This is a genomic window from Micromonospora sp. DT53 (genome assembly GCF_049841535.1).
Taxonomy (GTDB): domain Bacteria; phylum Actinomycetota; class Actinomycetes; order Mycobacteriales; family Micromonosporaceae; genus Micromonospora.
Genome location: NZ_JBNCKM010000017.1, coordinates 1 through 42,041, shown reverse-complemented (window position 1 = coordinate 42,041; position 42,041 = coordinate 1). Strand labels below are relative to the sequence as shown.

General features: G+C 71.7%; 41 protein-coding genes, 1 pseudogene and 1 riboswitch. Of the genes and pseudogenes, 21 read left to right on the top strand and 21 right to left on the bottom strand.

Annotation, left to right across the window (positions count from 1 at the left end; all coding sequences use genetic code 11):
• Positions 1-451: 451 nt before the first annotated feature.
• The 3 genes from ACLQ3B_RS33360 to ACLQ3B_RS33350 all read right to left on the bottom strand — a co-directional run bounded on the left by ACLQ3B_RS33360 (position 452) and on the right by ACLQ3B_RS33350 (position 3,276).
• On the bottom strand, positions 452-2,185 hold the full coding sequence (locus ACLQ3B_RS33360) for a DEAD/DEAH box helicase (protein WP_425784644.1): 1,734 nt from the start codon (positions 2,183-2,185) through the stop codon (positions 452-454).
• 169 nt (positions 2,186-2,354) lie between these two features.
• Positions 2,355-3,017 carry a trimeric intracellular cation channel family protein gene (locus tag ACLQ3B_RS33355; protein WP_124816071.1) on the bottom strand — a complete coding sequence of 221 codons (663 nt, stop codon included), beginning with the start codon at positions 3,015-3,017 and terminating at the stop codon, positions 2,355-2,357.
• Positions 3,018-3,057: 40 nt separating this feature from the next.
• Positions 3,058-3,276 carry a DUF3039 domain-containing protein gene (locus ACLQ3B_RS33350; protein ID WP_088946800.1) on the bottom strand — a complete coding sequence of 73 codons (219 nt, stop codon included), beginning with the start codon at positions 3,274-3,276 and terminating at the stop codon, positions 3,058-3,060.
• An 88-nt stretch (positions 3,277-3,364) separates the two neighbouring features.
• Here ACLQ3B_RS33350 and ACLQ3B_RS33345 point away from each other — a divergent pair, with 88 nt between their 5' ends.
• Together ACLQ3B_RS33345 and ACLQ3B_RS33340 are read left to right on the top strand one after the other, a co-directional pair.
• A complete protein-coding gene (locus ACLQ3B_RS33345) occupies positions 3,365-4,300 on the top strand; it encodes a pseudouridine-5'-phosphate glycosidase (RefSeq protein ID WP_425784643.1) in 936 nt (311 codons plus the stop codon).
• Positions 4,297-5,196, top strand: a complete 900-nt coding sequence (locus tag ACLQ3B_RS33340) for a carbohydrate kinase family protein (RefSeq protein ID WP_425784642.1) — start codon at positions 4,297-4,299, stop codon at positions 5,194-5,196. Before ACLQ3B_RS33345 ends, ACLQ3B_RS33340 begins: the two co-directional genes overlap by 4 nt.
• A gap of 65 nt (positions 5,197-5,261) precedes the next feature.
• Here ACLQ3B_RS33340 and ACLQ3B_RS33335 read toward each other — a convergent pair whose 3' ends face one another.
• The gene (locus ACLQ3B_RS33335) at positions 5,262-5,621 is read right to left on the bottom strand and encodes a DUF3099 domain-containing protein (protein ID WP_425784641.1); all 360 of its coding nucleotides are present in this window, start codon (positions 5,619-5,621) and stop codon (positions 5,262-5,264) included.
• 104 nt (positions 5,622-5,725) lie between these two features.
• On the opposite strand from ACLQ3B_RS33335, the gene ACLQ3B_RS33330 reads away from it, so the two are divergent.
• Together ACLQ3B_RS33330 and ACLQ3B_RS33325 are read left to right on the top strand one after the other, a co-directional pair.
• A complete protein-coding gene (locus ACLQ3B_RS33330) occupies positions 5,726-6,010 on the top strand; it encodes a hypothetical protein (protein ID WP_425784640.1) in 285 nt (94 codons plus the stop codon).
• A gap of 17 nt (positions 6,011-6,027) precedes the next feature.
• Entirely contained in the window at positions 6,028-6,339 is a 312-nt protein-coding gene (locus tag ACLQ3B_RS33325) for a hypothetical protein (protein WP_124858894.1), read from the top strand.
• Between the two features lie 9 nt (positions 6,340-6,348).
• On the opposite strand, the gene ACLQ3B_RS33320 is transcribed toward ACLQ3B_RS33325, so the two are convergent.
• Positions 6,349-6,939, bottom strand: coding sequence for an HhH-GPD-type base excision DNA repair protein (locus ACLQ3B_RS33320; protein WP_425784647.1), 591 nt, complete (start codon positions 6,937-6,939; stop codon positions 6,349-6,351).
• Positions 6,940-7,034: 95 nt separating this feature from the next.
• Between ACLQ3B_RS33320 and ACLQ3B_RS33315 the strand changes: the two genes are divergently transcribed.
• On the top strand, positions 7,035-8,519 hold the full coding sequence (locus ACLQ3B_RS33315) for a DUF7059 domain-containing protein (protein ID WP_425784639.1): 1,485 nt from the start codon (positions 7,035-7,037) through the stop codon (positions 8,517-8,519).
• Between the two features lie 76 nt (positions 8,520-8,595).
• Positions 8,596-9,018 carry a D-aminoacyl-tRNA deacylase gene (dtd, locus tag ACLQ3B_RS33310; protein WP_425784638.1) on the top strand — a complete coding sequence of 141 codons (423 nt, stop codon included), beginning with the start codon at positions 8,596-8,598 and terminating at the stop codon, positions 9,016-9,018.
• 98 nt (positions 9,019-9,116) lie between these two features.
• On the opposite strand, the gene ACLQ3B_RS33305 is transcribed toward dtd, so the two are convergent.
• Positions 9,117-9,905 (bottom strand): sporulation protein, encoded by a 789-nt coding sequence (locus ACLQ3B_RS33305; RefSeq protein WP_425784646.1) that lies wholly within the window; start codon positions 9,903-9,905, stop codon positions 9,117-9,119.
• Between the two features lie 232 nt (positions 9,906-10,137).
• Between ACLQ3B_RS33305 and sigB the strand changes: the two genes are divergently transcribed.
• The 4 genes from sigB (at position 10,138) to ACLQ3B_RS33285 (ending at position 12,562) form a co-directional block, all read left to right on the top strand.
• Positions 10,138-11,154 carry an RNA polymerase sigma factor SigB gene (gene sigB / locus ACLQ3B_RS33300; protein WP_425784637.1) on the top strand — a complete coding sequence of 339 codons (1,017 nt, stop codon included), beginning with the start codon at positions 10,138-10,140 and terminating at the stop codon, positions 11,152-11,154.
• A gap of 120 nt (positions 11,155-11,274) precedes the next feature.
• Entirely contained in the window at positions 11,275-11,655 is a 381-nt protein-coding gene (locus tag ACLQ3B_RS33295; protein WP_425784636.1) for an ArsR/SmtB family transcription factor, read from the top strand.
• Entirely contained in the window at positions 11,652-12,158 is a 507-nt protein-coding gene (locus ACLQ3B_RS33290) for an SRPBCC domain-containing protein (RefSeq protein WP_425784635.1), read from the top strand. Before ACLQ3B_RS33295 ends, ACLQ3B_RS33290 begins: the two co-directional genes overlap by 4 nt.
• Positions 12,155-12,562, top strand: coding sequence for a VOC family protein (locus ACLQ3B_RS33285; protein WP_425784634.1), 408 nt, complete (start codon positions 12,155-12,157; stop codon positions 12,560-12,562). Before ACLQ3B_RS33290 ends, ACLQ3B_RS33285 begins: the two co-directional genes overlap by 4 nt.
• Positions 12,563-12,572: 10 nt before the next feature.
• Here ACLQ3B_RS33285 and ACLQ3B_RS33280 read toward each other — a convergent pair whose 3' ends face one another.
• From ACLQ3B_RS33280 to ACLQ3B_RS33270, 3 genes are read right to left on the bottom strand one after another with little or no spacing between them, the layout of a single operon-like run.
• On the bottom strand, positions 12,573-15,128 hold the full coding sequence (locus tag ACLQ3B_RS33280) for a GNAT family N-acetyltransferase (protein ID WP_425784633.1): 2,556 nt from the start codon (positions 15,126-15,128) through the stop codon (positions 12,573-12,575).
• Positions 15,129-15,154: 26 nt separating this feature from the next.
• Positions 15,155-16,336 (bottom strand): acetoin utilization protein AcuC, encoded by a 1,182-nt coding sequence (locus ACLQ3B_RS33275; RefSeq protein ID WP_425784632.1) that lies wholly within the window; start codon positions 16,334-16,336, stop codon positions 15,155-15,157.
• Between the two features lie 48 nt (positions 16,337-16,384).
• Positions 16,385-17,245, bottom strand: coding sequence for a sulfurtransferase (locus tag ACLQ3B_RS33270; RefSeq protein ID WP_425784631.1), 861 nt, complete (start codon positions 17,243-17,245; stop codon positions 16,385-16,387).
• A gap of 100 nt (positions 17,246-17,345) precedes the next feature.
• Between ACLQ3B_RS33270 and ACLQ3B_RS33265 the strand changes: the two genes are divergently transcribed.
• Positions 17,346-18,035 carry a metal-dependent transcriptional regulator gene (locus ACLQ3B_RS33265; RefSeq protein ID WP_425784630.1) on the top strand — a complete coding sequence of 230 codons (690 nt, stop codon included), beginning with the start codon at positions 17,346-17,348 and terminating at the stop codon, positions 18,033-18,035.
• 27 nt (positions 18,036-18,062) lie between these two features.
• Here the strand turns inward: ACLQ3B_RS33265 and ACLQ3B_RS33260 are convergent, their stop codons facing one another.
• Entirely contained in the window at positions 18,063-18,611 is a 549-nt protein-coding gene (locus ACLQ3B_RS33260; RefSeq protein WP_425784629.1) for a hypothetical protein, read from the bottom strand.
• Positions 18,612-18,709: 98 nt separating this feature from the next.
• A complete protein-coding gene (locus tag ACLQ3B_RS33255; RefSeq protein ID WP_425784628.1) occupies positions 18,710-18,964 on the bottom strand; it encodes a DUF5522 domain-containing protein in 255 nt (84 codons plus the stop codon).
• Between the two features lie 148 nt (positions 18,965-19,112).
• On the opposite strand from ACLQ3B_RS33255, the gene ACLQ3B_RS33250 reads away from it, so the two are divergent.
• Genes ACLQ3B_RS33250 through ACLQ3B_RS33240 form a run of 3 tightly spaced genes read left to right on the top strand, consistent with a single transcriptional unit; the run spans position 19,113 to position 21,506 of the window.
• A complete protein-coding gene (locus ACLQ3B_RS33250) occupies positions 19,113-19,676 on the top strand; it encodes a dihydrofolate reductase family protein (RefSeq protein ID WP_425784627.1) in 564 nt (187 codons plus the stop codon).
• 3 nt (positions 19,677-19,679) lie between these two features.
• Positions 19,680-20,537 (top strand): alpha/beta fold hydrolase, encoded by an 858-nt coding sequence (locus ACLQ3B_RS33245; RefSeq protein ID WP_425784626.1) that lies wholly within the window; start codon positions 19,680-19,682, stop codon positions 20,535-20,537.
• 33 nt (positions 20,538-20,570) lie between these two features.
• Positions 20,571-21,506 (top strand): MerR family transcriptional regulator, encoded by a 936-nt coding sequence (locus ACLQ3B_RS33240; protein WP_425784625.1) that lies wholly within the window; start codon positions 20,571-20,573, stop codon positions 21,504-21,506.
• A 24-nt stretch (positions 21,507-21,530) separates the two neighbouring features.
• On the opposite strand, the gene ACLQ3B_RS33235 is transcribed toward ACLQ3B_RS33240, so the two are convergent.
• Positions 21,531-22,466, bottom strand: a complete 936-nt coding sequence (locus ACLQ3B_RS33235) for a DUF2332 domain-containing protein (protein WP_425784624.1) — start codon at positions 22,464-22,466, stop codon at positions 21,531-21,533.
• A 143-nt stretch (positions 22,467-22,609) separates the two neighbouring features.
• On the opposite strand from ACLQ3B_RS33235, the gene ACLQ3B_RS33230 reads away from it, so the two are divergent.
• Positions 22,610-23,722, top strand: a complete 1,113-nt coding sequence (locus ACLQ3B_RS33230) for an FAD-dependent monooxygenase (protein WP_425784623.1) — start codon at positions 22,610-22,612, stop codon at positions 23,720-23,722.
• Positions 23,723-23,745: 23 nt separating this feature from the next.
• Here ACLQ3B_RS33230 and ACLQ3B_RS33225 read toward each other — a convergent pair whose 3' ends face one another.
• Positions 23,746-24,711: a CU044_5270 family protein gene (locus ACLQ3B_RS33225; RefSeq protein ID WP_425784622.1), complete on the bottom strand. Its 966-nt coding sequence runs from the start codon at positions 24,709-24,711 to the stop codon at positions 23,746-23,748.
• A gap of 16 nt (positions 24,712-24,727) precedes the next feature.
• On the bottom strand, positions 24,728-25,297 hold the full coding sequence (locus ACLQ3B_RS33220; RefSeq protein ID WP_425784621.1) for an RNA polymerase sigma factor: 570 nt from the start codon (positions 25,295-25,297) through the stop codon (positions 24,728-24,730).
• Between the two features lie 151 nt (positions 25,298-25,448).
• A riboswitch (ZMP/ZTP riboswitch) is annotated at positions 25,449-25,531 on the top strand.
• 13 nt (positions 25,532-25,544) lie between these two features.
• Between ACLQ3B_RS33220 and ACLQ3B_RS33215 the strand changes: the two genes are divergently transcribed.
• From ACLQ3B_RS33215 to ACLQ3B_RS33205, 3 genes and pseudogenes are all read left to right on the top strand, one after another.
• A complete protein-coding gene (locus ACLQ3B_RS33215; protein WP_425784620.1) occupies positions 25,545-26,444 on the top strand; it encodes a bifunctional 5,10-methylenetetrahydrofolate dehydrogenase/5,10-methenyltetrahydrofolate cyclohydrolase in 900 nt (299 codons plus the stop codon).
• A 357-nt stretch (positions 26,445-26,801) separates the two neighbouring features.
• Positions 26,802-27,503 carry an alpha/beta hydrolase gene (locus tag ACLQ3B_RS33210; protein ID WP_425784619.1) on the top strand — a complete coding sequence of 234 codons (702 nt, stop codon included), beginning with the start codon at positions 26,802-26,804 and terminating at the stop codon, positions 27,501-27,503.
• 145 nt (positions 27,504-27,648) lie between these two features.
• Positions 27,649-27,762: pseudogene (locus ACLQ3B_RS33205) on the top strand (nitroreductase family protein); the annotation flags it as partial.
• A 155-nt stretch (positions 27,763-27,917) separates the two neighbouring features.
• Here ACLQ3B_RS33205 and ACLQ3B_RS33200 read toward each other — a convergent pair.
• Together ACLQ3B_RS33200 and nrdR are read right to left on the bottom strand one after the other, a co-directional pair.
• Positions 27,918-30,791, bottom strand: a complete 2,874-nt coding sequence (locus ACLQ3B_RS33200) for a vitamin B12-dependent ribonucleotide reductase (protein ID WP_425784618.1) — start codon at positions 30,789-30,791, stop codon at positions 27,918-27,920.
• A 67-nt stretch (positions 30,792-30,858) separates the two neighbouring features.
• Positions 30,859-31,359: a transcriptional regulator NrdR gene (gene nrdR / locus ACLQ3B_RS33195; protein ID WP_425784617.1), complete on the bottom strand. Its 501-nt coding sequence runs from the start codon at positions 31,357-31,359 to the stop codon at positions 30,859-30,861.
• Positions 31,360-31,898: 539 nt separating this feature from the next.
• Between nrdR and lexA the strand changes: the two genes are divergently transcribed.
• Entirely contained in the window at positions 31,899-32,684 is a 786-nt protein-coding gene (gene lexA / locus ACLQ3B_RS33190) for a transcriptional repressor LexA (protein WP_357247520.1), read from the top strand.
• Positions 32,685-32,757: 73 nt separating this feature from the next.
• Here lexA and ACLQ3B_RS33185 read toward each other — a convergent pair whose 3' ends face one another.
• Both ACLQ3B_RS33185 and hflX read right to left on the bottom strand, forming a co-directional pair.
• Positions 32,758-34,443, bottom strand: a complete 1,686-nt coding sequence (locus tag ACLQ3B_RS33185) for a hypothetical protein (RefSeq protein ID WP_425784616.1) — start codon at positions 34,441-34,443, stop codon at positions 32,758-32,760.
• Positions 34,444-34,493: 50 nt separating this feature from the next.
• A complete protein-coding gene (gene hflX / locus ACLQ3B_RS33180) occupies positions 34,494-35,948 on the bottom strand; it encodes a GTPase HflX (protein WP_425784615.1) in 1,455 nt (484 codons plus the stop codon).
• Positions 35,949-36,131: 183 nt separating this feature from the next.
• On the opposite strand from hflX, the gene ACLQ3B_RS33175 reads away from it, so the two are divergent.
• Entirely contained in the window at positions 36,132-37,598 is a 1,467-nt protein-coding gene (locus ACLQ3B_RS33175; protein ID WP_425784614.1) for an NAD-dependent malic enzyme, read from the top strand.
• 123 nt (positions 37,599-37,721) lie between these two features.
• Here ACLQ3B_RS33175 and dapF read toward each other — a convergent pair whose 3' ends face one another.
• From dapF to ACLQ3B_RS33160, 3 genes are read right to left on the bottom strand one after another with little or no spacing between them, the layout of a single operon-like run.
• Positions 37,722-38,567, bottom strand: coding sequence for a diaminopimelate epimerase (gene dapF / locus ACLQ3B_RS33170; RefSeq protein WP_425784613.1), 846 nt, complete (start codon positions 38,565-38,567; stop codon positions 37,722-37,724).
• A 7-nt stretch (positions 38,568-38,574) separates the two neighbouring features.
• The gene (gene miaA / locus ACLQ3B_RS33165; RefSeq protein ID WP_425784645.1) at positions 38,575-39,477 is read right to left on the bottom strand and encodes a tRNA (adenosine(37)-N6)-dimethylallyltransferase MiaA; all 903 of its coding nucleotides are present in this window, start codon (positions 39,475-39,477) and stop codon (positions 38,575-38,577) included.
• A 17-nt stretch (positions 39,478-39,494) separates the two neighbouring features.
• Positions 39,495-40,262 carry a hypothetical protein gene (locus ACLQ3B_RS33160; RefSeq protein ID WP_425784612.1) on the bottom strand — a complete coding sequence of 256 codons (768 nt, stop codon included), beginning with the start codon at positions 40,260-40,262 and terminating at the stop codon, positions 39,495-39,497.
• A gap of 150 nt (positions 40,263-40,412) precedes the next feature.
• On the opposite strand from ACLQ3B_RS33160, the gene ACLQ3B_RS33155 reads away from it, so the two are divergent.
• Positions 40,413-41,621 (top strand): DUF349 domain-containing protein, encoded by a 1,209-nt coding sequence (locus ACLQ3B_RS33155; RefSeq protein ID WP_425784611.1) that lies wholly within the window; start codon positions 40,413-40,415, stop codon positions 41,619-41,621.
• Positions 41,622-42,041: the final 420 nt, after the last annotated feature.

Here is a 42,041-nt window from a genome sequence, read left to right as displayed (position 1 = left end):
CCCGTTCCCGTTATCCAGCAGGGGTTGACCCGCCGATCACAGCCCTAACGCAACGGCGTTGACCAGGATGTAGTGGCCGCACCGACGCACCGATGCCACTACATCCCGGATATTGCGCGATCTTGAGGTCGGGCCACCTCGCGGAGGGGCGCCCGCAGGCATCCCGGGCAGGTAACCCCCGATGCCCGGGGCCCATCCCCGTGATCCACTCGGTTTCACGGAAATCGCGCGTTCCACCTCGCTCGGACACCGCGTTTTCAAGAAAGCCGAGTGGATCACGCGGCAAGCACCGGCGCAGGCCACAAGCACGGGCGCACGCCACAAGCACCGGCGCAGGCCACAAGCACGGGCGCACGCCACAAGCACCGGCGCACGCCACAAGGACCGGCGCACGCCACAAGCACCGGCGCACGCCACAAGCACGGGCGCCACAAGCACGGGCGCGGTTGGTCTAGAGGGTCTGCACGGTGGCGATGCGTTCCTCGAGCTGCTCGATGGTGGCCTGGGCGCTCGGCGGCCCGCCGCAGAGACGACGCAGCTCGGCATGGATCTTGCCGTGCGGTTGGCCGGTGCGGTGGTGTCGAGCGGCCACCAGAGCGTTCAGTTGGCGCCGGAGCGCCACGCGACGCTGGGCGGCGCTCATGGGTGCGGGTGGCGCTGCCGTGGGCGCAGCGGCCGGCTGAGCGGCCCCGTCGGCCGTACGACGGCGTTGGGCGGCGAGCTGGGCGGCCTGCCGCTTGGTCAGCAGCAGTGAAACCTGGTCGGCGGTGAGCAGGCCGGGCAGGCCGAGGTATTCCTCTTCCTCGGGGGTGCCGGCCTGGGCCGCGGTGCCGAACGACGCGCCGTCGAAGATCACCTGGTCCAGTTCGGCGGTGGCCGAGAGCGCGGCGAACCGCTTCTCCAACTCCCCGCTGGCCTGGTCGTCGCGCTGCGCGCGTTCCAGCAGGTCGTCGTCGAACCCGTCGGCTTCCTTGGGTTTGCCGAGCACGTGGTCGCGCTCGGTCTCCATCTCGCTGGCCAACCCGAGCAGGTGCGGCACGCTGGGCAGGAAGACCGACGCGGTCTCCCCGGGCCGGCGGGCCCGCACGAACCGGCCGATTGCCTGGGCGAAGTAGAGCGGCGTGCTGGCGCTTGTGGCGTAGACACCGACCGCCAGTCGCGGGATGTCTACCCCCTCGGACACCATCCGCACCGCGACCAGCCAGCGCTGGTCGGACGCCGCGAACGTCGCGATCCGGGCGGACGCGCCCTGGTCGTCGGAGAGCACCACGGCGGCCTTCTCGCCGGTCACCTGCTCGATCAGCTTGGCGTACGAACGGGCGGTCTGCTGGTCGGTGGCGATGATCAGACCGCCGGCGTCGGCCATGCCGGCGTTGCGCAGCACGGTGAGTCGGGCGTCGGCGGCCCGCAGCACCTGTGGCATCCAGTCGCCGGCCGGGTCCAGGGCGGTACGCCACGCCTGCGCCACCAGGTCCTGGGTCATCGGCTCACCCAGCCGGGCGGCCAGTTCCTCCCCCGCGTTGGTACGCCAGCGGGTCTCCCCGGAGTACGCCAGGAAGAGCACCGGCCGGACCACCCCGTCGCGTAGCGCGTCGGAGTAGCCGTACACGGAGTCGGCGCGGGAGCGCAGCAGCCCGTCGCCGCCGCGCTCGTAGCTGACGAACGGGATCGGGTTGTCGTCGGAGCGGAACGGCGTACCTGTGAGCATCAGCCGGCGTACGGCGGGTTCGAAGGCGTTCTTCACCCCGTCGCCCCAGGATCGGGAGTCGCCGGCGTGGTGGATCTCGTCGAGGATGACCAGGGTGCGTCGGGTCATGGTGCGCCGCCGGTGCACCTGCGGGGCCATCCCCACCTGGGCGTAGGTGACGACCGCGCCGTGGAAGTCTGCCGCGGAGTGCAGGTCGGCGTTGCGGAAGGCGGCGTCGAGTTGGATGCCCACTCGGGCCGCGGCGTCGGACCACTGGTTCTTCAGGTGCTCGGTCGGGGCGACCACGGTGACGGCCTCGATGGTGCCGTCACCGAGCAGCTCCGCCGCGATACGCAGGGCGAAGGTGGTCTTGCCGGCGCCGGGCGTGGCGACCGCGGTGAAATCGTCGGTACGGCGACGCAGGTATTCCACCAGGGCCTTGCGCTGCCACGCGCGTAGCGCCGGGAACGTCTCGAGCACCGGCGTCCGGGCTGCCACGCGAAGCTCCTCTCCGACCGCACGATGGCGGACCCCGGGCGAGGGCCACGAGGATCCGCCGCCCATGAAAACGCCTCCGCGCAGAAGCTGCCGCGAAGGCCGACTCAGCATAACCAGCGCGGGCCGCCGGGCCCAGGCGACGCCACGCTGGTCACATCTGAGGACCGCGTCACCACTCCCGGTCGGCGCGTGGATCCGCGCCGTCGGCACGTGGGGGGCGCAACGTGGCCACCGGCGCGGACCAGCGTCGACGCAGCGCGATCAGGCGCAGCCCGAAGACCAGCACGGCGGCGGCGGTGAGCGGTGCGGGCCCGGTCTGCCCGGTGACGTACAGCAGCGCCACCAGGACCGAACCGGCCAGCGCGGCCAGCGCGTAGATCTCCCGGCGCAGCACGACCGGGATCTCGGCGGTGAGCAGGTCGCGGCCGAGCCCGCCGCCGATCGCGGTGAGCATGCCGATCAGGCAGGCGCCGACCGCCGGCACCCGGGCGTCGAGCGCCTTGAGCGTGCCGGTGACGGTGAACAGCGCCAGGCCGGCCGCGTCCAGTACCAGCACGGTCGTCCGCAGTCGGGCCAGTTGTGGGTGCAGCCAGAAGACGGCGAGCGCGGTGATCGCGGCGGTGGCCGCGTACCGCCAGTCGGCGAAGGCCAGCGGCGGCACCTCGTCGATCACCAGGTCCCGGAAGATCCCACCGCCGAGGGCGGCCACGAAGCCGACGAACGCGACGCCGAACAGGTCCAGTCGCTTGGCCACCGCCGCCGAGGCCCCGGAGGCGGCGAACACCGCGACCCCGGTCAGGTCGGCGAGGAGCAGGGCGGTGGAGGTGGTCACCGCCGCAGGCTACGTCGCCGGCCGGAGCGCCGGCCGAGGTTCACTCACGGTACGAGTCGTAGATCTCCTTGCACTTGGGGCAGACCGGCGATCCCGGCTTGGCCGCCTTGGTGACCGGGAAGGTCTCGCCGCAGAGAGCGACGACGTAGGTGCCCATGACGGCACTCTCGGCGATCTTCTCCTTGCGGACGTAGTGGAACATCTCGGGACCGGTGTCGGCGTCCTTCAGCTCCGGACGCTCGAGAACCTCTGTGCTCACGTCTGCACCTCCGACCGTCAAGTTTGGCAGGTCATCACGGCCGGGTCCACTTGAGGCCGGCCGAGGCCCCACCCCGTACGGTGCCCGTGTGACTGACTTTCACATCAGCTACGGCACCGCGGTCGCCGAAGCCCTGCGCGACGGCCGGCCCGTCGTCGCCTTGGAGAGCACCATCGTCTCGCACGGTCTGCCCCGGCCGGAGAACCTGCGGGTGGCCAGGGAGATCGAGCGAGCGGTTCGGGACGCCGGGGCGGTTCCGGCGACGATCGGCATGATCGCCGGTGAGCTGGTGGTCGGCCTGGACGACGCGCAGCTGACCCGGCTGGCCACGGTCGACGGCGTGACCAAGCTCTCCGTCCGCGACCTCGCGGTGGCTGCCGCGACCGGCGCGGACGGCGCGACGACGGTGGCCGCGACCAGCGCGGTGGCCGCCGCCGCCGGTATCGGCGTGTTCGCCACCGGCGGGCTGGGTGGGGTGCACCGGGAGGCCGCGCACACCTTCGACGAGTCGGCGGACCTGGTCACCCTGGCGCGGACCCCGATCGCGGTGGTCTGCGCCGGGGTCAAGTCGATCCTCGACGTGGGCGCGACGCTGGAGCGCCTGGAGACCCTCGGAGTGGCGGTGGTCGGTTACCGCACCCGCCGGTTCCCCGGCTTCTACCTCACCGACGCCGGCTTCGACCTGGACTGGTCGGTGGACTCGCCGGAGCAGGTCGCCGCCGTGCTCGCCGCCCGGGACGAGCACGCCGTGCACACCGGTGGGCTGCTCATCGCCAATCCGCTGCCCGTCGACGAACAGCTCGACCCGGAGTTGCACGACCGGACGCTCACCGAGGGCCTGGCCCTGCTGGAGCGGGACGGGATCACCGGAAAGGCCGTCACCCCGTACCTGCTGGCGCACTTCCACTCGGCCACCGAGGGCGCGAGCCTGGCGGTGAACGTGCGGATCATCCTGCGCAACGCCGACCTGGCGGCGCGGATCGCGGTCGCTTCGGCGGCCCGCGGCACCGCCGTCCCGGCATGACCCGTGCGGCCCGGATGGTCGTCGTCGGGGACGTGATCACCGATGTGGTCGCCGTGTTGTCCGGGCCGCTCGCGGCCGGCTCGGACACCGGGGCCGCGATCAGTCTCGGCGGCGGCGGGCAGGCGGCCAACACCGCCGCCTGGGTCGCCGCCCAGCGGGTGGACGTCACGCTCGTCGGCGCCGTCGGTGACGACGACGCCGGGCGGGACCGGGTGGCCGAACTCGACCGGGCGGGCGTGGACTGCGCGATCGAGCGGGTCGAGGGCGCCCCGACCGGAACGGTCATCGTCCTAGCCGCCGACGACGAGCGCACCATGGTCAGCCAGCGGGGTGCGAACCTGCGGCTGAGCGCCGCGCACGTCGAGCGGGCCCTCGCGGCGGCGCCCGACGCCGGGCATCTGCACCTGTCCGCGTACACCCTGCTGGACGCCGAGTCGCGCGGCGCGGGGCTGCGGGCGTTGGCCGCCGCCCGCGAGCGCGGGCTCACCATCAGCGTCGACGCGGCCTCCGCGGCGCCGCTGCGGCGGGTCGGCGCGGCGGCGTTCCTGAGTTGGGTACGCGACATCGACCTGCTCCTGGTCAACGCGGACGAGGCCACGGTGCTGGCCGGCGGGCTGGACCCGGCGGCGCAGGGGCGGGTGCTGTCGGCGACGGCTCGGCGGGTCGTGGTGAAGCGCGGCGCGGCAGGCGCGGTCTGGGTCGACCGGACCACGCCCGTCTGCGTGGCTCCGGCGCGCCGGGTGGCGGTGGTGGACGTCACCGGCGCGGGAGACGCCTTCGCGGCAGGTCTGCTCACCGCGTGGCTCGCCGGTGCCACCCCGACGGCGGCACTGAGCCGTGCCACCGACCTGGGCGCGCTGGCCGTCTCCACCGCCGGCGCACGGCCACAGCCGTAATGGCCGACGCACGGCCCACAGCCGTAGCGCGGCCCTGACTGTTCGAACCCTGGCCCGCTCGCGGGTCAGGGTTCGGCGTCGATGACCTTGTGCGGGCGCTCCTCGGCGCTGAGGCTCATCGGCGGGGTGTCGTCCTGTTGGCGGCTGTGGAACCGGTTGGCCAGCCGGTGCTCTTCCTTCGGCGGCCGGTCGTTGGCCAGCAGCACGGCCAGCCAGGGAATGAGCACCATGCCGAGGCCGCACAGCGGCAGCCAGAGCCAGAGCAGTGGGGCGTTCGCACCGACCAGGATCGCGCCGACGATGATGCACAACACCCGGATGCCCATCATCAGGACATAGCGGCGCTGGCGACTGTTGAGCTGATCGTCCTGGCTGCGCGAGGCGTCGGTGATCAGAATCGGCTGGTACGCCTGACGCTTCACCATGGACCTCCTCGAGGGGGTTACGCCTCATCCTGTCACCGCAGGTCCGTGATCAGCGAACTTCGACTCATCCCAGTGCGTGTTACGCGCGTGGTACGCTGCGCGACGTGGGCAGCAGGTTCAGCTTCACCGACGAGGCGTTGGCCAACCTGAGGGTCTACGACGTCACACCCGGGGAAGTCTGGGAGGCGCTGCACAGCGCCCGACGGGTCATCCGGCATCTGGGTGACGACGTGATGGTGGTCTACGCCGCCGCCCGTCGGGGCCGCCGGCTGGCGGTGCTGCTCACCGAGGCCGATGGCACCGACAACGACTGGGACATCCTCTCCGCCCGCGAGCTGAGCGACGTCGAGTCCAAGCGCTACGACGAGGCCGTGCGGAGATCTCGGTAGATGAGGAGGCCGTGACGATGCACCGTAACGACGCGACCAAGCAGTTCCACGGCGGCGGTGAACGGATCGCCGAGCTGATCGACGAGAGCCCGGCGGCAGAGCTGCCCACCCCCGACAGCGACGTGCCGATGGTGAGCCGCTCGGTGCGGCTGCCACTGGACACCTACGAACGGGTCCGCGCCGCAGCCGACGCCCGGGGCATCGGGGTCACCACGCTGATGCGCCAGTGGATCGAGGCCGGCCTGGCCGACCTGGACGACTCGGCGACCGTCTCGCTGGCCGACGTCCGGCGCGCGCTGGCCTCGCTGGCGCACCCCACCGCCGCCTGAGCGGACGACTCAGCCGCCGGTGGCCTTCGCCTTGGCTGCCGCCTTCATCTGCTGCTTGAACTCCCGCACCCGACGCAGCGAGTCGGCGTCGGTGACGTCCGCCACCGACCGGTACGCGCCCGGGTCGCCGTAGTCTCCGGCCGCCTTCCGCCAGTCCTGCGGGGTCACCCCGAACCGCTTGCCGAGCAGGGCCACGAAGATCTGCGCCTTCTGCTTGCCGAAACCGGGCAGCGCGGAGACCCTGCGCAGCAGCTCCGGCCCGTCGGGAACCTCGGCCCAGAGCAGCGCCGCGTCACCGTCGTAGCGCTCCACCAGCACCTGGCAGACCTCCTGCGCCCGGGCCGCCATGGCCTTCGGAAACCGGTGCAGCGCGGGCGGCTGGGCGAAGAGCGCGACCAGGGCCTCCGCGTCGTACCCGGCCAGCTCCGCCGCGTCCAGCTCATGACCGAGCCGCTGCTGGAGCACGTACGGTGACGAGAACGCCTTCTCCATCGGCACCTGCTGGTCGAGAACCATGCCGAGGAGCAGGGCCAACGGGCTGTTCTCCAGCAGCCGGTTGGCCTCCGGGTCGATGGGCAGCACAAGCGTCATGCGGACCATCCTGCCTGGCGCGCCGACCGGGGCGGACACCGACGCTCCGACACCAACCGGCGGGTGACGCTGACCGAGGACGCGACGGGAGGCAGGATGTCGGGGTGGACGAACACGACATGCTGCTCTCCCCCGCCGGCGTCGACGCGCTGCGGAGCGCGCTGACCCGGACCGGTTTCACCAGCCACGGCATCGCCGAGCGGCTGGGCGCCCAGGCGACAGCCGCGGTCGCCCGCAACGACTACCGGGCCGCGCTGCGCGCCACCGAGGACGGCGACCCGCTGGGCACCCTGATCCGGGTGTTCATCTGCGATCAGACCGAGCCGGAGGCCGCGGTGGCCGCCGCGCTGGCGCCGCTGAGCCTGGACGAGGCGTTGGCCGGCGGGCTGGTCGAGCGGTACGGCGACGGCCTGCGCGCCGGCGTCGACCTGGAGCCGTACGGCGAGGACTGGTGGGTGCTCGCCGACGTGCCGGGCAGCGCCCGGCCGGGTCGCCCGTTGCACGCCGAGCACGTCCTCGGCGTCGGCGGGGCGACCCACACCCTGATCGGCGCGACCATGCGCCGGCCGGTCGACACCGCACTGGACCTGGGCACCGGCTCGGGCGTTCAGGCCCTGCACCTGTCCACTCACGCCCGGTCGGTGACCGCCACCGACCTCTCCGAGCGGGCGCTGCGCTTCGCCGCGACCACCGCCGCCCTCAACGGTCAGGACTGGGAGCTGCTCCGGGGCGACCTGGTCGCCCCGGTGGCCGGTCGGCGGTTCGACCTGGTGGTGAGCAACCCGCCGTTCGTGGTCGGTCCGGGCACGACCACGCACGTCTACCGCGACTCGGGCCGGGTCGGTGACGCGATCGGCGCCGAACTGGCCGCCGCCGCCCCGGGCCTGCTCACCGAGGGCGGCACCATGCAGTACCTGGCGAACTGGGTGCACGTCGCCGGCGAGGAGTGGGACGAGCGGGTGGCCGGCTGGTTCGCCGGCACCGGCCTGGACGCCTGGGTGATCCAGCGCGAGGTGGCCGATCCGATGGCGTACGTCGACCTGTGGCTCACCGACGTCGGCGAGACCGCCGACCCGCGGCGGATGGCCGCCTGGCTGGACTGGTTCGACGCGCACAAGGTGGAGGGCATCGGCTTCGGCATCGTGTCACTGCGCCGCGGCGGACACGCCGACCCGGTGGTCCGGGTGGAGGACCTGCGCCAGCGGGTGCAGCCACCGCTGGGCGACCAGGTCGCCGCCTGGTTCGACCGCCAGGAGTTTCTCCGGGTACGCGACACCGAGGCGTTGCTCGCCGAGCGCTACCGGGCCGCCGACGGCCTGCAGCTGCGGCAGGAGGCCACCATGGGTGACGAGGGCTGGGGGGTGGACCGGCAGGTCCTGGCGATGCCGCACGGCCTGCGCTGGACCGAGGAGATCGACCCGCTGGTGCTGGCCCTGGTCGGTGGCGCCGACGGCCGCCTGCCGCTGCGCGACCAGCTCGCCCTGCTCGCCGCCGCGCACGACGTCGAACCCGACGAGATGGCCGAGGCCGCCGGCCCGATCGTGGCGCACCTGGTGGAGCGCGGTTTCATCGAGGCGGTGACCGCGTGACGCGGGCAGGCTCCGCGCCGGCTGCCGGCGTTGCGGCAAGCGGCTTTGCGGCAAGCGGCGTTGCGGCGGGCTGCTGATGCGTGCGGTGGTGCAGACCGTCGGGCGGGCCAGCGTGACGGTGGACGGCGAGGTGGTCGGCGCGATCGAGAACGGCCTGCTGGTGCTGCTCGGGGTCACCCACACCGACACGACGCAGACCGCTCAGACGATGGCCCGCAAGGTGCACGAGATACGCATCCTGGACGGTGAACGGTCCGCCGCCGACACCGGCGCGCCGATCCTGGTGGTCAGCCAGTTCACCCTCTACGGCGACGCCCGCAAGGGCCGCCGTCCAAGCTGGACGGCAGCCGCCCCCGCCGAGGTGGCCGAACCACTGGTGACCGCCGTCGTCGACGCGCTGCGCCAGCGCAACACCCCTGTGGAAACCGGCCGCTTCCGCGCTCACATGCTGGTGGAAAGCACCAACGTAGGCCCCCGAACCCTCCTCCTGGACCTCTAACCCCCACCCCCATTGGTGATCAAGAGATTTGCGTCAGAGTTCGGCCTTTCCATGACGCAAACCTCTTGATCAACGGGGAGGGCACCAAGGGGTTGGGGTTAGGAGAAGAGGCCTCGGCGGGTTAGGGACTGGCGGAGCCAGGTGTCGAGTTCGGCGGTCCAGTCGGTGCGGTCGGCGGTGGCGTGGTCGACAGTGAACCGACCGAAGGCGTCCCGGCCCTCGGTGAAGACACCGCCGCGCTTGTCGACTTCCAGCACCACCTGCATCTGCCGCGCGTCGGCGATGAAGGTGACCTCCAACTGGTTGATCGAGCGGGCGTACTGCGGCGCCGGACCGAACTCGATCTCCTGGTAGAACGGCAACGTCTGGCGTACACCGTAGATGTGACCACGTTCCACATCGGCGCGGGCGAACCGGAAACCCAGCCGCAGCAACGCGTCCAGCAGTCGCTCCTGCGCCGGCAGCGGGTGCACCGACACGGCGTCCAGGTCACCCTTGTCGACCGCGCGGGCGACCTCCAGCTCGGTACGCAGGCCCATCGTCATCCCGTGCAGGTGCTGCCCGTACAGCTCGGTGACCGGTGTCTCCCACGGCACGTCGAAGCGGAACGGTAGGTCGTAGCGCTGCCCCGGCTCCAGCCGGAACGCGCCGGTGACCTGCTGGCGGTGGAACTCCTGAGTGGTGTCGTAGTCGTTGTCGCCGCTCTCGACCTCGACCCGGGTGACCAGGCCGAGGGTGACGTGGTCGATGTCGACCTGGTGATCGCCGCCCAGCACCTGGATGTGACCCTCCAGCTGACCGCCCGGGCGGCAGTTCGGGTTGGCCAGCACCGTCTCCACCGACGGGCCGCCGACGCCCATCGCCTTCATGAGCCGCTTGAAGACCACACCGTCCTCCATCTGTCGTCCTGGGCCGACCAGTGGTGGTCGACCGTCCGCAACGTAGCCGGGGCGGGCAACCACACAGCGGGCCGACACACCGCACCAGCGATCCGACCCGATTCCTGTCGGGTGCCCGATCGCCTCACTCCCGTTTTACGCCCCGCCCGCCAAGCTGTTGTCACACCGGCACCACTGGGCCGGGAACACGGCACAGACGTGGAAACGGGGAGAGACAGAGATGGTCCTGCAGATGACGGAACACCGGACGCGCCCGGCCACCACGACCGACACGGACGGGGCGTCCGAGGTCCTCGCCGACCTGGACGCCACCGACGAGCGCGGCATCTCCACCGACCTGGTCCGGGCCTACCTGAACGGGATCGGCCGGACGAAGCTGCTGACCGCCGCGCAGGAGGTCGACCTGGCACGGCGCATCGAGGCCGGCCTGTTCGCCGACGAGAAGCTGGCCACCTGCACCCCGGTCTCCGCGGAGCTGCGAGCCGACCTGGAGCTGATCGTCGCGGAGGGTCGGGCGGCCAAGGACCACCTGTTGGAGGCGAACCTGCGGCTGGTGGTCAGCATCGCCAAGCGCTACACCGGCCGTGGCATGGCGTTTCTCGACCTGATCCAGGAGGGCAACCTCGGTCTGATCCGGGCGGTGGAGAAGTTCGACTACGCCAAGGGCTACAAGTTCTCCACGTACGCCACCTGGTGGATCCGGCAGGCCATCACCCGCGCCATGGCCGACCAGGCCCGCACCATCCGCATCCCCGTGCACATGGTCGAGCAGGTCAACCGGATGGTCCGGGCACGTCGCGAGCTGTCGGTGACGCTGGGCCGCGAACCGACGGTCGCCGAGGTCGCCCGGGCACTGGAGATCCCCGAGATCCAGGTCATCGAGCTGATCTCCTACGACCGGGAGCCGGTCAGCCTGGACCAGGCGGTCGGCGACGACGGTGAGAGCGCGCTCGGCGACTTCGTGGCCTCGGTGGACCCGCGGACCGAGCCGGGCGACGCCGCCGCCCAGGGCGAGCTGCGCAACGAGGTCAGCATCGTGCTCTCCACCCTGTCCCAGCGGGAGCAGGCCGTGATCCGCCTGCGGTTCGGGCTGGACGACGGCCGGCAGCGCACCCTGGACGAGGTCGGCCGGGAGTTCGGTCTGTCCCGGGAGCGGATCCGGCAGATCGAGAAGGTGACGCTGTTGAAGCTGCGCGACCCGGAGCGGGCCCAGCGCCTGGAGGCGTACGCCTGCTGACGCACCTGGTTCCCACGGAAGGCCCCGCCGGTTCGCCGGGGCCTTCCGCGCGGCAGTGGTGCTTGACGAACACAGCCGTCCACGATAAAACCAACTGGTTATAAAACCAGGAGGTTATAGGTGGCGGACACGGAGCTGTTGGATGCGACCTTCGCGGCGCTGGCCCACCCGACCCGGCGGGCCATCCTCGCCCGGCTCGCGCTGAGCGAGGCCACCGTGACGGAGTTGGCGGAGCCCTTCGAGATGAGTCAGCCGGCCATCTCCAAGCACCTCCGGGTGCTGGAACGCGCTGGCCTCGTCAGCCGAGGGCGGGACGCCCAGCGCCGGCCGTGCCGATTGGAGGCCCGACCGCTGCGTGAGGCCACGGCCTGGCTCGCCAACTACCGCGACTACTGGGCGGAGAGCTACCAACGCCTCGACGTACTGCTCGACGAACTCCAGTCCGTCGACCGCACCGACGCCGAGCGTCGTCCCGCCCGACCGGACGGAACAGGCGGTTGACAAACGTCGACGATCCGCTCGTCGTGCACACCCCGGGCAACCGGGAGATCGTGTTGAGTCGGCTGTTCGAGGCACCGGCGCGGTTGGTGTTCGCGGCCTTCACCCAACCCGAACTGCTGGCCCGGTGGTACGGCGCGCGCGGCTGGAGGCTGGCAGAGTGCGACGTCGACCTGCGGGTCGATGGACGGTGGCGGTTCGTGTCACTGGGGCCGGAGGGCGCCCGGATGGTCCAGGCTGGGGTCTACCGGCACGTCGAGCCATCGCACCGGCTGGTCTACACCGAACTCTTCGACGACCAGTCCTATCCGCGCGAGACGCTGGTCAGCCACGAGTTCTCCGAGGTGGCCGGGCGAACGACTGTCACCACCACGCTGCTCTACGCCACAGCGGAGGGGCGGAACATCGTGCTGCGCTATCCGATGGCGCGGGGCGTCGGGCAGAGCTTCACCCGACTGGCCGACCTGCTGCAATCAACAACGACGACAGAGGAAGAGCACCCATGAACTGGACACTCGAAGTGGTGATCGTTCCCGTCTCCGATCTGGACCGGGCCAAGAAGTTCTACGCCGACCAGCTCGGCTTCACGGTGGACCACGACACCGTGATCAACGACGAGGCGCGCATCGTCCAGCTGACCCCGCCGGGCTCCGGCTGCTCGATCGTGATCGGCAAGGGCGTCGTTCCGGAGATGCCGCCCGGTTCGCTCAAGGGCCTGCAACTGGTGGTGCCCGACCTGAAGCGGGCCCACGAGGAGCTGGTCGGGCGGGGTGTGGAGGTCAGCGAGATCCAGGTGGTGGGTCAGAACCCCCGGCCGGTGCCGGATCCACTGGACAACGTCGGCTTCGTCTTCTTCACCGACCCGGACGGCAACAGCTGGGGAGTCCAGCAGATCTCCAGCCGCGCCTGACCGGGCCCGCTCACAGGCGGCGGGGGCCGGTGTCCGGGCGGGCCACCACGCCTCCCACGCCCACCTGGGCGTGCAGGACCGAGATGCCGTCCGGGCGGGCGAGCACCGGGTTGAGGGTCAGCGATCGCACCCGCGGCTGTTCGTCGGCGAGCTGACCCACCCGGAACAGCAGGTCGGCCAGGGCCGCCCGGTCGACCGGGGCGGCCCCCCGGTGCCCCCGCAGCAGCGGCGCCGCCCGGGGCTCGTCGACCAGTTCGGCCGCGTCCCGGTCGGTCAGCGGCACCGCCCGCCAGGCACGATCGCCGAGCAGCTCGGTGGCGACCCCGCCGAGGCCGAAGCCGACCACCGGCCCGAACGCCGGATCTTCGACCACCTCCACCACGCAGGCCACTCCGGGCGGGACCATCGGCTGGACCAGCGCGTCCGCGCCGAAGGTCGCCGCCAGGTCGACGTACGCGCGGCGGAGGGTCGGCTCGTCGGGCAGGTCGAGCCGGACCGCGCCGAGGTCGAGCCGGTGCCGCAGCCCGGGGGCGGCCGCCTTGAGCGCCACCGGGAAGCCCAGCCGCGCCGCCGCGTCGACCGCCGCGTCGACCGAGTCGACGGGCACCGAGGGCACCACGTCGATGCCGTACGCGGCCAGCAGCGCACCCGGGTCGGTGACGTCGGCCCGGAGCGCGGCCTGCGCGGCAGCGCGATCGAGGCCGGGCAGCTCCGGTGCCATCCCGGGCGGGCGACGCAGCCACTCGGCGTACCGGTGCGCGCGGGCGAGCGCACGGACCGCCTCCTCCACGCCGCCGTACGCCGGCACCCCCGGCGGTAGCCGCCCGACCAGGAACGTCGCCACGGTCGGCTTGCCCAGCGCGAGGGCGGCCGGCAGCGCGGCGGTCACGTCGGCGTCCACCTCGGTCAGCTGGCCGGGTAACGGCGGGGCGAAGACCACCACCAGGGCGTCCACCAGTTCGTCGGCGGCCGTCTCGGCGAGAGCGGCGGCGAACTCGGCGGCACCGGCGCTCGGCCCGACGTCGCGGGGGTAACCGTCGGCCACGCGGAGGCCGTGCCCGACGCAGGCGGTCGCGGCGAGCCCGGTGAGCGCCGAGGAGTTGCCGACCACACCGACCCGGCCGCCGACCGGCAACGGCTGGTTGGCCAGCAGCACACCCACGTCGAGCAACTCCGGCACGGTGTCCACCCGAATCACGCCGGACTGGGCGAAGAGCGCCGCCACCGCCACCTCGTCCGGCCCGGTCGCGTCGCCGACCCCGGGCGGGCGGGCCGGCGAGGCGAGCGCGACGACCGGCTTGGCGCGGCCGATCCGCCGGGCCAGTCGGGCGAACTTGCGCGGGTTTCCGAAGGTCTCCAGGTAAAGCATGATCACGTCGGTGCCGGGGTCGTCCTGCCAGTACTGCAGCAGGTCGTTGCCGGAGACGTCGGCCCGGTTGCCGGCCGAGACGAAGCTGGACAGCCCGAGGCCCCGCCGGTCCGCCTCGGCGAGCAGCGCCACGCCGAACGCGCCGGACTGGCTGAAGATGCCGACCCGACCGGCCGGCGGCAGTGCCGGGGCGAGGGTGGCGTTGAGGCGTACCGTCGGGTCGGTGTTGGCCACGCCCAGGCAGTTCGGGCCGACGACCCGCATGCCGGCCGCGTGCGCCGCGCGGACCAGCGCCCGCTGCGTGGCCGCGCCCTCGCCGCCGGCCTCGGCGAAGCCGGCCGAGATGACCACCAGGCCGTGCACCCCCGCGGCGGCGGCGTCGGCGACCACGGCGGTCGCCGCCTCCGGCGGAACGGCCACCACCGCCAGGTCCACGGGCGTTCCGGCGTCCACAGCCGACGGGTACGCGGGGAGGCCCGCCACTGTCGACGCGCTCGGATGCACCGGCACCACCGCGCCGGTGAACCCGCCGTCGCGCAGGTGCCCGAGCACCGCCGCGCCGACACCCTGGCCGGTGGCGCTGGCGCCGTACACGACGATGCCGCGCGGGGCGAGCAGCCGGGCGATCGAGCGGGCCTCGGTACGGTGCTCCCGGCCGCGCTGCACCTCCAGGCTGGCCTCGGTGGGCGCGATGGGGAAGCTCAGGTGGACCACGCCGTCGGCGTACTCGCGCTGGACCTGGTAGCCGAAGTCGGCGAAGACCCGCAGCATCGTCCCGTTGGCCGGCAGCACCTCCGCGACGAAGCTCATGATGTCGTTGCGGCGGGCCGCGTCGGCCAGGTGTTCCATCAGCACCGAGCCGATGCCCCGACCCTGGTAGGCGTCCTCCACCACGAAGGCCACCTCCGCCTCGGGGGCCTGCGGGCCGAGCCGCTCGTACCGGCCGACCGCGACGATCTGGTCGGCGGCCAGCACCACGAACGCCTCGCGGTCGTGGTGGTCGACCGTGACGAAACGGATCAGATCCCGTTCCGGGATGCGCGGGTACGGCGAGAAGTACCGCAGGTAGCGGGTGCGCTCGGAGAAGCGGCTGTGCATCGCCACGATGCCCGGCGCGTCGGCCGGGTCGATCGGTCGCAACTGGACCGTGCTGCCGTCGCTCAGCAGCACGTCGACCGGCTGGTCAACGGTCGTCACCGGAACGGACCCTCCCCCGGCCCGGCTCAGTCCCGCGGATCGTGCGGGTCGAGCCCGAGCAGCGGGAAGACGGCCTTGCGCGTCGCCGCGATCGCCCGGTCCACCGCGTTCGGCTCGCCGGTCGGCTGCCACGGCTCGTACGACGGGTCGGCGTCGTCGGTCATCCGCAGCGGCACCTCGCGGCCCAGACGGCGGGAGGCGACCAGGGCCCGCCAACCGGGCGGGGTGAGCGTGGCCGGGTCGATCGGGTCACCGGTGGCCACGGCCAGCAGGTGACTCCAGGCTCGGGGCACCACCTCGACGAGCGCGTATCCGCCGCCGCCGGTGGCCACCCACCGGCCGTCGCACAACTCGTCGGCGAGCGCCCGCATCGCCAGGTAGGTGGCCCGTTGCCCGTCGACGGTCAGGTTCAGATCGGCGAGCGGATCCAGTAGGTGCCCGTCGGCGCCGCACTGGGTGACCAGCACCTGCGGCCGGAACGCGCGCAACACCGACGGCACGATCGCGTGGAACGCCCGCTGCCAGCCGCTGTCGTCGACACCGGGCGGCAACGGCATGTTGACAGCGGTGCCCTGCGCACCCGGCCCACCCGTCTCGTCCGGGAAACCCGTGCCCGGGAAGAGCGCCAGCGGGGTCTCGTGCACGCTGACCGTGAGCACCCGCGGGTCGTTCCAGAAGATGTCCTGCACCCCGTCGCCGTGGTGCACGTCGACGTCCACGTACGCGACCCGCTCCGCGCCCAGGTCGAGCAGGCGGGCGATGGCCACCGCGGGGTCGTTGTAGACGCAGAAACCGGAGGCTCGGGCGGACATCGCGTGGTGCAGCCCACCGGCCACGTTCACCGCCCGGCGGGCGTCCCCGCGCCAGACCGCCTCGGCAGCGGCCACCGTGGCGCCGGCGATGAGCGCGCTGGACTCGTGCATCCCCTCGAAGACGGGGTTGTCGGAGGTGCCCAGCCCGTAACCGGCGAAGAGTGGGTCGCGCGGCGCGTTGCGCACCGCGGCGAGGTAGGCCGGCTCGTGCACCCGGCTGAGCAGGGCATCGTCGGCCGGCTCCGGTTTGACCACCCGCACCCCTGGGCGATCCAGGATGCCCAGCTCGCGGGCGAGTGCGATGGTCAGCTCCACCCGGACCGGGTCGAGTGGATGGTCACCCATGTCGTAGGCGAGCAGCGACTCGTCCCACACCACCACCGTGTCGTCGGACATGAGCCCATCGTCGCACGAGGATCGGCACCAACCCACCGCATGCGCTGGTCAGCGGCCGGGTGTCGGCCCGGAGGCGACCGGCCGGGCCGGATCCGCCACCCAGTTGCTCCACGATCCAACGTAGAGCGCGGCGTCCGTGCGGCCGGCCAGGTGCAGCGCCAGCACCGCCTGCGCGGCGGTCACTCCCGAGCCGCAGTACGCCCCGACCGCCCGTGCCCCGGTCACCCCGGCGGCGGCGAACCGCTCGCCCAACACCTCGGCGGCCAGGAAGCGGCCGTCCGGTCCGACGTACTCCCCGGCGGGCAGGTTCGCCGCTCCCGGCACGTGCCCGGCGACCGGGTCGATCGGCTCGACCTCACCCCGGTAGCGAGGCGCCGCCCGTACGTCGAGCAGCACGGCGTCGTCCGCGTCGGCCAGCGCGGCGGCCTGCCCCGCGTCGAGCACCGGGAGATCACCGGGGCGTACCACGACGTCACCGGGGGGTGGGGTGGGCTCGTCGGTGGAGACGGGCCGGCCGGCGGCGACCCAGGCCGGGTAGCCGCCGTGCAACAGGCGCACCGGGCGGTGCCCCGCCCAGCGCAGCGTCCACCAGGCCCGCGCGGCGGCCAGGCCGTCGCCGCCGTCGTACACCACCACGGGGTGACCGGCGCGGACGCCGGCGGCCCGCAGCGCGGCCTGCAACGCGGTCGGGTCGGGCAGGGGGTGCCGACCGCCGGCCCCGGGCACCCCACAGAGCGCGCTGTCCAGGTCGACGAAGACCGCCCCGGGCAGGTGGCCGGCGAGGTAGTCGTCGCGGCCCGGCGGGCCGACGAGCCGCCAGCGGACATCGAGCAGGGTGGGCGGATCGACCTGGTCGAGCTCGGCGACCAGCCGATCGGCCTCGACCAACGGCTCCTGGGTACCGGACATGGCGACCATCCAACACCATTCGCGTAGAGGGCACGCGGTTCGGCGGCGGTCGCCGGCGCCTCACCGAGGTAACATCGTGCACCGGAGGGCCGCTGAAGTTATGAAGTCTCACGACCTGGTCGACACGACCGAAATGTACCTGCGCACCATCCTTGAGTTGGAAGAGGAGGGGGTGCCACCGCTGCGTGCCCGCATCGCCGAAAGGCTGCACCAGAGTGGCCCCACCGTGAGCCAGACCGTCGCCCGGATGGAGCGCGACGGCCTGCTCACCGTCGAGGGAGACCGGCACCTGGCGCTCACCGCCCAGGGTCGCGGCAGTGCCGTGTCGGTGATGCGCAAGCACCGCCTCGCCGAGCTGCTGTTGGTCAACGTCATCGGGATGCCCTACGAGGAGGCCCACGAGGAGGCCTGCCGCTGGGAGCACGTAATGAGCGACGCGGTGGAGAAGCGGGTGTACGACCTGCTCAACCGGCCGACGCGTTCCCCGTACGGCAACCCGATCCCCGGGCTTCAGGAGCTGGGTTCGCCGGCGGCGGAGACCACCGAGGCCACCGAGGTCGAACGCAACCTGGCCTTCCCCGGCCTCTCCGGGTCGGTCGTGGTGCGCCGGATCTGCGAGAGCGTGCAGAAGGACGCCGACGTGCTGCGCCAGCTGCACGCCGCCGGTGTCGACCCGGGCGCCACGGTGACCGTGGCCCAGGAGCGCGACGGGGTGTCGATCGACCGCTCCGGTGACCGGGTGCGACTCCCCCGCGAGGTCGCCTCCCGGGTCTTCGTCGCCGCCAACTGATCGACTGACCTACCGGGCACCCGGGCGTCACAACGCCCGGGTGTCCACCTTTTTCGCCAGCGCGGTCAGGTCGCCGGTCAGCTTCTCCACCGCCGAACGCTCACTGCCACGGGCTGCGGTCCAGCTCACCGTGGCCAGCCGCCCGTCGCCGGCCAACCAGCCCACCTCGGCCACCGGCCCGTGCCCGCTCGCCGCGGCGGTGGTCCGTTTGTACGCCTGCTGACCCAGACCGGTGACCTTCGCCGCTTTGTCCGGCACCACGTCGGCGCCGAAGCTGGCCCTGTCGATAGTGGTCTCGGTCACGCTGAGCGTCAGCTCCGGCAGCGTCGCACCCGCGGCCCGGACCACACAGGTGTGGGTGTCGCCCTGCTCGCTTGACGCCGCCACGTCGAAGCGGACCTTCACCACCTGCTCGATCACCGTGAAGTCCAGCAGACGGCAGGCGCCGCCCGAGGACGCCGCCGCCACGTCCACCGCGATCGGCACCGGGGGTGGCGCCGCCACCGGTTCCGCCTCGTCGGCACAGCCGCTCACCAGCAGCCCGGCCAGCCCGACGACCACGATCCGCCCGCGCACATTCCACCCTCTCGCCGACCGACGGCGGAAGGCGCCCGCCCGATGTCCGTCGGACACCGTACGGGGTGTCGGTGTCGGGCGAAAGCCCCCGCTGACGCCTATTCCGACGGTGGATCGTCCACGTACGGGCAGTGCCGGCAGCCGCGCCCGCAGCACGTGCCACGGTGGGCCAGGAAGCCGGCGCTGAGCACGAACAGCCCGCTCGCCGGGTCGAGGTAGCCGGCCGCACCGGCGGCCAACGCGGCGGTGTGCGCGGCGAGGATCCGGGCCCGGTCGGGGTGATCGAACGGCAGCCGGGACGGGTGCGGCTCGGTGAGCGGCCGGTCGGCCAGGGGTCGTCGCTCTCCGGTCACCGCAGCAGTCTAGGGACGGTTCGTGGTCGGCCTCCCGCTGCCTGCACGCGCGACATGCCCTCGGCGTCGTCGCGGCGGGCGGGCGTTTCGTCGTACGGTCCGACGACGATCGGGGTCGACGCCTGTCAACGCGTACGGAGGGGAAACGATGCGGAAGATCGTTGTGCAGATGAGCGTGTCGTTGGACGGGTTCTTCGAGGGCCCGGGCGGCGACATCGGCTGGCACCAGGTCGACGAGGAGTTGCACCAACACTTCAACGACGTGATCGCCCCGATGGGCGGGTTCCTCAGCGGCCGGGTCAGCCACGAGATGATGGCCGCCTACTGGCCGACCGCCGATCAGGACCCGACCGCCAGCGGCCCGGAGCGCGAGTTCGCCGGCATCTGGCGGGACATGCCGAAGATCGTCTACTCGCGCACCCTCGACCATGCCGACTGGAACGCGACAGTGGTGCGCGAGGTCGACGTCGAGCAGGTCCGCAGGCTCACCGCCGAGCCGGGCGGCGACCTGGCACTCGGCGGCGCCGACCTGGCCGCGACGTTCGCCCGGCACGACCTGATCGACGAGTACCGGATCTACGTCCACCCGGTGCTCGTCGGTGGGGGCCGCCGACTCTTCCCCGACGCGGACGCCCCGACCGGCCTGCGACTGTTGGACAGCCGCGTCTTCGGCAACGGCGTGGTCCTGCTCCATCACGAGCGGGCGCGCTGACCGATGATCACCACCTTCGACGCGACCGACGGGACCACCCTCGCGTACCGGACCGTCGGGATCGGCGACCCGCTGGTCTGCCTGCCGGGCGGGCCGATGCGCGACTCCGCGTACCTCGGTGACCTCGGTGGTCTGGGCGCGCACCGGACGCTTGTCATCGTCGATCCGCGGGGCACCGGCCGTTCGGCGGCCCCGGCGGACGTATCGACGTGCCGCTGTGACCGCCTCGTCGACGATGTGGAGGCGCTGCGCGGGCACCTGGGCCTCGACCGGCTGGATCTGCTCGGGCACTCCGCCGGCGCCAACCTGGCTCTGCGGTACCTGACCCGGCACCGCGATCGGGTCGGCCGACTCGCGCTTGTCAACCCGAGCATCCGAGCGGTCGGGCTGGAGGTGACCGCCGCGCAGCGTCAGGAGGTCACCCAGGCCCGAGCCGGCGAGCCATGGTTTCCGGTGGCAGCCGCGGCGGTGGAGTCCGTCCTCTCGGGTCGGGCCGGTCCGGGCGCACAGCAGGAGATCGCGCCGTTTCTGTACGGCCGGTGGGACACTGCCGCTCAGGACCACCAGGCCGCCGAGGCCGGCCAGCGCAACGACGAGCTGGCGCGGGTCTTCAGCTCCGAGGGCGCCTTCGATCCGCCGGCCACCCGCTCGGCGCTCACCGCACATCGAGGCCCGGTGCTGCTGCTCGCCGGCGCGGTCGACCTGGCCGCACCGCCGGGCCTGGTGGCCCAGTTCGCCGAGCTGATTCCGGGCGCCGAGCTGGTCGTCCAGCCGGGCGCCGGGCACTACCCGTGGCTCGACGACGCCGAGGCGTTCACCGCTACGATCGCGGCGTTCCTCGCCGGCCCGGATGGTGCTTGAGTCTCCACCGGGGGGAGACGCGAGGGTGGGGGCATGAGCGGGGAGACGCGACACACGATCGGCGAGCTGGCCCGACGGACCGGCCTGAGCGTCAAGACCATCAGGTACTACGCCGACAGCGGGGTCGTGCCGCCGACGGACCGCAGCCCGGCCGGCTACCGGCGGTACGGCCCGGCGGCCGTGGCCCGGTTGGAGCTGGTCCGGACGCTGCGTGACCTGGGCGTGGACCTGGCCACCATCCGGCGGGTGGTGAACCACGAGGTGCCCCTGCACGAGGTGGCCGCCGCGCACGCCGAGGCGTTGGCGGTGCAGATTCGGGTGCTGCGACTGCGCCAGGCGGTGCTCACCGTCGCGGCGCGACGCGGGTCCGGCCCGGCCGAGGTGGACGAGCTGCACCGGTTGGCCCAGCTCACCACCCGAGAGCGGGGGCAACTGGTGGCCGACTTCCTGGACACCGTCTTCGCGAGCCTCGGCGACCAGCCCGCGTACCCGGGTGTGCTCGTCTCGATGACACCTGAGCTTCCCGACGACCCCACCACCGAGCAGGTCGAGGCGTGGCTGGAGCTGGCCGAGTTGTGCCGGGACCCGGAGTTCCGGGCCCGGATGCGGCAGCTGGTACGACAGCACGCCGCCGATCACGACGTTCCGGGGCTGCCCCGCCCGGACGCCGTGGCGGTGGTCCGGGACGCGGTGGCCGGTGCGCTCGGTCTCGACCCGACCAGCCCGGACGCCGATCCGGTCGTCGCGGCCGTCACCGGCCGGTACGCGAGCCTGCACGGTCACCCGGACGACGCCGACCTGCGACAGCGCTTGCTCGACCGGCTGGTGCTGGCCAACGACCCCCGCCGGGACCGCTACCTCGACCTGTTGTCGGTGATCAACGGCTGGTCGACAGGCGACGCGACAGTACCGGCGGTGGACTGGTTCATCCGCGCTCTGCGCGCCCGGCTGCCCGAGCCGGCTCGCTGAAACCGGCCGGGTCGACCCGCCTCGTCAGCCGAACCAGGTCATCGCCTGGCCGTGGCCCCTCGCCCAGGCCAGCGGCTTCCCGTCGAGCGCCAGAACGTTGTACAGCGCATCGCTGGGCGGCTCGGGCAACCCGTCGTACCGGAGCACGTCCGGCCCCTCGTTCGCGACCCAGTGCCCGGGCAGCTCACGCACCAACCGAACAAACGCCTCCCGACGCGGCGGCGGCACCTGGTAGAGCACCGACGTGTGGAAGACCACAAGCGTCGCGTCGGTCGGCGCCTGCGCGGCCAGCGCCGGCAGGTCGTCCACCAGGTCACCGCGGACCAGCAGCGGCGGGTCGGCTGCGGCGACCGCCGCCGCGGCCCGCAGCCGGGCCCGCCGGTGGGCGTGTTCCGGCCAGATCAGCGCGTCCAACCAGGACACGTCGCCGGAGTCGGTCACGTCGAGCGGGTTGAGGTCCAGGCCGGCCCGCCACACCACCTGGGGTACGCGAGCCGGCGGCACCAACCCGTTGGCCGCGCACTCGACGATCGGCGCACCGGAGCCGACCTGATGGTCGCCGTAGCGGTAGGCGTACCGGTCGGGGTAGAGGCAGAGCCCCGCCGACGCGCCGACCTCCAGCAGGGCGAGGGGCTGCGGCAACGCGGCGAGCACCGGCAACAGGACCGCGCACCGGCCCGCCTCGTTCGTCTGGGTGGCCCGGGTGAGCAGTTCCGTCTCGACGGCGGGCCAGTGCGTCACCACGAAGTCGTGAAAGGTGACCGGGTCGTCGACCGGGCCACCGAGCCAGCGGACGACGCCGAACAGCAGATTCGGCTGCCGCTTGCCCGGTGGGAGCCCGTCGAGCAGGGCGAGCAGCTCGTCGTCGCGGGCGACGGCCTGCGACAGGCGCTCGTACGTGGGCGACACACCGCGCGCCTCCCGGATTCCGAACTCGGCGTACGCCTCAGCGGTCGTCATGCCCACATCGTCGCAGCCCATTCCTCGGTAATTCAGCCCCCATTTCCGTGGGCTGACTCACCCGCCTCGTAGAGTGCTGCGTCGGCCGGACCGTTGAGCAGCAGCTCAGCGGGGTCGGGCAGGGGCTACGAGGGGAACGTGTCGTGCGGGGTGACGGTGTCCGGGTACTGATCGTCGGCGGTGGTGTCGCCGGACTGGCGACGGTGGCCGCCCTACGCGAGTGGGGCGCGACGATCGACGTGGTCGAGCGAGCGCCCGGGCCGACCGACTCCGGCACCGGGATCTACCTCACCGGCAACGCGACCCGGATGCTCGACGTGCTCGGTCTGCGAGGGCCGGTCGCCGACGTCGCCGTGGAGATCACCCGGCAGCGCAGCGCCAACCAGCGCGGGCGTCGCCTCTTCGACATCGACGTGGCCGCGCTGTGGCAGGGCGTCGGGCCGTGCGTGTCGTTGCCCCGGGCGCAGCTGCACCGGGCACTGCTCGACGGCGTCGGTGACGCCCCGATCCGCTGGGGCCGCCAGCCGGTCGTGCTGGCCCAGGAAGGCGGCCAGGTCGCCGTCGAGTTCGACGACGACAGCACCCAACGGTACGACCTGGTGCTCGGCGCGGATGGGGTGAACTCGACGGTTCGCCGGCTCGCCTTCGACGGCCAGACCGCCCGGGACCTCGACCAGTACGCGTACCGATGGGTCGCTCCCCGCATCGACGACGAGCCGGTCTGGTCGGTGCAGTTGGGGCGCGGCAGGCAGTTCCTGACCATCCCGATCACCGCCGAGCAGACGTACTGCTACTACAACGACGGCCCGGTGGCCGACCGGCCCGGCTGGCGCGACGAGCTGGCCGCGACGTTCACCGAGCCGGCGGCCACCATGCTCAAGACCCTCGACTACGACGACAGCACCCTGCACGCCGGGCCGAACCAGGAGGTCGTGCTCGACTCCTGGTCCCGGGGGCCGGTGCTGCTGATCGGCGACGCCGCCCACGCCACCTCACCGAACATGGCCCAGGGCGCGGCGATGGCCCTGGAGGACGCCGTCGTGCTCGCGTCGTCGCTGGCCGCCGCCGATTCCGTCGCCGACGCGCTGCGTGGCTACGAGGCGCGGCGCCGCCCGCGTACGAACTGGGTGCTCAGCCAGACCCACCGCCGCGACAAGGCCACCGGGCTCCCGCCCGCGCTGCGCGACCTGGTCATGCGCCGCCTCGGCGAGCAGATGTTCCGCTCGAACTACGGCCGCCTGTTCGCCCAGCCCTGACCGGTCCGACGTGACCGGCCCGCTCACGGCAGCTGGCCCGGCCGGTCGACGATCGCGACCCGCAGGAGCGCGACAGCGCTGTACACGGACTCTTTGCCGTTGCGTATCACCGAATTACGGGTGCCAAGGTAGACGTGCGAGTCCCGATCGAAGATCAGATCCACGTTCCCGCCGAACACACCGGGCATCCGAATCGCCACCCCGTGCCGGCCGGCGACGTCCACCACGTCCCCCGATATGACGACCGCCCCGGGCTCCCCTGCCAGCACTTCGAACAGCGCCGCCAGCGCTCGGGGCGGCACGTAGCCGTCGAGCATCGACCACGCGGTGGTGTACGCCATGCTCTCGTCCCCGTACACGGCCTCCTCGTCGGCGCCTTCGGGAAGGTGCAGGTCGACCGGGTGTTCCCGAAGGTAGAGGAGCAGCTCGTCCGGATCGGTGGGTAGGTCCCCGTGGTACGCGGGGGGCTGGAACGCGTCGAGCTCCTTCGTGGGATCGGCGGCATCGTCCATCTTGAGCACCCTCAGCTCGCCCCACCCGTTCGGATCGGCCTCCGGTCGGTAACGTGCCTGCGTGTACGCGACTCCGCCGGCCGACTGCCACAGTTGGTTCCGGATGGTCTGGTACGGGCCGCTGGCCGGCAGATCCCGGATCGTGGCAAGGGATTCCGTGAAGACGTACTGGTCGGGCCGGGCGGTGAGCTCCGGCTGCTGCCGGGCCGCGTCGGCGGCCAGATGGAAGATCTCCGACGCGTTGGCCGTGGGTGGCGGCTGATCGCCCAGCCTCATGGTCTGAACCGCCAGCGCACCAGCGGTCAACGTGACCGCCAGCCCGAACGCTCCGGCGAGACGCCACCCACCGAGGAACCGGGCACGGCGGCCGGAGGGACGGGCCGCCGACGCCATCTCGGCCCGCTGAGCGACGTGTGCGGTCAGATCACCGAGGAGCTGCTCCTCGAAGCCCTGCGGCGACCGTTCGATCTCGTTCATCGTCATCTCCGTCTCATCAGGCGAGGGTGGTGGCGGGGCGGGCGAGCACGGCGCGGACGACGCGGCGGGCGCGATGCAGGCGGACCCGAGCGGCGACCGGCGACACCCCGAGCACGGTTGCCGCCTCCGCGACGGTGAGGCCATCCACGGCGACGAGTTCGACGAGCGCTCGGGTGCCCTCGGGTAGCTCGCTCAGCGCCCGGTGGGTGCGGCGGGCCGCCGACTCGGCGTCGATCCGCTCCTCGATGCGGGCGATGTCATCGGGGCCCAGGTCGCGCCGTCCGGCCAGTCGGCCGGTCACCCGCAGCCGCTGAGCCGCCCGACGTCGCTCGTCGCCGATGACGTTGCGGGCCACCCCGTACAGCCAGCCGACCTGGCTACCCCGATCCGGCCGGTACCCGGCCGCCGACTCGATCACCGCCAGGAACACGTCGGCGGTGAGGTCGGCGGCGAGGTGTGGGTCGTCGACCCGCCGCGCCACGAACCGGCCCACCGCCTCCAGGTGCCGCCGATAGAAGACCTCGAAGGCCACCGGATCGGCCCCGATGCCGGAAATGTCGTCGTCGGCTCGGCTCGGCTCATTCACAGGCCGTCCCCCTTCGTAGCCTTCACACCTCTTCTTCGTAAGCCGGAGCGCGGGTGTTACCGAGCCATCCGGCCCGTACGTGGAGCCCGCGCGGCGCTGACGGCGGCCCTGCTGGTCCAGTTGGGCAACCGCCCTGGTGATGCGGCATTATCGAAGCACCGGCGACTGGCGGCACGGGGATGGTGTGAACCATCGGGGAGCCTGTCGCGGGCGTCGACCGCCTGGGCGCCCGCGTCGAGGAACCATCATGACCACAAGCAGCACATCCGCAGAGCGCCCCACCCCGTCGGGCACGGCCCGGCTCCTGCCGGGCGCACCCGTCGCCGAAGCCGTCCTGGCCGAGACCGCGGACGCAGCCGCCCGCCTCCGCAGCCACGGCATCACCCCGAGCCTCGCCACCATCCTCGTCGGCGACGACGACGCCAGCGCCGGTTACATCGCCATCAAGCAGCGTCAGGCCGCCGCGCTCGGGTTCGCCTCCCCGCACGTGCACCTGCCTGCCACCGCCACCCAGGCAGAGCTGCACCAGGCCATTGCCCGGTTCAACAGTGATCCAGGCGTGCACGGACTGCTCGTGCAGTACCCAGTGCCCGGGCATCTGGACTACGACGCGGCGCTGCAGACCATCGACCCGGACAAGGACGTCGACGGCATGCATCCGCTGAACATGGGGCGTCTCGCCGTCGGCCTGCCCGGCCCGCTGCCGTGCACCCCCGCCGGCATCGAAGCGCTCCTGGCGTACCACGAGATCCCGGTCGCCGGTCGTGAGGTCGTCATCCTCGGCCGCGGCGCCACCCTTGGCCGCCCCCTGGCCATGCTGCTCGCCCAGAAACGCCCCACCGCCAACGCCGCCGTCACCGTCGTACACACAGGTGTGCCCGACTGGGCCCGCTACACCCGCCGCGCCGACATCCTCGTGGCCGCCGCCGGCGTACCCGGGATCGTGCAGCCTGAGCACGTCAAGCCCGGCGGCGTCGTCATCGGCGCCGGCGTCCGCTACGACGGGCGGCGCCTCCTACCGGATGTGGACGAGGCGTGCGCCGAGGTCGCCGGCGCGATCACGCCCCGGGTCGGCGGGGTCGGCCCGACCACCGTCGCGATGCTGTTCCGCAACGCCGTACGCGCCGCCGAACGCGCGAGCCAGTAGCCCGGCTCCGCTGAAGCAACATCGAAAGGTCGACATCCCGCGGGGAATTTGTAGACAACCGCATAGCTGTGGTGCGCGAGTTTGCTTTCCTACCGCGCTCAGCAATATGGAAATGAACGCACGTCCACGCGCGTGGATTCGACCCGAAACCGGGCAACGTGGTGTTGGTCACGGCACCACCGCCGCCATCGGGCCTGTGGCTCGGCTCATAGTCAACCGCGCCCTGCTACCCGAAAGTAGCGGCATATATTTCCGCTGTCCTCGGTCGAGATGGGGCGCTGCGGTGATACACGACGGCGTGGGCGGCGACCAACTCCAGATCCGAACATTTGAGTACATGCGGGCAGGGAAACCATCTTGAACAGCATTCCGTCGCTTCTTCTCGTGCACGGCGCCTGGCACGGGTCCTGGGTCTGGCAGTCGCTCATCAAGCAATTACCGGACATCGACATCCACACCGTCGCGCTACCCAGCAGCGGCAATGACCCCACTGCCCTCGGGGACCTCCACGACGACGCGGCCGTGGTCAAGGCCGCCGTCGCCGCCATCGACGGACCGGTCGTGGTAGTCGCCCACTCCTACGGTGGCGCACCAGTCACGGAGGCGCTCGCCGCCGCGGACAACGTACGCCGAATTGTTTATCTCGCCGCTTTCCAGCCGGACGTCGGCGATTCGCTCTTCTCGACCGCCGGTGGAGTTGCTCCGCCGTGGTGGGAGGTGCACGAGCGGACGGACCTGAAGGGCCAGGGTCACATCGAGCCATCGCAGCCGCGAGAGGTCTTCTACGGCGACGTCGATCCGGAGATCGCGGAACAGGCCGTTGCACGACTCGGACTCCAGTCCTGGGCCTCGACGCAGCAGCCGCTGACCGAGGCCGCGTGGCGCACCATTCCCAGCACCTACATCATTTGTGAGGCCGACAACGCTCTTCCGCCCTTCGCGCAGGAGCTCATGGCCAAGCGGGCCGACCGGGTGTTGCGGATGAACTCCTCGCACTCGCCGTTCCTTTCTCAGCCCGCCGAACTGGCCGCGCTGATCCGGCCGGAACTTTCCGCCTGACGCGGGGGCGCGGGTAGAGCGGGCGTCGCCCGGCCGGGCATACGACTGGGCGGCGGACCGCCACCCCGCATCCGGGAGTCCGAAGACCGGCCTCGCGTCATCGGCCCCCACAGGGGCGCGAGCGCAGCGGGAGCCTGCCTTGAACATCGGACTCTACGAGACCATCCACCGCCGCCGGGACGTACGTGCCCAGTTCACCGGGGCACCGATCCCCGAAGAGACGTTGGGCCGGATCCTCACCGCGGCTCATGCCGCGCCCTAGGCGCGCGAACGCCCGGGGCTCGTCGTCGCCGCCGGCGCCATCACGCCCCGGGTCGGCGGGGTCGGTCCGACCACGAACAGCACGAGCATCTGGAAACGGCGCTGCCCCGACTCCCACGAGGGGAGCCGGGGCAGCGCCGCGTTTCGCGTACGTCAGCTGCAGCCGCTGGTGGAGCCGCAGCCCTCGCAGACGTAGCAGCTACCGGCGGGGCGCATCTTCGTACCGCAGGTGAAGCAGAGGGGCGCGTCGGCGGCCTTGCCGATGACGGCCTCCAGCAGTTCGGTGCTGGAACCCACGCTCGGAGCCGGCTTGGCGGCGGCCACGTCGGCCATCTCCTGGGCCGGCTGGGCGACAGCCTCCGCCTTGGCCGGGGTCTCCACCGGTGCGGACGACGCCATCGCGGTGAGCTCGACGCCGGTGACGGCGGCGGCCTCCGCGTCGGCCTCGGCCCGCAGCTGGGCGGCCCGCTCCGAGGCGGTGAAGATGCCCAGCTCGGCACGGCGCTCGTAGGGCAGGAAGTCCAGCGCCAGGCGACGGAAGATGTAGTCCATCACCGAGGCCGCCATCCGCACGTCCGGGTCGTCGGTCATGCCGGCCGGCTCGAAGCGCATGTTTGTGAACTTGCTGACGAACGTCTCCAGTGGCACGCCGTACTGCAGGCCGATGCTGATGGCCACCGAGAAGGCGTCCATCACGCCGGCCAGGGTCGAGCCCTGCTTGGACATCTTCAGGAAGACCTCACCGAGGCCGTCGTCCGGGTAGGACGACGCGGTCAGGTAGCCCTCAGCGCCACCGACGGAGAAGCTGACCGTCTCGGACGGGCGCTTCTTCGGCAGGCGCTTACGCACCGGCCGGTACTCGATGACCTTCTCGACCGCGGCCGGCGCGGCCGTTGCGGTCTCGACGGCGGCCGACTCGGTGGCCTTGTTGGACTTGGCCACCGAGAGCGGCTGGCCGACCTTGCAGTTGTCCCGGTAGATCGCCAGCGCCTTGAGGCCCAGCTTCCAGCCCTCGAAGTAGATCTTCTCGACGTCCTCGACTGTGGCCGCCTCCGGCATGTTGACCGTCTTGGAGATGGCGCCGGAGACGAACGGCTGGATGGCCGCCATCATCCGCACGTGACCCATCGGAGCGATGGTCCGCTCCCCCATGGCGCAATCGAACACCGGGTAGTGCTCCGGCTTGAGGCCGGGGGCGTCCACCACGTGGCCGTGGTCGGCGATGTGCTCGATGATCGCCTCGACCTGCTCCTCGGGGTAGCCGAGGCTGCGCAGGGCGCGCGGCACCGTCTGGTTGACGATCTGCATCGAGCCACCGCCGACCAGCTTCTTGAACTTGACAAGCGCCAGGTCCGGCTCCACGCCGGTCGTGTCGCAGTCCATCATGAAGCCGATCGTGCCGGTCGGGGCGAGGACGCTCGCCTGCGCGTTGCGCCAACCGTTCTTATCGCCGATCTTGTTGCCCTGGGTCCACTGCTTGGTCGCCTCACGGACGATCGCGGTGGCCACCGGGCTGGTCGGCTTGATCTCGTCGTTCGCGGCAGCGTGCTTGCGCATGACCCGCTTGTGCGGCTCGGCGTTGCGGGCGTAGCCGTCGTACGGGCCGACGACGCCGGCCAGCTCGGCCGAGCGGCGGTAGGCGGTGCCGGTCATCAGGGACGTGATCGACGCGGCGACCGAGCGGCCCTGGTCCGAGTCGTACGGCAGGCCGGTCGCCATCAGCAGGGCGCCCAGGTTGGCGTAGCCGATGCCGAGCTGCCGGTAGGCGCGGGACGTCTCGCCGATCTTCTCGGTCGGGAAGTCCGCGAAGCAGATCGAGATGTCCATCGCCGTGATGACGAACTCGACGGACTTGACGAACTTCTCCACCTCGAAGCCACCGTCGGCGCGGAGGAACTTCATCAGGTTGAGCGAGGCCAGGTTGCACGAGGAGTTGTCCAGGTGCAGGTACTCCGAGCACGGGTTCGACGCGGTGATCCGCCCGGTTTCCGGGCAGGTGTGCCAGTCGTTGATCGTGTCGTCGTACTGCAGGCCCGGGTCGGCGCACTCCCAGGCGGCCTGGGAGATCGTGCGGAACAGCTTCTTGGCGTCGACGGTGTCGATCACCGAGCCGTCCAGACGACCGCGCAGGTCGAAGCCCTTACCGTTCTCCACTGCCGACATGAACTCGTCGGAGACCCGAACCGAGTTGTTGGCGTTCTGGTACTGCACGCTGACGATGTCGGAGCCGCCGAGGTCCATGTCGAAGCCGGCGTCCCGCAGCGCGCGGATCTTGTCCTCCTCGCGCGCCTTCGTGACCACGAACTCCTCGATGTCCGGGTGGTCCACGTCGATGATGACCATCTTGGCCGCCCGACGGGTCGCGCCACCGGACTTGATGGTGCCGGCGGAGGCGTCCGCGCCGCGCATGAAACTGACCGGGCCGGAGGCGGTGCCGCCGGAGGAGAGCAGCTCACGGGACGAGCGGATGCGCGACAGGTTCACCCCGGAGCCGGAGCCGCCCTTGAAGATCAGCCCCTCTTCCTTGTACCAGTCCAGGATGGAGTCCATCGAGTCGTCGACGGCCAGGATGAAGCAGGCGCTGACCTGCTGCGGCGACGGCGTGCCGACGTTGAACCAGACCGGCGAGTTGAAGCTGAACACCTGGTTCAGCAGCATCCAGGTCAGCTCGTGCGCGAACACCTCGGCGTCGGCCGGGCTCGCGAAGTAGCCGTACTCCTCACCCGCGGTGCGGTAGGTGGTGACCACCCGGTCGATCAGCTGCTTGAGCGACCACTCCCGCTCCGGGGTCCCCACCGCTCCCCGGAAGTACTTCGTGGTGACGATGTTGGCCGCGTTGACGCTCCACGACTCCGGGAACTCCACCCCACGCTGCTCGAAGTTGATCGAGCCGTCCCGCCAGTTCGTCATCACGACGTCACGGCGCTCCCAGGAGACCTCGTCGTACGGGTGGACCCCCTCCGTCGTCCACACCCGCTCGATCTTCAGCCCCACGCCTGCCTTGTTCCGTGAACGGCTAGTTGTCACGCCGTCGCCCCCCTCGTCTGCGCGGTCACCCACCGCGCGTCCCAATCTCTTGAAAAACTGTGAAGACTCAGCTGGTACGGCCGGCGGCCTCGACCGCATCGGCCCGGCCCTGCTCCCGGGCTCGCGCCGCGGCCCGCAACGTGTCGATCTCGCGCTCGAAGTCGGCGAGCGAGTCGAACGAGCGGTAGACGCTGGCGAACCGCAGGTAGGCGATCTCGTCCAGGTCGCGCAGCGGACCCAGGATCGCCAGGCCCACGTCGTGACTGGGGATCTCGGCGGCCCCCTTGGCCCGGACCGTCTCCTCCACCCGCTGCGCGAGCAGCGCGAGGGAGTCGTCGTCCACCGGCCGGCCCTGGCACGCCTTGCGCACCCCGCCGATGATCTTCGTGCGACTGAACGGCTCGGTCACCCCGCTGCGCTTGACGACCGCGAGGACCGCCTCCTCGACGGTCGTGAACCGCTTGCCGCACTCCGGGCAGGAACGCCGCCGTCGGATGAGCTGGCCGTCGTCGGCCTCCCGCGAGTCGACCACCCGGGAGTCAGCGTGCCGGCAGTACGGACACCGCATCGCCCACCTCCTAAAAATGATCAACTGCGAGCACACCGGACACCCCCGGACACGCCTCACCGCGACGGTGCCATCCTCGGATGACGCCCGCCGTGATCGACATTACGGGAGTGCGGTCGGTAGTCAGACCCAACCTGTAGGCAACTTACGCCCGTGTCACTACTACATCTAGGGGTCGACCGTATGTCGCCGGGGAAGCCGGGTCAAGTTGGTCGGCGTGTCCGGCGCGTCACGCACCATCCGGTCGTCCACGCCCCGCAGCCCGCCCGAAGACCCAACGTCACGACCCCGCCCGGGTTACCGGCCAGCAGGCCGGAGCCGACCGGAAAATGGTGGACGATCGAACACCAGTACTACCTGACGTACCATTTATCAGAACATCCGTACGACCGGAGTGCTTTTTCACCCCGACACGCCGGTGAGAGGTCGTACAGATGTTTGAAAATGACTGATCTCACCTATACGGTCATGAACAACGTGGCACCACCGCACGCACCACGAGCCGACGAGGCACCCAGCGCCGACCAGGGAGGACGGACGTGACCGAGGACCGGGCCAGCCGGCCGAAGAGCCCGCAGCAGATCACCGAGGCGGGCCCCCCGGCCACCCGACGCCGCACCGCCGCGCGCAGCCGGACGGGTCAGCCCGCCGTGCGCCCGGTCACCCCGGTGGTCAGCGCCTTCCCCGACCCGGCGACGGTCGACCTGACCGCCCGCCAGCGCCGCATCCTGGAGTTCATCCGCAACTGGGTGGAACGACACGGCTACCCGCCGAGCGTCCGGGAGATCGGCGAGGCGGTCGGCCTGGTGTCGCCGTCCAGCGTCGCCTACCAGCTCAAAGAGCTGGAAAAGAAGGGCTTCCTGCGCCGCGACCCGAACCGCCCGCGCGCGGTGGACGTCCGCGCCCCGAGCGAGGCGATCGACGACGAGCTGTCCAGGGCACAGCGACCGACCCCGGCGTACGTGCCGATGCTCGGTCGGATCGCCGCCGGTGGGCCGATCCTCGCCGAGCAGGCCGTGGAGGACATCTTCCCGCTCCCCCGCGAGCTGGTGGGTGAGGGCGAGGTCTTCATGCTCCAGGTCAAGGGCGACTCGATGCTCGACGCGGCGATCTGCGACGGCGACTGGGTGGTCGTCCGGCAGCAGCCGACAGCCGACTCCGGCGAGATCGTGGCCGCCATGCTCGACGGCGAAGCGACCGTCAAGACCTACCGGCGGCGCGACGGGCACGTCTGGCTGATGCCGCAGAACCCAGCCTTCGACCCGATCCCCGGCGACGACGCCACCATCATGGGCCGGGTCGTGGCGGTGCTACGCCGGATCTGACCGATCGGCGGGTGGGCGCCGACAGCGCTCACCCGCACCGCTCGTCAGGGACGGATAAGGGTCTCGGCGCCGATCAGTAACGGTCGCCCCGGTGACCGCGACCGCCGGGATACTGCCCGTACGGGTCGACGGGCGGAGCGTCGTCGTCGCGTCGACGGCCTGGCCGCTGACCCCGGTAGTCGGGCTCCTGCCCACCGCGCCGGGGCGGCTCCGCGCGGCCGGGTTGACCGCCGTCGCCGCCGTAGACGCCACCGCCAGGACGACCACCGCCACTGGCCGGGGGACGACCACCGCCACTGGCCGGGGGACGACCACCGCCACTGGCCGGGGGACGACCACCACCGCTGGCCGGGGGACGACCACCACCGCCGTACACGCCGGCACCGCCGCCGTCCGGTCGTGGCGCGCCGTAGCCACCGTCAGCCGAGGCCGGCCGGCCACCGCCGTACACGGCACCACCCGCCGGGGCCGGGCCGCCGCGACCCGCACCAGCGCCGTAGACCGCGCCGCCGGCCGGCGCGCCGCCTCCGTAGACACCGCCCCTCCGGTCGTCATCGGCCGGGAACCCGTCGACGGCACGACCCACACGCGGGCCGAACGGCTCGCCATCCGGGTCGGACGTGTCGGACGCGTCAGCGCTCGGCGGCCGACGGCGGGCACGAACGATGCCGAAGATGCCGGTGGCGACCAACAGCAGGCCGAGCAGCCCAACCGCCCCGACCAGGTACGTGATGTCGTCGAGGCTCAGCCCGTCGGTCCAGGACTTCGAGGCGGCCGACTTGCCGCCCTCCTCCGGGGCCAGTGGCGCGGCTGTGGAACTGGACGGGGTGTAGCTGAGGATGTCGAGCGGCTCGTCCTCGCCGAAGCGGGTCGCGTCGGAGACGGTGAGGAACGACTTCCCGTCCGAGGTGTAGCTGATGGCTTCGCCGAACGGGTCGGCCAGCGGCGTCACCCGCGGCTTGCCGGTGGTGAGGGCGGCCACGATGTCGCCACCGGTCACGTCGAACTCGAAGGCGTCCGCGTAGGTGCGCAGGACCACCCGGGTGCCGTCCGGTGCCCGCGACGCGCCGGTGATGGCGATCCGGCCGAACGTGTTGAGGGTGTTCTCCGTCTCGGTCTTCGGCAGCGTGATCTCGCCGGCCTTACGCATCGGCACCGGGTCGGTGTCGCCGCTCTTCAGGGTCGCCGACGGCGTGTAGATCTCGGCCTTGCCGCTTGTCACCTTGGTGATGATCAACGGTTTTCCGTCGTCGCCGATGAGTAGCGCCTCGGCGTCGTGCGGTTTGGCCTCGGGGTAGGAGAGCCGGTGCAGCGTCGGCTCCTTGGCTCCGGTGACCGGCATCGACCAGAGCGCGACGCGGCTGCGGCGCTCCTTCGAGTCGGGGTTGTCACCGGTGTCGGCGATCCAGAGGGTGCGCCCGTCCTTGGACAGGGCGAGATCCTCGGTGTCGAACGGACCCTGCCCCGAGTAACGGACCGGCTCCTTCGAGATCTTGCACTTGCTGTCCAGGAAGAAGACCCGCTTGCGGGCCGTGACCTCGGTGCTGTCGTTGACGACGATGAAGCCACTCTTGGTGGCGACCATGCCGGACAGCTCCCGTAGGCGCTCGTCGGCGATCACGCATCGCTTCTGGCCAGGGTTGGCGGCGGGCGGCCCGGACGCCCCAGGGGCGGGAGCCGCAGCGGCGACTCCGGCGAGCGCCACGGTTGCCCCGAGCAGGCCGAGGGCAACCGTGACCGAGGAAACAACGCGGCGCATTCGGCCAGTGTCGCATGCCGCGCGTTTCCAGTGGATGACGCCGTGGCCGCTCAGGACCGGCTGCCGGCCGCCTGCCCCTGGCGCTCCACGTCGAACGCCGCCAACTCAGCAGCCAACTCCGCGCCGACGCGGACGTGCAGCAGGGTGCCCTCCGGCAGGTGCGCCGTGCTGAGCACCTCACCCGTGCGGTGCGCCCGAGCCACCAGGTCACCCCGGTCGTACGGCAGCACGGCCCGGACCTCGACGGCCGGGCTCGGCAGCCGCTCCTCGATCGTCGCGCGCAGCTCGTCCATGCCCCGCCCGGAGTAGGCGGACACGAAGATGGCGTCCGGCCAGAGCCGCTTGAGCCGCAGCAGGGTGTCCTCGTCGGCCGCGTCGGTCTTGTTGACCACCAGCAGCTCGGGAAGCCGGTCCGCGCTCACCTCGGCAAGCACGGCGTGGACCGCGCGGACCTGCTCCTCCGGGTCCGGGTGGGTGCCGTCGACGACGTGCACCACCAGATCCGCCTCCGCGACCTCCTCCAGCGTCGAGCGGAACGCCTCGACGATCTGGTGCGGCAGGTGCCGGACGAAGCCGACCGTGTCGGAGAGGGTGTAGAGCCGCCCGTCCGAGGTGGTGGCCTTACGGGTCGTCGGGTCCAGGGTGGCGAACAGCGCGTTCTCCACAAGCACGCCCGCGCCGGTCAGGCGGTTGAGCAGACTGGACTTGCCGGCGTTGGTGTAGCCGGCGATGGCGACCGCGGGAACGGCGTTGCGGGAACGGCGGGCGCGCTTGGTCACGCGTACCGTCTTCATGTTCTTGATCTCGCGACGCAGCCGGGAGATGCGGTGCCGGATGCGCCGTCGGTCGGTCTCCAGCTTGGTCTCACCGGGACCACGGACACCCACACCGCCGCCGGCGCCGCCGCCCCGGCCGGAACCACCTGTCTGCCGGGAGAGCGTCTCACCCCAACCGCGCAGTCGGGGCAGCAGGTATTCGAGCTGGGCCAGCTCGACCTGCGCCTTACCTTCCTTGCTCTTGGCATGCTGGGCGAAGATGTCGAGGATCAGCGCGGTGCGGTCGACGACCTTGACCTTGGTGCGCTGCTCCAGGTTGCGCAGCTGCGACGGGGACAGCTCACCGTCACAGATGACCGTGTCGGCGCCGGTGGAGAGCACCACCGCGCCAAGGTCGTCGACCTTGCCGCGGCCGATGTACGTGGCCGGGTCGGGTCGGGTACGACGTTGGATGAGCCCTTCGAGCACCTGCGAACCGGCGGTCTCGGCCAGCGCGGCGAGCTCGGTCAGCGAGTTTTCCGCATCGGTGACCGTGCCTTCGGTCCAGACACCCACCAGGACGACCCGCTCCAGCCGCAGCTGGCGGTATTCCACCTCGGTGACGTCGGTGAGCTCGGTTGACAGGCCCGGGACGCGTCGGAGGGACTGCCGCTCCGACAGCTCCATCTCGCCGGTGGTGACGTCGTCGAGCTCGTCCTCGACGGGGACAAAGCTCTCCTGGTCTCGCAAGCGGTTCTCCTGTCCGTTTTGATAAGTAGAACGTAATCCTGACATGACACAACGCCGAACGCACCTGCTATATGCCCATGGTGAAGGTCGCCAAAAGTGGGGGCGAATGCTGGTGGGCCGCGACAACCCGGTAGAAATGCGGGCGGCGGCCGATCGGTCGCACAGCCGTTACGGAGGGATCCCGTGGCCATCACCCGACTGCCGAGCGCCGGATTTTCGATCACCATCCGGATCGCCGTGACCGCGGACGCTTCCTCGATCGGCCGGCTCACCACCTCGGTGGGCGAGGCCGGGGCGATCGTCACGGCACTGGACGTGGTGGACTCGGACCCGACCCACGTGATCGTCGACCTGACCTGCGACACCGCCGACGCCGGTCACGCCGACCAGGTGGTCGACGCGCTGACCGCGCTGGACGGCGTGGACGTGCGCAAGGTGTCGGACCGGACGTTCCTGCTGCACCTGGGCGGCAAGATCGAGGTGACCTCGAAGGTCGCGCTGCGCAACCGCGACGAGCTGTCCCGGGCGTACACCCCGGGGGTGGCGCGGGTCTGCATGGCGATCGCCGAGAACCCGGCCGACGCCCGGCGACTGACCATCAAGCGCAACACCGTCGCGGTGGTCAGTGACGGCTCGGCGGTGCTCGGTCTGGGCAACCTGGGCCCGGCCGCGTCGCTGCCGGTGATGGAGGGCAAGGCCGCGCTGTTCAAGCGCTTCGGCGGGGTGGACGCCTGGCCGGTGGTGCTGGACACCCAGGACACCGACGAGATCGTGCAGATCGTCAAGGCGATCGCGCCGGCCTACGGCGGCATCAACCTGGAGGACATCGCCGCGCCGCGCTGCTTCGAGATCGAGGCCCGACTGCGCGAGGCGCTGGACATCCCGGTCTTCCACGACGACCAGCACGGCACCGCGATCTGCGTGCTGGCCGCGCTGACCAACGCGCTGCGGGTGGTGGGCAAGCGGCTCGAGGACGTCCGGGTGGTCGTCTCCGGCGCCGGCGCGGCCGGCACCGCGATCATGAAGCTGCTGCTGCGCCAGGGCGTCGGCGACATCATCGCGTGCGACCGGGACGGCGCCCTGCACCGCGGACTGACCGGGCTCAACTCGGCGTGGCAGTGGCTGGCGGAGAACACCAACAAGGAGAACTACTCCGGCGACCTGCCCGGAGCGATCCAGGGTGCCGACGTGTTCATCGGGGTCAGCGCGCCGAACCTGCTCACCGGCGACGACATCGCCCAGATGGCGAAGGATTCGATCGTCTTCGCCCTCGCCAACCCGGACCCGGAGGTCGACCCGCGGGAGGCGCGCAAGCACGCCGCCGTGGTCGCCACCGGCCGCTCGGACCAGCCGAACCAGATCAACAACGTGCTCGCGTTCCCCGGGGTGTTCCGGGGCATGCTGGACGCGCACGCCGAGGAGTTCACCGAGGAGATGGCCATCGCGGCCGCCCGGGCCATCGCGGACGTGGTCGGCGAAGAGAAGATCAACCCGACGGTGATCGTGCCGAGCGTCTTCGACTCCCGGGTCGCCCCGGCGGTCGCCGCCGCCGTGCGCGCCGCCGCGCACAACCCGAGCCCGCTCCCGGCCGCCGACCCCGGCCCGGCCGACCTCCCCGAGATCGCAGCCAACGCCAGCGCAACCCCGTAACCCCGTAACCCGCCCCACCCCCACCCCCACGCCCACGCCGTTGATCAAGAGGTTTGCGTCAGGAACCACGCGGGATCTGACGCAAACCTCTTGATCAACATGGTGGAGAGGGGAGAGGGTGCGTCAGGGGCGGAGGGCGGCGGGGGTGATGTCGCCCGTTGCCACCAGGACGGCGGGGCCGGAGAGCCAGCAGGAGGTCTCGGTGACGGTGACCGTCAGGCGGCCGCCGGGCACGTCCACGGCGACCACGCCGGTGTCCCGGCCGGCGTCGCGCAGCGCCACCGCACCCACCGCGCAGGCACCGGTGCCGCAGGACAAGGTCTCGGCGCTGCCGCGCTCGTACACCCGCATCAGGCTGTGCTCGTCGGTGCCGTCGACCCGCTCACCCGCCACGATGAACTCCACGTTCACCCCGCTCGGGAAGACCGCCGGGTCGAACCCGGGCGCGACGGTCAGGTCCAACGCCGACAGCTCCACGCCGGTCGGCAGCACGCAGACCAGGTGCGGGTTGCCGACGTCCACCACAGCACCAGTCAGTGTCAGCCCGCCGAGGGTGGCGGCGGAACTGTCGTACACCTGGGGTCGGCGCATCTCGACGGACACGACGTCGCCCTCGACCAGCGCGCGCACGACGCCGGCCCGGGTGGCCACCGGCAGCGCCGCACCGGCCGGCGTGGCCAACCCGGTGTCGAGCAGGTAGCGCACGAAGACCCGGGCGCCGTTGCCGCACATCTCGGCGAACGAACCGTCGGCGTTCCAGTAGTCCATGAACCACTCGGCCTCGCCGACCAAACCCGCGCCGTCCGGATGCTTGGCCGCGCGGACCACCCGCAACACACCGTCCGCGCCGATGCCCCGACGCCGGTCGCAGAGCGCCGCGACTAACTCGGGGGTCAGGTCGAGCTGACCGTCCGGGTCGGGAAGGAGGACGAAGTCGTTGCCGGTGCCGTGGCCCTTGGTGAACTCCACTGCCCCATTATCGCGTCTCGGCCGGCACCAGACGCAGGGCGGCCCCGATCAGGTCCGGGGTCGTCGAGTCCAGCCAGTGGATCCGCGGGTCGCGCCGGAACCAGGACCGCTGCCGGCGGACGAAACGCCGGGTCGCCCGGACCGTCTCGTCGTGCGCCTGCGCCTCGGTCAGCTCACCGGCGAGCAGTCGCAGCACCTGCTGGTAGCCCAGCGCCCGACTCGCCGTCCGCCCCTCGGGCAGGCCACGCCCGACCAGCTCACGGGTCTCCGGCACCAGGCCGTCGGCCCACATCCGGTCGACCCGCAGCGCGATCCGCTCGTCCAGCAGGCCGGTGTCCAGGTCGACGCCGAGCTGCACCGACGGGTAGTACGGCGTGGGCTGCGGCAACGAGGCGGCGAACGGCGCGCCGGTGAGCTCGATCACCTCCAGGGCCCGCACGATCCGCCGACCGTTGCCGGGCAGGATGCTCTCGGCGGCGACCGGGTCGGCGGCGCGCAGCCGCGCGTACAGCGGCGCCGGGCCGACCTCGGCCAACTCCCGCTCCAGCCGCTCCCGCAGCGCCACGTCGGTGCCAGGAAACTCGAAGCGCTCCAGCACCGCCCGCACGTACAGCCCGGAGCCGCCGACAAGCAGCGGCACCCGCCCCCGGGACAGGATGTCGTCCACCGCCGCGCGCGCCAGTCGCTGGTACTCAGCCACGCTCGCCGGCTCGGTGACCTCCCAGATGTCCAGCAGGTGATGCGGCACCCCGTCCCGCTCGGCGAGGGTCAGCTTGGCGGTGCCGATGTCCATGCCCCGGTAGAGCTGCATGGAGTCGGCGTTGACCACCTCCCCGTCGAGGGCGTGCGCCAACGCGATGCTCAGCGCGGACTTGCCGGCCGCGGTCGGGCCGACCACGGCGACGACCATGCCGACGCCGTCGCTTGTCACACCCGCTCCCAGGACGCCACGAAGTAGGCCACACCGTAGGGGGCGGAGTCGTGCAGCAGCTCACCGCGCCACCCGCCGCCGGCCGCGCGGGCCGCGCCGGCGAGCACCTGCCAGGGGGCGCGCCCGGCGGCCTTCAGCTCGGCCGACACCACCGGGTCGAGGTCGAGCAGGGCGTCCAGGTCCGCGTCGGCCAGCGCCGCGGCAACCCCCCGGTCGTACGGGAGGGCGCGCGCGTCGTCGTACCCGGGTGCCTTCTCACCCCGGCAGGCCGACCCGTCCCCGAGCACCAGGGACGCCACCCGGTCGCCCGCGGCGCCGACGTCGTCGGCGAGCGCGGCCAGCTCGGCCGGGCCGGCGTCGGCGGCCACCTGCACGGCGGTCACCGGCGGTCGGGAGTCGTGGCGGGCCAGCAGCCACGCGCCGATGGTCAGGCTCAACGGCAGCACCGCGCCCCGGTCCGGCTGACCGGGCACCAGCGGCACGTCCAGGTCGACACCCCAGGGCTGGAGCGAACCGGTCGCCGGGGTGCGGATCGGGCCGGTCACCGGGCCGGTGCCCAACAACACCACAATGTCCGGATCGGTGGCCAACAGCCGGCGTACGGCGGTGTCACAGGCCGCCCGCAGAGCGTCCAACTCCGGGGCCGCGGAGCCGGCCACCTCGGGCACGAGCAGGGGCGGATGCGGGCAGACGGCGGCGGCGACCAGTGGCACCCGTTCACCGTAGCGGGAATCCCCGGTGCGTCTCCGCGCCGATCCGGTCATTAGGCCCCTAGGACACCGTATGGTCACGGTCGGCGATAGGCGCTCGACGCGGACCGGGTCGGACCTGTGACAATGCCGGAAGCAACTTGGCTGCGCCGTGGCGGCGACGGGGGATCAATCCCTCGACGCCGGGAGAACGAGGATGGGCACATGAGCGACTGGACTGCCTTCGGACGGGTGGACGCGGACGGCACCGTGTACGTCAAGACCACCGAGGGCGAGCGGGTGGTCGGATCCTGGCAGGCGGGAGCACCGGAGGAGGGCCTGGCACACTTCGCCCGCCGCTTCGCCGACCTGGTGACCGAGGTGGATCTGACCGAGGCGCGGCTCAAGTCGGGTGCGGCGGACGCCGGGCACTCGTTGAGCACGATCCGACGGATCCGCGCCACGCTGCCCGAGGCCAACGTGGTCGGCGACATCGACGCGCTGGCCGCACGCCTGGACAAGCTGGCCACCCTCGCCGAGGAGAAGGCCGGCGAAGCGCGCGCCGCCCGGGACGCCGCTCGCGGCGAAGCCCTGGCCCGCAAGACCGCGCTGGTCGAAGAGGCCGAGAAGATGGCCGCAGAGTCCACCGGGTGGAAGACCGCCGGGGACCGGCTCAAGGAGATCCTCGACGAGTGGAAGACCATCCGCGGAGTCGACAAGAAGGCCGACGGTGAGCTGTGGAAGCGGTTCGCCGCCGCCCGGGACGGCTTCACCCGCCGCCGCGGCGCCCACTTCGCCTCCCTGGACTCGCAGCGAAAGCAGGCGCAGACCGCCAAGGAGGAGCTGGTCGCCGAGGCGGAGAAGCTTTCAGACTCCACCGACTGGGCCGCCACCGCCAACCAGCTCAAGGACCTGATGACCCAGTGGAAGGCCGCTCCGCGCGCCTCCAAGGAGGCCGAGCAGAAGCTCTGGGAACGGTTCCGGGGTGCCCAGGACGCCTTCTTCAGCCGGCGCAGTGAGGTCTTCTCCGCACGGGACAACGAGCAGCGCGGCAACCTGGAGCGCAAGCAGGCCCTGCTGGCCGAGGCCGAGGCGTTGGACATCGACGCCGACCCGAAGGGTGCCCAGGCCAAGCTACGGGAGATCCAGGCCCAGTGGCACGAGGCCGGCCGGGTGCCCCGCGAGGCGGCCGCCGGGCTGGAGCGCCGACTGCGCGTCATCGACGACAAGGTCCGTGACGTGATGGACTCGGCGTGGCGCCGCACCACCAAGGAGGACAACCCGCTGCTCACCCAGATGCGGACGCAGGTGGCGGAGGCCGAGGACCGGCTGGCCCGGGCGCAGAGCGCCGGGGACGCACGCCGGATCAAGGAGGCCGAGCAGGCCCTCGCCTCCAAGCGGCAGTTCCTCCAACTCGCCGAGCAGGCCGGCTGAGCTGACGATCGTCCGGAGCCCTCGGTCCCTAGCGGGACCGGGGGCTCCCGCGTACCCGCTCCCACGCTCCGGCCCCTCGCGTCCCCGCGCCCTGGCCCCCGCGCCCCGGGCCCCGCGCCCCGGCCCCCGGCCCCGGCCCCCGCGCCCCGGCCCCCACGTCAAGATCCGCGCAACTTCCCGGATGTTGCTGCCTCGGACGCTCGGGAGACAGCAACATCCCTGATGTTGAGCGGATCTTGACGGCTAGCAGGTGGCCTGGGAGACCGGGAGCGGGGTTTCCGGCACCAACGACCGTCAAGGTCATGCCCGATCCAGGATTTAGTGGCCACCTGGCGCCAGGACACCACTACATCCATGTCAACGCCGTTGCGTTTAGCGCTGTGAGCGGGAGGCAAGTCCTTTCTCGAAGACTGTGATTTC

Bases quoted from the DNA above. Each gene is read 5' to 3' on its own strand.
- ACLQ3B_RS33215 (WP_425784620.1), top strand. From the start codon at position 25,545: ATGACCACAAGCAGCACATCCGCAGAGCGCCCCACCCCGTCGGGCACG.
- ACLQ3B_RS33240 (WP_425784625.1), top strand. From the start codon at position 20,571: ATGAGCGGGGAGACGCGACACACGATCGGCGAGCTGGCCCGACGGACC.
- sigB (WP_425784637.1), top strand. From the start codon at position 10,138: ATGGTCCTGCAGATGACGGAACACCGGACGCGCCCGGCCACCACGACC.
- ACLQ3B_RS33155 (WP_425784611.1), top strand. From the start codon at position 40,413: ATGAGCGACTGGACTGCCTTCGGACGGGTGGACGCGGACGGCACCGTG.
- nrdR (WP_425784617.1), bottom strand. From the start codon at position 31,359: ATGCGGTGTCCGTACTGCCGGCACGCTGACTCCCGGGTGGTCGACTCG.
- ACLQ3B_RS33285 (WP_425784634.1), top strand. From the start codon at position 12,155: ATGAACTGGACACTCGAAGTGGTGATCGTTCCCGTCTCCGATCTGGAC.
- ACLQ3B_RS33320 (WP_425784647.1), bottom strand. From the start codon at position 6,939: ATGGTCCGCATGACGCTTGTGCTGCCCATCGACCCGGAGGCCAACCGG.
- ACLQ3B_RS33270 (WP_425784631.1), bottom strand. From the start codon at position 17,245: ATGTCCGGTACCCAGGAGCCGTTGGTCGAGGCCGATCGGCTGGTCGCC.
- ACLQ3B_RS33340 (WP_425784642.1), top strand. From the start codon at position 4,297: ATGACCCGTGCGGCCCGGATGGTCGTCGTCGGGGACGTGATCACCGAT.
- ACLQ3B_RS33160 (WP_425784612.1), bottom strand. From the start codon at position 40,262: ATGACCGGATCGGCGCGGAGACGCACCGGGGATTCCCGCTACGGTGAA.
- ACLQ3B_RS33335 (WP_425784641.1), bottom strand. From the start codon at position 5,621: ATGGTGAAGCGTCAGGCGTACCAGCCGATTCTGATCACCGACGCCTCG.
- ACLQ3B_RS33275 (WP_425784632.1), bottom strand. From the start codon at position 16,336: ATGTCCGACGACACGGTGGTGGTGTGGGACGAGTCGCTGCTCGCCTAC.
- ACLQ3B_RS33325 (WP_124858894.1), top strand. From the start codon at position 6,028: ATGCACCGTAACGACGCGACCAAGCAGTTCCACGGCGGCGGTGAACGG.
- ACLQ3B_RS33235 (WP_425784624.1), bottom strand. From the start codon at position 22,466: ATGACGACCGCTGAGGCGTACGCCGAGTTCGGAATCCGGGAGGCGCGC.
- ACLQ3B_RS33225 (WP_425784622.1), bottom strand. From the start codon at position 24,711: ATGAACGAGATCGAACGGTCGCCGCAGGGCTTCGAGGAGCAGCTCCTC.
- ACLQ3B_RS33250 (WP_425784627.1), top strand. From the start codon at position 19,113: ATGCGGAAGATCGTTGTGCAGATGAGCGTGTCGTTGGACGGGTTCTTC.
- ACLQ3B_RS33265 (WP_425784630.1), top strand. From the start codon at position 17,346: ATGAAGTCTCACGACCTGGTCGACACGACCGAAATGTACCTGCGCACC.
- ACLQ3B_RS33185 (WP_425784616.1), bottom strand. From the start codon at position 34,443: ATGCGCCGCGTTGTTTCCTCGGTCACGGTTGCCCTCGGCCTGCTCGGG.
- miaA (WP_425784645.1), bottom strand. From the start codon at position 39,477: ATGGTCGTCGCCGTGGTCGGCCCGACCGCGGCCGGCAAGTCCGCGCTG.
- ACLQ3B_RS33245 (WP_425784626.1), top strand. From the start codon at position 19,680: ATGATCACCACCTTCGACGCGACCGACGGGACCACCCTCGCGTACCGG.
- dtd (WP_425784638.1), top strand. From the start codon at position 8,596: ATGCGTGCGGTGGTGCAGACCGTCGGGCGGGCCAGCGTGACGGTGGAC.